Here is a 57,671-nt window from a genome sequence, read left to right as displayed (position 1 = left end):
ACCTAAAATTAACAGCCAAACTAACCGCGTCGACAGTTTGGAAATTCTTGCAAGAATCGTAAAGCCTGGTCGTATTGACGCCATTTTACCGCAACATTTTTTGCCGACTGCTGTATCACTTGGCATCGAAAATATTATTACGTTTCAGCTTGTTGAAAAAGCCGCACGGCATTATTGCGAGTTGCAGGTGATTTTTGACCACGATTTTAAACTGGCCATTAATTTATCACCCAAACAAATGCAAGATTCATTTTGCGCCGAGCAAATGGCGACCATCTTGTGTGTAAATGGTTTAGAGCCAAGCCAATTTATTATTGAAGTAACCGAAGAATATGCGTTGCGTACGCCTGAACAACTGGAAACGTTAAACCGCTTGCGCATGCATGGTTATGGTATTGCGCTTGATGATTTTGGTACGGGATTTACCAATCTAAATCAGTTAAGAACCTTGCCGTTTACCGAGATTAAAATAGACAGATGTTTTATTTCGAGTATTCGTGATGATAAATTTTCTCAGGTAATTGTTAAGTCGCTTATCGATATTGCAAAAGAGCAAAAGGTAGAGCTCGTTGCGGAAGGCGTCGAAGATATTGAAGACTTAGAATACTTGCGCCAAAGTGAAATTGGCATTTTGTTACAGGGCTTTTTTATCTGTCGGCCAAAACCCATTAATGAAGTTGTGCGTTGGTACAGCAAATGGAAACAAATCTCCGAAAAATCTATCTCTTAAAGACAAACTGCGTTAGCGTAAGTGTGTAAATAGTAAACTAAGACGATTTTTAGTCTTTAAGGATGAAGCGCATGAAATACCGCATTCTCAGTACATTTCTTGTACTAAGCTCATTTACTGCCACAGCTAACAATTCCGCTGATATCGCCAAAAAATTACAAAATCCTGTTGCCGATATGATCAGTGTGCCAGTGCAGTTTAATTACGACCGGAATATTGGCCAGAACGAGCAAGGTGAACGTTGGTTAACTAATGTTCAGCCTGTTGTACCGTACGATTTAAACGATGATTGGAATTTAATCTCTCGCACAATTATTCCCATAGTAAGTCAAGACTTTGGCTCGTTTCGTGAAGTCGGCATTGGCGATATAGTTCAAAGCTTTTTCTTTTCACCTAAACAACAAACCGACAGCGGCTGGATTTGGGGGGCAGGGCCTGTTTTAATGTTTCCGAGTGCCTCTGAGCCTATGTTTGGTAGCGACAATTGGGGAATAGGCCCAACGGCGGTACTGCTTAAACAAAGTGATGGCTGGACTTTTGGTGCATTGGCAAATCATATTTGGGGTTTTGGTGCAGATAAGGACCAAGGCCAGACGGATGTAAATGCCACTTTTATTCAACCGTTTATCGGTTATACATGGCCAAGTGCAACCTCGGTATTCTTAAACAGCGAAACAACAATCGACTGGGAAAATGATGTAGAGTCGGTACCAATCAATTTGGTTGCCAGTCAAGTGATAACCATCGGAGATAATGTATTTAGCCTTGGTGCAGGCTTGCATTACTGGGCAAAAGGCCCAGAAAATGGGCCTGATGGAATGGGCGCGCGAATTATGATTACCTGGTTAATTCCGCAATAACCAATCTAAAAATGTAAAATTTTTGCATGGTACGGTTAACGAATCACCATCCAGTGTTTCACTTTTTCATTTATGTAGCCGCTTTGTCGATACGCTTTATTGATTAAACCGCGGCTTCGCAATTCTTTTAAGCCCCGTTGCACACAGTCAAATATTTCTGAGTTGCCCGCGGCTTTTGATACAACAAAATGCCTGCTACCGGGGAGCTTAACTTTCAATCCATGAATTGGTACAAAGGTTTCATTGTCTTGTGAAAAACTCAGGTCGTCGGTGTTGTAAAATGTCGCAAGCATAACATCGCTTCGGTCTTTCACAATCATATCTGTCATTTGTGTAAATTGGCTTACGCTATCTAAGTGAGCAAAACCAATTGCCGACATTATTCGCCAATCAATTTGCCAGTTTTTATTGGAAATTGCGTTTAGGCGTTGTAAGCCAAATTTGTCATTTACCTGACGTGCGCGTGTATTGTTTTGATGTACATAAAAACCTGCCTCGGCTTCACCATCACGTAATAACGGCCTTGAAATATAGAGATTATCTTTAATGGGCAGAGCGTCGCTTAGCCAAACTCCGGTAATGCTTAAATCAAGAAGTCCTTGTTCGAGCAGACGCAAGCGACGTTTATAGTGATCTGCTTGTACTAATTCAATGTCGCCACGAAACCCGCCAAAGTGAAGCGCTTGTAACAACAATACTTGCTCAACAACATCGCGATACGCAAACTCGCCTGAGTAATCATCTATACTGCTAATTTCGCGACCCGCAATAAATTGTTCAACATGTTTTTGGCCTTCTAGCTGAACACCAATTCTAAGAGTTTCTTTTGCCCCAAGCGAACACGTATACACGATGCTTAAAACAAAAACCCAATATCGCATTTTAAATCCTTTAAAATTTAAACTACTCGTAATTCGAGTTGTATTTGATTAATTTATATCGTTTTTTGGTTAAGTTGGCTTAACTTCAGTTTATTTTTGAAAGGTCCATTAGGGAGGTAGAAAAGTCCCTGTGCAATAATCGCGCAATATACCTGTGCTTTGTTTAAATATCAATGTGTTGAAGGCTGATAATAACGTTATTTTCTGCGCTTTTTCGTTTCGTATTGCTGATTACTTGCGCGTTTTGTCGTTTTAGGGCAAAGTGAACCTACTTTTCTTATTGGAGCAAGCGCCGACATGAATAACTAACTCCCCAAACAATTTTAACTTTCTGTTTAATGTTAGGGATTAGTAGGCGTTGCTTTGCCAATTTTTCACTGAAAATCAATATTGACGCTAAGTACAATAGTGCTTAGACGTTTCTCGCAGGTGATGCTGATCCCTTTTACTTGGGTAAAAGGATGGTCTTATGCCACATATTTCGATTTCAAATTTTTCATACAGCGTAGCGCAAAAACACATTTTAAAAAATGTATCTCTGCAACTAACACCTGGCGTTTACGGCTTAGTGGGTAACAACGGTAGCGGTAAGTCGACACTTATAAACGCAATAGCAAAGCTTGATGGTTGTAATAACACGATTAAAGTCACTGGCAAAACCGCTATTTTTTCACAGCTCAATGCTATGCCAAATTGCTCGGTTGCAGGCTATTTTGGTATTGCCGATAAACTAAACGCGTTGTCGCGCATCAATGGGGGCAGCATCGACGTTAACGACTATCAAACGTTACAAGATGATTGGCATTGCGAGCGAGATACAATAGCACTGTTGATGACACTTGGATTACCAAAAGACCCGTTCTTATCGTGTAATAAATTAAGCTATGGGCAGCTAGCTCGTTTAATGCTACATCGGTGCTTTAATAGTGATGCAGATATTATATTGTTGGATGAGCCAACCAATCACCTCGACCTAAATGCCAGAAGATGGTTAAGCGGCCAAATAAAAGCCTTTAGGGGCATTGTGGTTATGGCAAGTCACGATGAAAATCTATTGGATCACAGCACTCGTACATTGCACGTAATTAATGGTACGGTAAATGAATACGGTGTTGGCTATCATCAATTTAAAGTACAGTTTAATGCAGAACAAAAAGCACTAAGAGCGAAACAAGAGCACATTAAACGCGAGCAAACGCAATTTAAGCGCATTGCACAGCTAAGCTTAGAAAAAGCACATCAGCGTGCGGCCCAGGGCAAGCAAAAAAGAACATCGGGCAGTCAGCCTAAAGTGTTACTCGATAGTAAAAAAGAAGGTGCGGCCAAATCCCATAGTCGGCAAGTGAAATTGCAAAACGCGCGCATTGATACATCAAATAAAATGTTGCGTGCGGTATGCGATGATCAGGTATTAAACGAACCAGTCACATTCCACATGGCCGATATAAACACTCATAAAAATAAGGTACTGGTTAATATAAGCAACTGGCAATGTGAGTTTAATCATCATCCACCACTGAACGCTACCATTAAACAAACAAGTCGTGTTTGGCTTCAAGGCCGTAATGGTTCAGGAAAATCTACCTTACTTAAAAACATAGCGAACCTGAGTAAGACAAACCTAACAGTTAATAGTAATTGCGATGTGATTTATCTTGAACAAAACTGTCGCTGGCTCGATCAATACAGTGATGTACTGACCGCAATTATGGCTTTGACAACACAGATAAGTGAACAAACCGCGCGTACCTTACTTGCGTCTGCTGGGTTTCGAGGCGATAGCGTTTTTTTACCTGTTGAATCACTAAGTGGCGGCGAAAAAATGAAGCTGGCGATGCTATGCGTAAGCCACGCAAAAAAAGACGCGTTATTGCTACTTGATGAACCTGATAATCATTTGGACATCGCTGCAAAAAACGCATTGGCGATTTCGTTAAAAAACTATCCAGGCGCGTTTATATTAGTGAGTCACGACACCCAGTTTGTTAAGCAAATTGGGGTGAATATGCGCCTTGATATTAATTCTGGCCGTGCTATTGAAGAACACGCATAAACGTGTAAAGTTCAATAAGTTATCATTGTTAAATTTTACCGCATTAAGGAGATGCAATGGAAAAGCATGATAGTGGCTTTGATGAAGCAAGTTATGATGATAAAGCGATCCGTTTTAGCCATACTGTTATTCGCTTTTGCGTAAAAATACTCGCAATTTTAATGACGTTGCTCATTATTTGGGGGGTGTTAGATGTTGTCTACGTGATGTATATGAAATTGAGTTCACCGCCTTATTTCTTGTTATCAATTAGTGACATTCTCGCAGTGTTTAGCGCGTTTTTGGCTGTATTGATTGCAATTGAAATCTTTATCAACATAGTTATGTATCTGCGTGACGATGTAATACACGTTAACTTAGTAATCGCGACAGCATTAATGGCGATAGCGCGAAAAGTAATTGTACTCGACTTTACAAAACTGGCCCCTGAATACATTTGGAGCACAGCAGGCTTAGTACTTGCGCTTGGCGTTACCTATTGGTTGATTGCAGTAAAGGATAAGAAAAAAGCCAGCTTATTGTAACGTAATAACAGCTGGCTTGTTAAAGTGAAAGCGGCATATTTAAGTCGCTTTCACTCTTATCTATTCATGCGTAACGCTTTGGTTTTAAGATTTTCCGTTTTCAGCAAACTTCGCTAACGTTTTACCACTCATACGATAGCCAATCCACTCATGCTGAGGCTCGGCGCCAAGTGACTCATAAAATTCACGCGATGGGGTATTCCAATCTAAGCAACTCCATTCAAAGCGACCACACCCTTTTTCAACAGCAATTTGTGCTAAATGCTGAAGTAACGCAATGCCCGCGCCTTTGCCACGGTATTCAGGTGATACGTACAAGTCTTCTAGATATAAACCTGGTTTTGCAAGCCAGGTTGAATAGTTGTAAAAGAATACGGCAAAGCCAATGGCGTGACCGTCTAATTCGCAAATTAAACCATAAACACCAGAGTGCTCAGAAAACATGCTCTGTTTGATGGTCTCGGGCGTTGCTAATACTTCGTGCTCTGCCTTTTCGTATATTGCTAACTCTTTAATAAAGTGCAAAATTGTATCGACATCGCTTAGTGTTGCCGGGCGAATGGTTAAGCTCATAGAAACCTCATCGTTTAAACTTTTTTGCTAGTGTAAGATTAACGCGTTAATGAAACCAGTGCATAATAATCATAAATACATGAAAGGTGCTCATGGTATATGAATCTAAAACAGTTTGATCTGAATTTACTTATTTTATTTCATAAACTCTACATAACGGGCTCGGTTAGCCAAGCCGCAGATGAAATGTGTATTAGCCAGTCTGCATTTAGTCACGCCTTAGCACGCTTGAGGAAAAGCCTGAACGACCCACTTTTTATTCGTGAAAACAATTATATGCAACCAACAGAGCGCGCGCATTTGTTAGCCCAACATATAGAAAAAGCGCTGCCGCTTATTGAACAAGGCTTAAGTTGTGTTACGCCTTTTGAACCGTTAACAAGCGAAAAAACCTTTCGTATTGCTGCAACCGATTTTTCAGAATTTTGTTTACTACCCAAATTAACCAAGCACTTTGCTACCGTTGCGCCTAAGGTTAAATTACAAGTGTTGCCTGCAAGCCCGTTGCCCGTTAAGCAGCAATTATCACAAGGTGATTTGGATTTTGTCCTTGGCTTTCAACATCAAGATAGTGAAATGGAAGGGGTTAGGCACTTAACCTGGCTAAGTGATGAGTATGTAACTGTGACGTGTAAGCATAATACGCATGTTCAACATCAAATTACGCTTGAACAATTTTTGGCGCATAAGCATATTTTAATCGCACCGTGGGGTGAGAATGGCGGTGTGGTTGATCATGTGCTTGCAAGCTTAGATTTGGCCCGTGAAATTAGCTGCCAACAGGCAAGTGTGTTGGTTGCGCCGTATTTAGTGCCAAACAGCGAATATGTACTAACCATGCCTAAACGCATAGCAACCTTAGTGGCTGATAAATTACAATTACAGGTGCTTAAGCCACCAATTCATATTCCAAATTACCATTTACAGTTGTATTGGCATTTATCGAAATCAAATAATGCAGCTATTAACTGGTTTGTAGGTGAAGTTGAAACGTTATTTATTGAATCGTGATGTAATACCAATTCACTTAAGTAGCTGATCATCCTAGCGGGCTAAATATCATGCTAACTGCGTTAGAATTTATCAATGTAGAACAAATACATAAGAAAAATTCCGCCTTGTTACCAATTCTTTCATCCAGCGCTATCCCTGATCACAAACTTAACAGAGTTGGTATAAGCTAAAAAAGCCAGTCAGGGCTGCTGACTGGCTTTTTTATTAAAGGCTTGTTTGAAATTGCGTATGAGATAACGCTTCTTCTGTTTCCATTTCGCCGCGATGATCTTTTGCTATTTTTTCATAAAGTAGCGGAAGCACCACTAAGGTAAAGAAGGTACCAATCAACATTCCGGCAACCAAAATAATACCAATGCTATTGCGCGCTTCAGCGCCTGCGCCTGTTACGAGTACCAATGGGAAGTGACCGAGTACGGTTGCACCTGTGGTCATTAAAATTGGGCGTAAACGTGTAGCGGCAGCGCCTTTTACAGCGTCTAGTTTAGATTTACCTTCAAGCTGTAAATGATTCGCAAATTCAACAATTAAAATACCATTCTTTGCAATCAATCCAATTAATGTAATAAGGCCAATTTGGCTATAAATATTCACCGTTGTGAGTGATAGAAATGGCAACATGAGTGCGCCAGCAAGTGCTAAAGGCGCACAGCCAAGCAGCACAACAAGTGGGTCGCGGAAGCTATTAAATTGAATCGTCAGCAGGAAGTAAACCACAATCATTGATACTAACAGTACGCCAACCATAGTATTACCTTCTTTACGAAGTTGGCGTGATTCACCTGCATAATCAATAGAATAATGCTTTGGTAAAACGTCAGCTGCTATTTGTTCAATAGTGCTTAAACCTTGCTCTTTGGTGATATGAGGTAAAACACCCGCTAAAATTCTAAATGAACTTTGTTGGTTAAACGAGCCCAATACGCGCGGGCTGGTAAATGTGCGTAATGTCGCAAATGACGACACAGGAATAAGTTCGCCACTACCAGTGCGTATTTTCATATCGAGAATATTTTCAGGGTTATAGCGCTCATTATCGCCAACAATTGGGATCACGCGATAGGCTTTGCCATCTTTATTAAAATAGTTAACAAAGTTGTTCGACATTAAAATGCTCAGCTGATCATTCACCGATTGTAAATTTAACCCTAAATCGGCGATTAATTCGCGGTCGATTTCTAGCTCTGCCTGCGGTAAGTCGATTTTTAGGTCGGTATTTATAAACATAAAGCTGCCGCTGGCGTTTGCTTTTGCAATAATCTCGTCGGCGTATTGCTTCATAGTTTCTGGCTTATCATTCGCGCGCAATACAACTTCAACGTCAAACTGTCCTGCGGTAGGCAATGACGCTGGCAGAATTGGGAACAAGCTTAAGCCCGTTACACTGCCTAGTCGACCGTAAAGGTCAAATAGTAAGTCGTGTACCGAGTTTTCGCGTTCTTCATATGGCGCAAGTTCAACGCCACCAAAACCGGCTGCCGCAGTAATAATTTGCCAGGTAAACTGACCACCTTCGGTCGCATTCATTACCTCAGCGGTATCATTCATTTTGCTTGAAGTATACGCCTGCGATGATTCAGGCGGCGCTTCAACAACTACTTGAATACTGCTTTGATCTTCAATTGGTGCGAGCTCTTTTTGTGATAAAAGGTAGAAAGGTGCCGATAACAATGAAAACACAATAGCGACGAAGAACACTTGAGCACGCCAGTTAAATAGGGTGTCTAATGCGTTAAAGTAGAAATTTTGTAACTTATCAAAGTAGCAATTTACTTTTTTCGTCAGTTTACTTTCTTTACCACCTTCGGCGTTAACCCACGCACTCATAATGGGCGATAAAGTAACGGCAACAACACCGGAAATAAGTACCGCAATGGCAAGGGTAAACGCAAACTCTCTAAATAAGAAACCCGTTAAACCAGTTAAAAAGCCAATGGGGGCGTATACTGCCGCAAGGGTTAAGGTCATGGCGATTACTGGCACAAGTAATTGACGTGAACTAATGAGCGCAGCTTGCCAGCGAGGTCTACCTTCGCGCATATGACGTGCTACGTTTTCAACGACCACAATGGCATCATCTACTACAAGGCCAACGGATAACACAATTGCAAGAATTGTCAGCAAGTTAAGTGAAAAACCAACCACATAAATAACGGCAATCGCACCTAAAATTGAAATAGGAATGGTGATAAGTGGCACCATAGCCGTTCTAAATGAGCCCATCATGGCAAGGACCACAATGCCAACGAGCAGTACGGTTTCACCCAGCGTGGTAAAAATTTCTTTAATCGAATCACGCATGTAGAGCGTACCATCGTAACCGATTTCAATGTGCATACCGTTTGGTAATACTTCGTTGATTTGATCTAGCTTTTTATAAAGTGCATCACCAATAACAATTTCGTTAGCGCCTGGCAGCGCCCAAACTGCTAAAAATACCGTATCGTGATCATCTAAACGCGCTGTTACCATGCCTTCGGCTTCGCCAATTTCGACGTTGGCGATTGTACCAAGACGAAGTTGCACACCGTCACTTTCTTTTACGATGAGGTTTTCAAAATCAGCTACGCTTTTTAGCGATGTATTAGCCATTAAATCAATGCGTTGACGGTTGTTTTCACTGTAGCCTAATGTTGCTATGGTGTTGTTAGCTTGCAGTGCTTGAAACACATCTACGGCACTCACGTTATAAACAGCGAGTTTATCGGTATCAAGCCAAATGCGCATAGCGGGATCGCGACCGCCTTCAAGGGTTACTTTTTGCACGCCATCAATATCGCTCATTTGCGGCACAATGTTACGGGTTAGGTAGTCACTTACTTCGCTACGCGGTAAACCTTGCGATTGTACATCCAGATAAAAAACCGCGTACGGACTATCGGCACGTACAATTTGAATTGCCGGATCTTCAGCGCCCGTTGGCAATTCAAACTTGATTTGGTTTAATTTAGTCGTGAGCTCTGCTAAGGCATCTGTTGTATTGTGGTTTAGTTCAAGCCAGGCAGTTACTTTACTAAGGCCTGCAGTGGTAATTGAATCAACGTAATCTACGCCTGGAACCGTAGAGGTGACACGCTCAATAGGCTCGGTAACATAGCCCTTTACAACATCGGCTGATGCACCGGTGTAAACGGTATTAATGACTAACGAGGCACTTTCAATTTTCGGATATTGTTGTACCGAGATTTTTTGCGCAGCGTTAATACCCGCGAGCACAATTAATACTGACAGTACGATTGCCAATACGGGTCGATTGACAAAAATGTCCATAAAGGAGGGCTTGTTTTCGTGTAATGAACTCATTACAAGCCTCCAGTGTGCGTTGTATTTTCAGCCGTTTCTGTAGTGTAAACCAAGAGGTTTTCTTTTAGTTTAAACGCACCTTCACTGGCAATAAACTCACCGGCATTTAAACCACTTAAGATTAATTGTTGATCTTGGATTTTATCACCTAGCTCTACTTTAATTGGCTTGGCGCGCCAATTTTGTTTATCGTCTTTCTCTAATTTATAAACAAAATCACCGAAGTGGCTGCGTGTTACTGCATTGGTCGGTACTGCTACTGCGTCAATCACTTCAATTGGCACAAACACACTCACCATTTGGTTGTGGTGTAACTGCTTATTTTGGTTGTTTACAATGGCACGATAGCTTTGTTGGCGCGAATTTACGTCGATATTTGGCGCAATAGCAATCAGTTCAGCTGTTAATGTGGTGTCGGATTTTTGCTGCTTTACCGGTGTAACGCGTAGGGCATCACCAATGGCTAAGCGTGGTAGCGTTTGTGGTACAGCAAAATCAATCCAGATATTGTCATTTAAGCCAACCAAAGTAGTGATTTGGCTATTTGCATCAAGTAATTGGCCGACTTGATATTGCGTTAAGCCAACGCGACCAGCAAACGGCGCTTTAATGTTTTTTTTGTTAATAACTGACGTTAAATTAGCCACTTCAGCGTTAGCGACATTGACATTAGCCAGCGCTTTATCCACTTCATCTTGGCTAATGCGCTTTTGCGATAACAATTTTTCAACACGTGATAGGGTTGATTCCGCAAGGGTGAGGCGTGCTTTTGCGGCACTTAAATTAGCTTCTTCGATACTGGTGTCTAGTTTTAAAAGCAACTGATCTTTTTCAACTATATCACCCGGCTTAAAACCTACTTTGGTAATATTGCCAGCATATTCATTGCTTACGGTTAGTGTATTCGGTGCTTGCACTTGGCCAATAACTTTTACGGTTTTAATGTGCTGGGTTGACTGAGCATAGGTACTTTTCACCGATGCGGAAGGTTCAGGAAATGATTCGGCAAAGGCAATCATTGCTTGAATTTGACTAAACTTGGCAAAGCCTAGTCCCGAGACAACAACAAGTATAAGGATAATGGCTGCGAGCCAGCGTTTAATTTTCATACTATCTCCGTTTGTATTGCATTAACGCAATGTTAATTTCTTTAATTCGTTTTCAATGGTGACAAGTGAGTCATCATCGATGGGTTTCTTCCATGGGTAACTATTAAGCAAACGCACTGTGCTTCTAATAATAGGATGATTAAGCGGCAATGGCTCAAGTAATGAGTCTGTGCCTTCGACAATTTCTTGCGTTTGTTTAACCCGTTGTACTTGCTCAAAGCCAACCGTTATAGCCCAGCCACTAATGAGTATTTCTTCAATCACTTCGCTTAGGTTAGGCACATTTTGCAGCTCGCCCGCACTGATGCCATCGGAAAGGGCTAATTTAAAACCTTGTTCACAACAGTTACAGGCGTCGATCATTTTTTCAGTCCAACGACTTGAAGCGCGCTGAATAACCGCTTTATTGGTAGAATAAGATTGCAGCTCGTAATCAAATTCGAAGCGTTGCATGGCTTTAGGGGATATCAAACATACCGCGAGCATTTTCTCTGGCGTTGATAAAGGTAAGCTAAGCACACGTTCAAATACCTTTGATACGTGATCAAATGATTGATAGGCAAGCGCAAGCACAATATCTTCTTTGCTCTGCACGAACTTGTATACAGAACCCATAGAAAGCCCGGCTAAACGCGCGACCTTAGCCATCGTAAAGTCGGTAACTGACGACTCGTTAATACACTGTTCTGCGGCATTTAAGATCATTCTTTCCTGCTCTTGCAGGCTATATTTTGGTGCTGGTGCCATTACTAAACCTCTTGCTCATTTTCTTTGGTAACGCCATTCGAATAATATTCGAATGGCGTTATTCTAATTCAGCAAAGGTTAATGTCAATGAAAAATACGTAATATTTGAATGGTCGAATATCGTATTAATCGTGTAGGTTTATAACTACTTTAACTTAGTTCAAAAACGCTGCGTGAAACAATTAGGCAGTGTTGTTTTTTATGGCGTTTTGGTTTGTTAAACAACAATGGTCGCAAAAGTAGGTGATAAGAATGGATTAACTGACAAGTCAGTTAGTTGAGTGACAATAATGAATGTAACCGTTGATACTAGAAAGTGGGCTTGCCAAAACGCGCTAATGTGTAGCGCGTTGGCCAGCTCGATTTTAGTGTAAGGGCAGTGTAATTTGAATACATAATCCGCCACTTTTTCCCTGTTTGGCAATAATGCAGCCGTTGTGTAATTCAATTAAGCTTTTACAAATAGATAAACCTAAACCTAAACCACCCGTGGCACGACTTCGCGACTTCTCAACTCGATAGAGACGATTAAACAAGTGTTCGATATCCTCAAGTGATACACCTGGGGCAGTGTCGTCTACTTGAATAAACAGATTATTCTGGTCATTTCGTGCTTTTAATCGAATAAAACCAGGCACTGATGTGTAGCGAATCGCATTACTAAATAAATTATGGAAAACCTGTTGGATACGGTTGATATCAAGGTCAACATCAAGTGTCTCGTCAAGTTGAATATCAAGCTTAAGCTCAAGGCCTACTTTTTCAATAAGTACACGGTTATCAGTAATAATGGCATTAAGTAAGTTGTGTGCGTTAATTTTAACCTTATTTAAGGTTAGTACCATCGAATCAGCTTGCGATAGTTGGTCGATATCAGACACCAAGTGACTTAGTTGCTCAATCTTTGCATTTAAACGGTTGTGAGCGAGTTCAGTATCTGGTTCTAAGTTATATTGCAGTGCCTCAATTTGTAATTTTAGTACACTAAACGGTGTACGTAGTTCGTGGCAAATATCTGAAAGCATTTGGTTTTTGTGGTCAATTGCAGCTTCTTTTAATCGAGCTTGCGCTTGTGCCATCTGCTTTTTCTTAATTTGCGAGTAAATCAAAAGGCTAAATAGTAGAAAAACAATTAACGCTAAAGTGATGCCGAAATATTGACGATATTGCATTACTTCAAGATCACTTTGCTGCTTTTCATTTTCAAGTTCTAAATCTTTTACTTTTAACTGTTCAGAAAACTTAGCAAGCTCAGAATTCATTTCATCCCGGTATGCTTTCAATTTTTCTTCAGCGCGTGCTTGCTCGGTATTGTGCAGTATTTTTAGATGCGAGTAGGCTTGCTGATAATTTTCTATGTTGTAATTCGCTTTTGCTAGAATTTTTTGCTTTCTAACCATGTATGTTGGGCTAATCGTATCACCCGGCAGCATTTCAATAAGCTCTATCGCTTTTTGGTTTTGATTAATCGATATGTAAAGCTCAGCAAGCGGTGGTATAACGTTATTCTTGGTGATGGGGTTATCGATTGTTAAAGCGTTATCGGCGCTTTTATTTGCAATTTCAAGCGCTTGGTCTAGTTTACCTTGTTTCATCAAGATACGTGCTTTTCGCATAAACGCCACTGCTAATTGCTGCTTATTTTTTCCTTTCTCTGCCAATTCGATAGAGCGGTTTAAATAGGTTTGTGCTTGACCGTTGTCACCAAGTAACAAATAAATACTTGAAATGCGGTTAAGAGAGTAAATGATATTATTAATGTCGCCAGACGCTTCATCAAGTTTTAACACGCGCTGAGCAAACGTTAAGGCCAAATCTAATTCGTGCAGTTGCATATAAACCGCAGTGATATTAAACAATATATCGGCAAGTAAAATAGGGTTGTTACCACTTTCAATGCTTGGTAATGCTTGCTTATAAAGCTCTAATGCTTCGTTGTATTTGTTCTGCCCTTCATAAATAACCCCTTTATTCATGGTAATTCTTGACGCTTGCAACGGATCACCGCTTTGCTCTGCATAAGGTAATGCTCGTTCATAATATTCCAAGGCTTTGTCCAACAAACCAAGATTGCGATAAAAGATGCCTTGACGCGTATATACTTCACTCATTCGAGAGATGAAATTATGATTCTGCGCCAATGTGATGGCGGTAGTTTGGATGTCCGATGCCAACTGCACATCGCCTTTTCGATAAGCTTCGTCAGCTAGGGCAATGTAAACAATTATCTGTAACTCTGGCGTGCTAGACCAAAGATTATGTTGTTTTACATACCTTATTTCTTTGCTAAACGCGTCATATTCGCCTTGTTTTAAATAACCTTTGAGAATACTTTCTGTAGCGGCCGTAAATGCAGTTATATTTGATTCCAATTCTGCGGTATTGCGCAGTTTATTTAAGCTTGTGTGCTGATTGGGGACTTCAGCAATACTTGTAATTTCCTTTAGCAACTGGTTTGCTGAAACTGGCCAAACAACAATAAAAAGAGCGGCTATAAATAAGGTAGTTATACGTATGGACGCGGCATGTTTCATGATGCTTTCTCGATATAGCGATAACCTACACCATATACTGATTCAATTGCTTCGTAATCTAGCCCAAGTAACGATAATTTTTTTCGCACATTACGAATATGGCTATCGACCGTACGGTCACTGATTTCACGATACGAATCGTAAACTAACTCAATGATTTGTTCGCGATTATAAATCCGGTTAGGGTGCGATATTAGTAAGTTTAATAAGCTGTACTCGACAAATGTGAGCTTTTGCTGTTGTTCACCGTAACTGATTTTTAGTTGTGCTTCATCGAGTTGCAAGCTTTGAGTAGTTATGGCGGAAACCTGATTTTCAACTGTTGTAGGTGCGGGGGGTGTATTCACCCGGCGCAATATTGCTTTAATTCTGAGCACCAGCTCGGGGCCAGAATAGGGCTTGCAAACATAGTCATCTACACCAGTTTGTAAACCTATTAAACGGCTGATTTCGTCAGTTTTTGCGGTCACCATAATAATTGGCACATCACTAAATTGGCGAATTTGATTGGTTAGGGTCACGCCATCGACACCGGGTAACATCACATCCATTAAAATAAGATCTGGCATGTTGTTATTAACATAATCCATTACAGTATCGCCGGTTTTAAGCCACTTTGTTTGATAGCCAGACGCCTCGATAAAACGAATTAAGATTTCGCCGAGATCTTCGTCATCCTCAATTAATAGAATTGTTTGTTTGAGCATAGGTGTTAAATATATCCGTTAGATTGGCAAATTATACGTGATCTTCGCTTAAAAGCAGAGATTCAATTGCAGCAATTTGGTTTTCAATGGTCGCATCAATCACGCCTACTTGGGTTTCAAGTAAACAGCCCCCAGCATCTACTCGCTGATCTGCAACAACGTCAACATAGCTTGTTTCAGGGAATTGTTTCAAAAGGATTGAAAGCTTTTCTTTTACAGAGTCGACTAAGTTTGGGTTTACACGTAACGTTACTTTTCGCTGGTTTGTCACTGTACTCAGTGCTTTTTTAGCCATTTCAAGGGTGAGTTCAGTGTCATCAAATTCACTGACAAGCTGTGACATACCCGCCATAATCAGCTCGGCAATTCGTGGCGTTTGAGAAGTAAAATACTGATGGCATTGCTCCACGGTTTGCAAAAGTAACTGAGCTTGTTGCTGTTTTGCTTGTTCCATACCGTGTGCAAAGCCTAACGCCTGCTGGTTTTTATACTCACGCTCTGCGTTTGCAATAATATCATTGGCTTTTTTCTGAGCTGCTTCAACGACATCTTGCGAACCTAAGTAATGATTATAGTCAACGGCTTTTAGCACTTTAGCGCCACTGACTAATTGCAGCTTATCCGCTTTTATTTCAGTAAATTTGAACATGGTGGGTCTATCTCAATGGCTAATTTACGAATAAGTAAGATGGTTTTACGACAAGTTTCTTTTGAGAGGACGATTTGTTTTTCGTTAGTCATATGCTCAGGTGATAAAATAAAACACAGTAACTGAAAATGACTCTCGTCATCACAAATTTGCTTAAACACTGACAACCCTTTCTCAATGAAATTGGGTAAATTTGTCGATGAATTCAACGTGATATCTTCAACCAACAACTCTTTTGGAAAGTCGCTTAACATAAAAGGGATTTTTTGTGTCACTATTTGGCATGCGTTACAGCCAATTTGTTGATCTATCGTGTGTTTAATCTGTTTGCTTATCAACTTTTTCAATGACGGTTGAAAACATGATAGGCCCAACACACCAATCACTTGCGTAATCAATTCACGTTCAAGCAACAAAAATTTAGATAAAGGCGAGCTAAGCTCTGTGTCAAACGTGCCGGGAATGCTTAATTGTTCCGCGAGAAACTGGTTGGTTTTAACACACTGATGATCAACTGGAAAATCAGCAGGGATCACCTTTTCAATCCATTGTGGGTGTAACCAGCGTAATGGTTGATACAGTTTAGCGATGATCGCGTCGGCATGCTGACTTTCAAGCATCGCAGCAAAGTGATGTTTTTGATTAACCATTTCGCTGCTGTCGTTCGTAGATTTCTTTCGCTGTGCCACTTAGCTTTTCAAAGCGTAAGCCAATAATTAACAGTACGGCAGCGGCAATTAACCAAGGTCCTAAATCTTTGAACTGTTGAATAATACCAAGACTTACATCGGTACTGGTTTTTGCTATGGGGTTAAATGTTGCAACACTGGGGAATAGAATAACTGCGATATTTTCGTATTTTAGTCCGCCCACCGAATTAGCAACCATTTGTTTAATTTGTGGAATATAGGCATCCAGGCTGATATTGCTGGAATGCTTAATAAATACTGAGGCTTTGGCCAGATTGGTGTCTGATTTGGCTTTTTTGGTGCCATCTTGTTCTGGTAATACCAAATGAACGCGCGCCGTTAACACACCATCGATATTGGACACCGTTGCTGCTAAGTCTTGCGACACCGCATAATTGTATCGCGCCGACTCCTCAGTAGGCGTCGAAATCAGTCCACCTTCAGGAAAGACATCACTTAATGTGGCAAATTTATCTCGCGGATAAGAGTTACGAGAGAGGATTTCAATGGCGTTCGATAATTGGTTTTTATCAACACGCAGCTTAACTGTACCTTTTTTGTCGGCAATTTTTTCCGCATCTACGCCCTCAACCAACAATAATGCAAGCATCTCGTTTCCCTGCTTTTCATCAAGGCCCGAGTAAAGGTCGACTTTGCACCCTGTTAGTACAAGGCAGGCAAGTAACACTGATATAAACCTATTCATTAATTATTGCGCCTTAATTAATGCTTCAACATTTTGTGTTGTTTTGGTAACGCCTTTGCTTATCAACTCTTGCTGTAATGTCACTTGCATCAGTTCCATTTGTACCTGGAGCAGTTTTTGAGGAGATAAATCAGTTAAGTTACTTAAACTCAGCTCAACGCTGTCAGCACGGGATGACACTTCAGCTTTCATTTCGCCTAGAGCGTCTAAAAACTGTGCGCTTAAGCCTTCCATTTCTGCCATAGAAGGTGCCGTAGGTAACGTATAATCTTGCTGTCCTTGTAATGAGTCCATTGAAACAGCGGTGATTTGGTTAATAGCGTCCATTAATAAGTTACTCCCATACCATTGAGTACTTCTTTTGCAAGTGCATGTGCTTCTGGTTCAATTGCTTGTGATAACACATCTCGTGCATAGGCTTCGGCATTTACATTAAATCCCCATGTCCAATACACCATGGCCAATAATGCATGTGGAATCGCAGGAGCTTTATTCTCACACCATTTTGAAAGCGCTTGTGCAGCCTCTGGAAATTGTCCTCGATTAAATAAATTTAACGCGGTTGTAGTTACCGCAATCTGTTCGCCCGATTTCGATAATCGTAATGCAGCAAATATATGTTCGGCTTCACGCGTTAGGCCCGAATTTGAGCCTAACACGCCGATATCTGCCAATAGCTTGATATCTTGAATATCCATTAGCCCATCTTCTGTACTATGGTTGACATGGCATCTTTAATAGATTTTTGTACTGTGGCGACGAGGCTCATTACAACTGAATACTCATTCACAGAGGCTTGAAAGTTTGCAAGCTTAGCTGGGTTATTAGGGTCTGTTTTAAGATCCTCAAGTGCTGAATCAAGTGTGCCTGCGGTGCTATCTGCAACTGTTACAAGATGACCTGATACTGTTTTTAAGTTACCTAGTGTACCGTCGTAACCTGCGTGGGTTAAAGCCATGATAAATCCTCTTTTAAAAATATAGTGCCATAACATTTTAAATCAGCTACCAAGGAAGTGATTTAGCTTACGGGTTTAAAACTTGTAATTTTGGACTTTTAACTATTTTAAGTGAGGCGTTTAACGCTTTAATCCATGCCTCTTTTTGCTTAAATTCCTGAGGTGGTAATCCTTTGGCAAGCGCAGCGACGTGAGCTGACTTTAGTGCTTCCAAATGATTAGTTAACGCTTGGCGTTGTTCTTGGTTTTTGATTTTTTCAATGAGTGTCATAGTTTATTCCTTAAATAGTGCGGCTAAAATTTATCATGTAACTTTTGTTTCCCGACTCAAGAAAGACCCCTTCACTGCTAATTGATTTTAAACGCGCACCATTAGGTAAACGGGCACCTTCAAAATAGCGTTCGCCGTTATCGAGCACAATGTAGGGGACTTTTCCGAGATTAACGGTACGAAAGCGTAAGCTTAGGTTTGGGCTATCGTCTTGTTTGATCATTGGCGCGGATAGAATTAATCGCGGGTTATTACCAAACTTGGTGGCAAACTGCTTTTTTAATTGATCAAACTCGCGCAATTGAGAGCCGCTTAGTTGGCCTACAAGTTCGATGATATCGCCGCGGTCTTCTACAATAATCTTGTCATTAAAGCTTGAGTTGACCAGTAGTTCATTTAGCTGCTCAAGGGCGGGTTTATCTTCGAGAATTTCAAGGTCAAACGCTGTTAATCCGGGAATATCTCGCTGTAATACCTGTTCGGCGCGACTCCATGCATTTAAATTATTTGAGTCAGTAACAAATACAAGGCTGCCAGCAAGTTCACCTGAACGCATTTCAATGGCATCAAGCTCGAGGTTTTTCAAAATAAACCGTGCTGCAAACTTAATCTCTTCCATGGTACGAATGTCACTGGTAAAGCGAATATTAAGTTTCTCCGCCTGCTTCAATAGTTTTTTACGTTCAAGTTTGCTATCTACATAGCCGGATAGGCTGATTTTTTGATCGACTTCGTCCCAATCGATTATTAGGTGAGGGCGACTGTCGGTTTGAAGCAGATCTTTAGCAATCGATAAATTGAGTTTTTCAGTATCTACTTCTTGGCCACTTTCTGCTTTTATATCTAAAAAAAGTAAAACTGCAGCTGTAATGGTGCCAAGTACCGCAAGCCAAATCACATTTGACAGGTGCTTGTAGGTTTTATTCATCTTGACGGGCTGTTCAGATTTACTTTGATTTACCGATGGTTTATCAAATACCGGTAATTTTTTAGGCCAAGGCTCGTTAACTTCGCCAATCATAAACCATAATTCCCCCACATTGATTGGCGTCAGTGTGGGTAAAGCGAGCGTATTATCATGGAGCACACCTTGCACCTTTACGCCCACAGTTTGCGCAAAAGGCTCACAATACACAGCGTCATCTTGGCAGTTTAGGCTCAGTAAATGCGGGGGAATATCACTGTCGTTCAGCACTAAATCCATGCTGTCTTCATCACTCCCCAAGCGTTGAGAATGCGTAAAGTTGATTTCAGCACCCTTGTATGCGGTGTTGAGAATTAGTAATTTCCATTCTTTCACAGCGCACACTCCGGCTCAGTTGCAGTTGTCGGGCAGTTATTGAGTGTTACTTGATAACCTTGGTAGCCATCAAGGTCTCGGCAGCTGCGAATAGCCGTACCGTATTGTTTTTTTTGATAGTGATTACGGCGTACACGTGCTTCAATTGCAGATTCACATGGCAAACGGTTAACCAGACTAAAAATATGACCATTATTGTTACTTAAGCGCATCAACTGTTTAATGCGTTTGTTTTCGGGCAATAACTCATAATCAATTTCTTGTGTGCCATCAGGAACGGTATGCGTTTCCATCACTTTCGGGCTTATCATAAATAAACGCACCATTTGTTGTGAATTGCTGGTATTGTTTTGAAAAAGCTTTCCGAGCATTGGGATATCCCCAACACCAGGCACTTTACCGACACCTGAGCTATTTGACTCTCGTGAATAACCGCCAATTAGTAAGCTTGCCCCTTCAGGTACTTGGGCACGTGTTGTAATTTGTGTGTTCTTAATTGATGGCAGAGAGTCAGGGCCGCCATCATCAATACGCGCACCGTCTTGAATGTTAACATCAAGGTAAATTTGACGTGGCACAGCTGTTTGAATGATGCGAGGTGTCACCTGTAACAGAGTGCCGTAAGTGATTTCTTCAAGCTCTGCAACCCGTTCGCCTTCAACACGGACAAAAAACGATTCGTTATTATCAAGTAATGCTTGCAGGCCATTTTCAGTGACAATGGCGGGGCGTGAGGTCACGCGCGCTCGGCCTTGTGTTTCGAGCAAGCTCACTGTTGCTAAAAAATCAGCATTCGTTGTCGTCAGTGTTTCAGCATCAGTGGCCCCAGCACCTGGTAAGATTAAGTCAACTAAACCTTCGCCTATTTTTATTTGCTTAGTTGCCCAATCAATGCCAATTTCAGACAATGAATTCATAGTTAAATCGATAATCACTAGGCTAATTTCAAGTTGCTCGCGCGGTGTATCGAGTTGTTCAATGAGTTGCGCATACATATCGATACGTGAACGATAATCTTGAATGATTACCGCATTCAAACTGGCGTCGGCCTGTATGCTTACTTGTGCATGGGCATTACTGGTTGCTGATTGTTCGCTCGATGAGCCATCGACGTCTTGCATTTGCACATTACCACTTTGGCCGCGACTTTCGCCATTAATCATATTCGCCAACAGTGAAGCTATACCGGGAATAATTACTTCCTCACCGCGCACTTCAAACTCCCGATCGATGGCACTTGCATGATTAAGTTTGAAAATGCGGATCACAAGTGGATCAACAAAGCCGGAATCTGAACTGTCTTGCAATAAGGCTACGGTTTCATTGATTAATTCGATATAACGTGGTGGACCAGATACCATAATCATGTTGGTATGTTGTATCGTGCGCCATTCAAAGCGCGGGTCCCACAGCTTTAAATCTTGCATTGTTTGCTTGAGTTGATTAGTTGACAGTAACTCTAAGCGGATCATCTGACTTTGCCTTTCAGCACTGCGATTTATATGCAGTGTTGCACCATCAAAATACCAAATTAAATCGTATGCACTGGCCAGGTAATCTAATGCTTTAAGGCTTGAAGCGTAACGTAAATGACCATTAAATTTTTCATCAATGGTGGAAGAGACATTGACACTAATATCAGCGTTTGAAGCAAGCGCAGTCAGTACCTTTCTAAGAGAGTCGCCTTCACCATAGTATTCAAATGGCTGTTTTGTAAGTGCGGCTTTACTCAGCACACCAAATGGCAGCAGTAAAAAGCTGATAAACAATAATCTAAGGTAAAATATACGCATGCTGTTGGCTGTGTTGAATTGGTTGAAGTTCGAGTTGTTGAATTTGCGCCACTAATTGGCAATGGCTGTTCAATAATTCAAGTAACTGCTCAAAAGAGAGAGATAGCGGTTGTGTAGTTTGTATGGCGAAGCGTTCCGACAATTGTGCGATGCTTGATTCGCTTTTTTGCCAGCCGTAAGTCCAACTCATTGCTTGTTTTAGCTGTTGTTCTTGTTCATAAGCTTGTTCACTGAAGTGATCGATGTAACTATAAAATACCAGTGTATCTTTGTAGCTTTGGATATCGACCAAAATATCTCCCAGACTCACGCTCGCAAATCCTTGTTCACTTTGACTAATGTCAATGTTTAGTTCAGTAGCAAGTTGCTTTATAAAATCGTTAATTAACATATCTCCTCCACGGTGCTTAGAGTCTCACGGTTTAAAAACATAAGTTTGTAGAGGAAGGCGCAAAATTTTATATATTGGGTAAGCTGAAAGTCGTAGCTATAAAAACTGAATTAAATTAAGCATCTCGTGCGCTGAAATACCTGCGTCGCTTCATTTTTATAATTCGGGTGTAAATTTTTTACTTGGCGTCAAATCTGAGTGCACACGCACATTGCTGCATATTTTTTGCAAAATTATTTGTTAGAGTGATGATCATGGCTGATAAAGGAACAAAGAAATGAGCGGTATTTCAACTGACGATGCCTATTGGCAATTTGGTTATCATGCAAATGAAAAAGTAACGACAGACATATTTGAAGATGGTGAACGTGTAAGCAAAGAGCTATCAATTTCCGATTTAAAAAATGCTGATACCAATATCGATCCATGGGAAGTTTTATCAGCTCTCGATGATGCGGCTGATGTCGTGCAATATCAAATAAATGGCACACTTTATACCAGTGACGAGATTCAAACCTTTATTGATGATGGTGATTTGGATATTAGTTCTTCAGGTTATGTGATGTTTAATGGTAATCAACTAGACACAGATTTAGTTGGTTACGAAGTTCACTCGTTACTGATTGAAAAATTACAGGATGAAATAAGTGAGTTAAATGATTTCATCAGTGACATGCAGATTATGGAAAACGTACTTAAGCTCAACGATGATATAAAGGACAAAGGCGAAGAGTTTTATAATCACGCCGATTGGGATGACCATCCAATTATTGATGGTTTAATGGATCAGATGCCAAGTTTTAGCTATAGCGATGCCCGAAAATTCATAAAGGATTTAAACAATGATTACTTAGTATGGGCTGAAGTGGACGATTACGTAGACGCTACTTCATCAAGTGCAGATGGTGACACTTACTATAGTTTCGCGTCAGCCAAAATATCTATATACAATAGGATACATTTTCAAACGAATGATTACTCAAACGCCATTGAGGTACTAAACAACAAGGTAAAAGAACGAACAACTCAAGTAGAGCAATTGGGTACTGATCTACAAAGTAATACATCACAGTACAACAGTTTAATGGAAGCCATGTCGAATTATTATAGTACCTATTTTGATGCAGCAAAAAGCCTGCTAACAGGAGGGTAACCATGGCTGATCCATACTGGCAATTTGGCGCATTTGCCAATGCTTCCGTTACAGCAACCGTTTTTGAGGATGGTGAACGTAAAACTGAAACTCTGGATGCCGATGAGCTGAAAGTGGTTGATGAAAATATCGACCCTTGGAGTATTTTGGCATCATTGGGTGAAACCAGTGATACGGTACGCTATCAAATTAAAGGGGTTGAATATACGTCAAACGAAATACAAACCATGATTAATGATGGTGATCTAACGTTAACTTCAGCAGGTTCAATAGTGTTTAATGGAGAGACTTTGGAATACGCTGAGGTTGGTTACGAAGTTCATACCCTAATGATCGAAAAGCTACAAGACGATATTGAACAGATCAATGAGCTTTTAGAGAAGCTGAATTACATTTCGGCAGCATTAGGTGAAAGTACCACGTTTGAAGAAGACGGTGAAATTACCTACAACTCATTTGCTGCGGCATTTGGTAGCGATGAATTTTTCAAGTTATTGAAACAAGAAACACCAGAACTGAGTGACACCGAGCGAGTAACCTTGTTACAAGATGCCAATAATGACTATATTTATTGGGAAAACATCAGTGGCAGTACCACAAGTAGTATCGGTACATATCGCTTTGGAACAACAACATTAAATACTACACAATACCTAATGACGTTTCAGGAAAACGATATTTCAAATGCACTTGAAGCTCTTCGCAATACCGTAAAAGAAAAAACCACGCAAACGGAAACCTTAAGTACTGATTTTCAATCATCAAATGAACAATACACTTCTGTTATTACCGCTATGTCGCAATACGCAGAAGATTTTTACGGTAGTATTAAACAGCTTACAGACTAATCAGGTATTTTTTGCAAATTTGCACATTGTTGGCGTAAAAATAACACAATGTGCAAAATCTCAATGAAGCAATTTGCACAATCTCTGCATATTCTAAATCCAGTTCTTGGTGATGGCGTTAATTTTATTATATTCAATAAGTTAGAATTAATCGTAAAAAGCCACAATTAAGAAACAATTCTCCATATTTATTGATATTTCCCTTCTTATACTGAACACATAAAGTCAAAAGGCAGTAATAAAGGTGTTCACCATGTTTGATCCTGACAAATTACTACAACAACGCAGATTACAAGCTGTAACCGCGAATGTGAATGCACGTTTACGTGAAACACGTCGCTTAGAAGAGGAACTAGCGCAAAAGCTAGGCATGACATTTGAGCAGTTCAAAGCGCGCTGTAAAAAAGAACGCGAAAAAGGCAAAACGCAGAACAGCGATGTTAAAAAAATGGTGAGTAAAGTGCTTAATCAAACCAGCAAAGAAGTTACTGCCAGCAAACCTAAAAAATTACCGCGACATACGCATTACATTTAAATTCTGAGGAGTGAAAACACTATGGCACAGATCGACCCAAGTCTAGTTAAAAAGGAACAGCTTGAAACGTTTATCGGTAAAGGCGGTGTAATGCATGAGCTGGTGGATTTAAGTAAAGAGCAAATGGAAAGCTTATATGCCGTTGCGTTTAACTTGTATCAAACCAATCGCATGAGCGAGGCAGAGCAAGTATTCAAAATGTTGGTGTTATGTGACCACCTAAACGTGAAGTACCAAATCGGTCTTGGGGCGACACGCCAAGCGCAAGGTAAATATGAAGAAGCGGCAGACACTTACAGCATGGCGACGTTAATTGATGCTGAGGAACCAAAGCTTGCATTCCATTCAGGCGAGTGCCATTTAGCATTGGGTGATTTAGAGCGCGCAGAAGCAGGGTTTACCGGTACGCTTGTGCGTTGTGAAGGGCGTGATGAATACAGCGAACTTGCAACTAAAGCACAAGGGTTACTATCCATCGTTGAAAAACGTAAAAAGAAACAGGAGCAAACTGATGTCAGTAAATAGCCTAGGAGTTGGCAATACGGCATTTACTCAGATTTTCCAAGAAGGAATGTCTGCGGTAATGAAAAGCTTTAGTGGGATTAACCCATCTGATGCCTCTGGGGTAACCAGTGCATCGAACGAGTCGGGTAATCCAAGTATTGCAGAGCCCGATAGCGACACCACGTTAAGTGGTATTGCCACCATGTTTATTGTGTTGGGAAAAATCAAAGAAATTAAAGACTCGACCATTGCAGCGAATAAAGCGGAACTTGAGCGTGTTCAAGCAGAGCAAGAAGATTTAATGAACGAACAAATCGACAAGCTTAATGAGCAAGAAGACAACCGTTTAGATCAAATCGAAAAAGCAGAAAAAGCACGCAAAAAAGCAAAAGAAGCGGGTATTTTTGGCAAGGCATTTGGTTTTCTTACCGCGGTAGCCACTATGGTCGGTGGCGCTGCTTCGCTGGTAGCTGGCGTGGTTGCTTCGCAGCCTAACCTGATCGCTGCGGGCGTTGCGCTTACAGCTGCAGGCATGTGTGAAGTGGCAGCGCAAGTGTGCATTATGTTTGGTGAACATGAAGCAGCTGAAATACTAAGCTATACCGCTATTGCGCTAACCGTTATTGGTGTGGGGTTACTCACCTATGGTGCTGCATCTGGCGCAGCAGCAGGTGCGGCAGCAGGTAAAGAAGTTGCCAAAGAAGCAACTGAAGTGGCAGTAAAAGAAGGGGTGAAAGCTGCAGCAAAAGAGGCTGCAAGTGAAGCTGCAGAAGAAGTTGTAGAACAAGCAGCTAAAGCTGTAGTGAAAGAAATTTCAAAAAATGTGTCTGAAGAAATCGCTGAAAATGCCATAGAACGTGCTGCAAAAAATCTTTGTGAAACCATGATTAGGAAACAAAGTGACGACATGATTAAAACTGCAATGGGGCGCACAACTTGGGCATCAAGTGCTGCATCTATGGGTGCGCAAACAGGCAGTGGCATTATTAGTGCAGAGCAAGCAGACATTCAAGAAGCGCTTAACAAGGTGAACTTACAAGTACAACTTTTAGAAAGTGAACTAGTTGAAAATGAGGCTTTGGTATCTAAGCTTGAATCGATTTTGCAGCGCTTTATCGCTTTTATTCAATCGCAGTCAGGCACTGTGGTAGACATTGCAAGTATTTTATCTGATGCAGCAAAAAATGAAATGCAAGCATCGCTTACAGTGCTAAACAACGCACGTGCACCAATTTAAGGAAAATTATCATGAATGGTTTAGTACTCGATGGTCCACGCATTAATACGATGCAACCACAAGTCGTTTCTGGTGAAAACAACTTGGATAAAGCGCAGCACAACTGTGGTGTGAATGCCAATGATGCGGCGCAACGTTATGAACCTTTAAGTTTGGATAGCGACGTGGTTAAAAGTGCAGAAACGCTTGCATTTGATTTAACTGCGTCTGCAAACAGTGCAACAAAGATGGCTCAATTGTTTTTGCAATTAGTGCAATCTTTGCGTGAAGCCGCTGAAAATCGCGCGGAAGTGATTATTCAACAAATGGAAACACAAGTTGAAGTTAAACGCGACAACGCAGAGACCATTGCTTCAGAAGCGAAAGATGCAAAAGACAAAGGCGATGAAGCCGTTCACCAACAGCGTATTGCAGCAGCAATTAACATTGGTGGTGCTGTTTGTGGTGGTTTAGCAGGTGCCGGTGCAACAAAATTTGCTGGTGCTCAAGCAGGTGCAGCAGTGTCGTCACTGGTGACAACAGGCTCTGGTGGTAGTGCGGGTTTTGCTAGTGCTGAAGCGGCAAATCAGAACAATAAAGTTACTGAGATCCAAGAGAAATCAAAAGCAGAGCAAGCTGAGAATGATGCCACTGCACAAGAAGCGGCTGCGTTGCAACAACGTGCGCAAAACTGGGAAGGCACTTTGAATGATATTCAAGCTGCATTATTGAGCCTGGCAAAGGAACTCTTTTCACAAGAGCCAAACACAGCGCGCAATATGGGTAACAACATCTAACTTACAGGCAGGTTGATACCTGCCTAATTCCACGTTTTTTTAATAACGGTGTTTCGACATCGCGGGTTTTTTCGGCCTAAATTTGAGGGAAGCATTATGCAAACACAATTAGCTACGCTTGAAAATACGATTTTAGAACAAGCGTTTACGAATAATTTGGCGTTTGAATATGGGACTGCATTTCGATTAACTTTGCCAGCAGGTACAGAATATTCTGTCGCGTTTAAGGCCCCCTTGACACTGTTAATGGTGGTCACAGGGACGGCTGGTGTAAACAATTTAAGTGCTTATGCACCGAGCAGTTTATTGCTTGTAAAAGATGGCTTTTGTCACTTTGAAAACCTTAATAGTACCCGTGATACCGTTATTTTATGTTTGTCACTTGAACAAACATGGCTTGTAAATTTTAAACAACGCTATCAAGCGTTAGTAACTGGCGCAAAGTTAGGCAAGCATCACGATAGTTCAGCACCGCTAGCATTCTGCGGCTGTGATTTAACGCGTATGGCGATGACTGGGCTAGATCAGCTTTTAAGTGATTCACAAGTCCCTAGCCTGACATCGCTTAAAGTCGAAGAATTGTTGCTACTGCAAATAAATAAGCCACAAGGTAGCTGTTTAGTCAATTTACTGGTGGAAAGTTGTGACCCTGCAACAGAACGCTTTAGAGAATTTGTTGAACAGCACTATTTAAAAGACTGGTCGTTAGAGCAGTTTGCTAAAGAAATTGGCATGTCGCTTACTGCATTTAAATCGGCATTTAACCAAATTTATCACACATCACCGCGTGCCTGGTTCAATGAACGCCGTCTTAAATATGCAGCACATTTATTGCACACCAGTCAGATGCGCGTAATTGATATTGCTATCGAAGCGGGTTTTTCAAGCCAGTCTTATTTTACCCAAGCATATAAATCGCGTTTTGGAATTACACCAAAGCAAGCGCGTAAGTAAATATAATGAAGAATTTTATTATTAGCTTAACAGTAATGTGCGGATTAAGCGCATGCAGTTTAACTAAAGAGCAAGTGCAACCATTGCTTAACACTGTAAACATTGGTGTGTTAGAGGATACACGCCTTGCGGATTGGCGTTTACTGAGTAAGTCGAACCAAACACTTGCCGGAAACGTCATCGAACTACCGTACGACGCGCTTCTAGATGAGATGCGTGTTGGCAATGTCGACCTTATCGTTGGCATTCCTGAAACAGATGATCTGAAAGTGATGATGCACAGTCGCAGCATTGTGTTAGAAGAACGCGTTTTCGATTATTTGGTTTACAAAGAGGATCAACGATTACTGAGTGAATATGTGTTCGAAAGTAGTTTTCTAAGGCAAGTTCAACGCGTGGGTTACGTTGCTAAGGGTGAATCTGGCGTGGTTAACGAACTGGTGATGCCAAAACCACTTAGGCACCAATCTTATATTCAATGTGACTCATTAGAGCAGTGTGTTCAATTAATTGTTAGTCAGGAGATTGATGCAATTTACAGTGATACAGCAGCACTTGACACGTTTAATAGTGATAACACGCTAGTAACAGTTGGGTTTGAAAAGTCCGTAGGTTTTACGCTTTTATTGAACGACAAAACACTTACACAAACAGAACGAAACGAACTAGGTAAACTCTTTTCAAATCATGATAAAGAACAGACATTTTAAACCGTGTGATGCGGCAATAGAGATAAAAGAATCACAGCGCCGGGCAGAAATTAACGTCATTTCGGGGTTTTCTAAAAAAGGGCTAATTGGGCAAAATCTGCGCGGTTTTGACATTGTTAAGTTTTATCAACGCCACCCAGAATTGTTACATGAATTTACTCGGACAGAAGCAGGGCTTGCCTACCGAGCACTGATTTTCGCGATTGTTGAAAGTGATGTAATAACGCTGGCAAAACAGCCAAATGATAATAGTGACGCACTCAGTGAGGTGTTTATTCAGCTCCACAAACAGTTAGCAAATGTGATTAACCACAGTACTTTTATTGGCTGTACACATTTGTTTGATGAATATACAAATTGCCTAACTGCGCTTTATGAAGATGCAGGTAATACGCTAATTAATAAGGCAATTCTAGATGTTTTGTCGTCCATACTGACAAAACTGTACGAAGCAAAAAAATAACCGTTCATTTTCGTGAACATACAACAATGTTATTGAGATGCTAAGGGGATTTCTCTGTGCATTCTCAGCCATAAAAAAGGAAATAACATGACTATAGGCAGTAATAATGTGGGTGATGTGAGTCAAACCACCACTCAGACGACCACAAATGTAGATAATACGCCTACTACAGTTAGTAATAATGCGACTAACAATCGTCAAGTGACTGATGTAACAAACCAATCCGAAACCCAAGCACAACAAGCAGCATCAAATGATAACCGCAATGCATTTCAAAAAATGGTTGATGGTTTTTGTGAAAAGTTTGGAGAATTTTGGAGCAAAGTGGAAAAACACGTTGAGAATTCACGTTTATTTCACGGGTTGCAGGGCGTGCGCGAGGCCGCAGTTACGACAAAAGAGATGACTCAGGAAGCGACTGCAAACGCGCTAGGTCATGATGAACAGGCAATTCAAGTGCGTGTTGATCGCGATATGCGACTCAACCGACCTGCAGATAAGTTAAGTGCAGAGACGAGCTATACAATATTGAATGCGTATCCAGGAACGAGTCATCACTTAAATGAAAGTTTTTTATTGAAAGAGCTTGATAATAAAACCCCATTAGCAAAAGTTTTGACTAAACAGATTGATAAGGAATTTGCGACGGAAAATCTAGAATTTCTGAAATCAATTCAGGAAAACTTTTTAATTGATGCAGATGCCCCGCTTTCAAGGCAAAGCCAAAATTTAGATTTTACCTTGGGTGATACGCTAGAGGTTCACAGCAAATTCGTCAGAACAAATTCTGATTTACAAATAAATATCGCAGGTGTCGCCCGCAACGTATTCTCACAGGATATCCAAAATTATTTAGAAGCACTCAAAGATCTGGAATTAGCTACACGTGCACAAACTGAAGATAATCCAGCACGCATTGAAACAGCTCAAATACCAGCGGGTCAATTGAATAAAATGACTCCAGTTGTACAGCCCGAGCAACTCGCACAACTCGAAGCGGTGGACGTAAAACGCTCCGAAACTTTAGAGCAGAGCGACCCATTATTTGCGCAAAAGCAAGCAGTTCTTGATTGTAAAGAAAATCTTGATATTTCGTTTAGGGCGGCGGCAAAAGAGGCGACCTATTTACTCAATGCAGCGAATACCAGCATGGTTATTCAGCTGCAAAAAAACATTGAGGGCACGCGCTTTGATCCGCAAGCAAATGCAGCTCCGGCTCCAACTATCGCGCCAACTGTTGCTCCGACATTGGCGCCAGCAGGCGCACCAACTGCTGCAAATGATCAAATAACTCATTCAAGCACGTTTAGTCACAGTCATATGACATTAGCGCATATTTCAAAAGCCGCGGATGTGATAGAGCCAACCAATAGCTTGTCGGTAAATGATTTAAGTGTGCCACAAAATGACGATCAATTAGCTATTTCAGACGAGACTAATGGCAATGTGTCAAATAATCCGATTGGCAGAACACACACCTATGGCAATACCTTAACGGTACCAGGAATGGGCGAAAATTAGTCCGCTATAACAAACACGTTAACTGTATTAAACCAGTGGAGCAGTAAAGCTGCTTCACTAAGAGAGAATATCATGAGTAATAAATTCAAAGAATTAGTCACTGAATGTGCAAAGCTTATTGGCTTCGACAAACCTGATGTAAAAGAAGACTTTTATGCACTTTTGATTGATGGCATTCGGGTGTTAATAGAACCCGCTGATGAAACCGAGACGGAAAAAGAAAGTCTCTTTTTCTACGCTCAACTAGAAACACTGAATGATGATGAGGTTCCGCCAGTAAGCACATTTATTCTGCAAAAAAATGCAGAATTTAGCGCAACTGGTGGCACGTCGATTGGTGTTTTACCGAATGACAATATCGTGACAATTTATCAATTGTTACCAAGTGAGTTAGACCGTGCAGAATTGGTTATCGCAGAGTTAAATAAGTTTGTCGACATTGCTGAACAAGTGAAAAAAGACATCGCCGAAGTTAAATACTTACCGACATCAACAAACCAGCCATTAGATAACACACTGTTATCAGTTTAGCGCGAAGGAGTAATTAATATGAAACAATTCAAATTAATGGTTGAAGAAGCGTGCGCTTTATTAGAAGTCACACCACAGGCACTGACAGACGAAGATTATCAAGTAAATTTAGAGCAATTGGTGTTTCGCATCTCGTTTCATCCGAGTGACGGCACGTTTGGCTTAAAAGCAGCGTTAGCAAAACCGACAAGTGATTTACCTTCATCTGTGTATAACTTAATGCTAAATGCCAATGCAACGGGTGTTCAGTTACAAGGGTGTAAAGTGGGCATTGATGCTGCAAGCAATCAAATTGTGCTGGTAAAACTATTACCTTCGGTAATTGAAGAGGGTGAACAATTAGCACAAAAGATTTTATCTTTCACACAGGTAGCACTGTTTTGGCAAATGACCTTAACAACCGCGAAAGATGACATGCCCGATGAGGTTATGCCATTGCACTCGAGCTTGTTATCGGTTTAATAAGGTAAGTCTAAACGGGGGTATTCTATGGTGCATAATGTTGAAGCAATTCCGCAAACAATTTTAATTATTGGTACGGATCATCTCGCTGTAGAACGCCTCCAAACAGGCTTTGCAGAGGTTGGCTGGTTTGTTTTAATTGAACAAAACTGTCAACGTGCACTTAGCTTATTGGCCAATCTAACGGTCTCTACGGTTATCATCTTCGATGAAGACTCTGCTCTGACGAGTGATGTTGAATCTCTCAAAATTAAAACGCGAGGCATGTTATTTGTTTTGTCGGATATATTGACTGAGAATCAACGATTAGCATTTTATAACCTAGGCGTGAATCACGTGTTTTCTAAACAAGCACTTGCACTTGAAATTAGAACCGTGATTACCACCTTACAGCAACAACAATTGATGCAATCACTGCCAGCCACTGCGCCAGTAGTTGATGATAAAAAGTGGCATTTTTGTTCACAAAGCCGAGTGCTCAGTGTTGATGAAAAAGTTATCGGCTCACTGTCATACAGTGAAGCAAAAATATTAAAAATGCTGATTGATAATCACAACGAGACCTTATCAAGAGAGCGATTAATGATGGCTTTAGGGCGCTTTAGACCTAACCCTGAAGACCGCACGTTAGATAGGTTGATCTGTAATTTACGTAAAAAGTTTAAGAAAGTGTGTCCTAACACACAGTTTATCTTATCGCTTTATGGCCATGGCTATGTGTTTACATCAGCAAATACAACACAAACCTAATACTTGGGCCAAAACTTAATAAAAACTCGTCTTTTTTCACAAAAATCGCCTTATTAATTGATTTACTCTTACCCTAAGGAGTGAAATATGTCTATAAATGCAGCGCCGATAAACCCAAATCAGTTTAATGCAAAACTGGCGGGAGCAAATGTCGAAACGAAAACAACCAGCCAGTTTCAAAACACTTCTGTCGGAGTGATTGGAAACAGTGCACAAAACCATCTAAATGCACTAGAAGAGCTGACGAAAGCGTTGGGCGATAAAGCATCAGCTCAATTTACGCAAAGTAAAGCCAAAGACATGCGTCAGTCAAATGCTGACCGTGTTGAAAAAATTCAACAATTAATGGAAATGGCGTTTAAAGTTGAAAAACGCAATCAATTAGATGAGTTAGCGGCAGATTTACTATCAGGTGGCAAAACCGACCATCAAGCGCTTAGACAAAAATTACAAGAATTCAGCGATGATGTAACGGAGCAATACATTGGCTTATTAAGTGTGCGTGAGCAACTTAGTGCAGGCGAGGGCAATGAAGCCATTCTTCAACTGGTTAACCAACAGTTAGCTGAACTAGAGCGCAAATACGGTCAAACATTGACCTTAGGTGTTAACACCTTTATTCCAACTATTGAAGCTGCCAATGTCGGTTTAGATGAAGGTAGTCAGCTGCGCCAATTCTATGCTGATTCGGTAATGGATTACCAAGGCACTGCTGCTGCATTTTCGGATTTAATTGAAAAGTATGGTGAAAGTCGTTTTGAGACTGCCGTTGCCTTTATGTTGCAAGCGCTTGCAGCCGATTATGAAGCGCAAGGCAGCAGTATCGATAAGTCGCAACTTAGTGTAATTATGAAAGATATGAACCGTCTGAAAATGCTGGCGGCGATGTTTGATCAATGTAACGAGGTTGCGCAAAAGCTCGACCAAGCACAAGTCACGCCACGCGGACTAATGCAAAGTGTCATTACCATAAATGATATGCCGTGGGCTGAACAAGCTGACGTGGAAAGAGCACTCAATGTAAGTGATTTACCGCTTGGTACACAAATAAATTTGCTTGCTGAGGTGCGTAATATTGTGAATAACATTCCTCACGATGCGTTTAAAGATCCAGAGCAGCACGGGCAATGTGTATTGGCATTAGAAGCGGCACGTCATGCGGTGATTGCAATCGAGGAAGCGCTATGACTGACTGGTTAGAGAGCAGCTTAAATGGTTTTTTAGCCAAGCTCGGTTTACCGATGCAGCCGTGGCAGAGTTCTCCTCATTTGTCTTTGCAATTCGATGGAGACATAACCTGTGAAATATCTGTTCTTGATTCGCAATTAATGGTGAGTTTTTTAACACCTATTGTGTTATCGAGTCAGACTCAGGTTCTCGCCTATTTAATCAAGATGAACCCGATACACTTTCAAAAAGGGCAGTTTTTCCGCTATCACTGGTATCAAAACCAAGCCATTGTGCAGCTAAATTTAGCTCACGAAGAGATTACCGAAATTGCGTTAGAGCAAGCCTTTACCGCCTTACTTAATGAAAGCCAAACGATTAAGGCATTGTAATGAGCACACCGATTGATTTAAAAGTGGGTTTAACCTCCATCAGTCATATACGACATGACGAAGTGCCCACCAAACTGCCTGAAAAGTCAGAATTGCCCCAGCTAGGAGAAGCGATTGACTCGCATTTTGATGCGCTTTTTCACGTTTACCAAGGCCAAACGTTAGTCGAAAATACCTGCCGGTTATCCGATGCAACATGTAAAGAAATTGCGCATCTCAATTTATTCAATATGCCTACCGATACTTTGCAATGGTTAGGCGAAATGAAAAAAAGTGGCGATGTAGACGCTAAGACAGAGCGAGAAGCCAGAGCGGTGTTAAATGAAATTGCAGAGTTGTCTTTAATCTTGAATATCAGTAGTAAATTGTTGGTGCAATGATGACCGAAACACCAGTTCAACACAATAAAATAGAGCGACCTCATCGTGAGTATCGTCAATGGCTATTGATGCAAGCGCAGCTGCAACAAGACTATGCCAGCAATGAAAAGGCGGTGTCGTTAATTAACTTGGTTGAGTCGGTTTATGGTGCCGATTTAGAAACAGGTCTGATGCTCTGTCGCGCCTGGGCAGATCTTGGCGAATTAACCTTATTAGAACAACGAGTAGAGCGATTGCTTGCGGATAACCAATTGAACTGTGAGCAGCGTGCAGCAATTTATTATTGTTTAAGCTTTTCACGATTCCAAGCGGACGATCTTATCGGTGCACGAAGAGCCCATCAGTTGTACCTTTCTTTAGCCTCAAATATAAATCAGGAAAGTGATGAAAAACCTTCTGCTTAAAATGAGTCAACGCAGTGACTTAGCACTTGCAGTGTTACTTGTCGCCATCATTTTTATGATGATTCTACCGCTACCAACAGGCTTAGTTGATGGCTTAATTGCAATGAATCTTTCAATTGCTGTGGTGCTACTGATGATGTCGGTATACATCAAATCACCGCTTGAGTTTACTGCATTTCCAGCCGTGTTGTTGATCACTACACTTTTTCGTTTGGCACTTTCCATTACCACTACCCGCCTTATCCTAATGGATGGTGATGCTGGTGATATTATTACCACCTTTGGTAACTTTGTTGTGGGTGGTAATTTAGTGGTCGGTGTGGTTATTTTCTTAATTATTACTATTGTCCAATTTATGGTTATCACCAAAGGGGCAGAGCGTGTCGCTGAGGTAAGTGCACGCTTTTCTCTTGATGCCATGCCGGGCAAACAAATGAGTATCGATGGTGATATGCGCGCAGGGGTATTAGACGTTGATGAAGCGCGAGTAAAGCGAAATGCCCTAAGCCGTGAGAGCCAGTTATTTGGCTCAATGGACGGTGCAATGAAGTTTGTGAAAGGCGACGCTGTCGCTGGTTTAATTATTATTTTCGTGAATATTTTAGGCGGTATTACCATTGGTATGAGTCAAGCCGCGATGTCGGCAGGCGAAGCCCTTGAGGTGTATTCAATTTTAACCATAGGTGATGGACTTATTTCGCAAATACCAGCACTGTTTATTTCAATTACTGCCGGTATTATCGTTACCCGTGTTTCAGCAGGTGATGAAGACGAAGAAGATCAACAAAACCTAGGTGGTGATATTGGCTCGCAGGTGACAGCTCAACCAAAAGCGCTGCTTATTGGCGCAGCACTATTAACTGGTTTTGCGCTCATCCCCGGTTTTCCCACATTTATCTTCTTAGGCTTTGCTGCTGTGATTGGTGCAGGTGGCGTCTATTTAATAAAGCGTAATCAAGAAGCGGTTCAAACCGTTGAGACCTTGCCAGAAGTATTGTCTAAAGGCAGTGGCGCAGCAGCGACAAGTTCCGCTGAAAGCAAAAAAGCAGCTGCTAAAAGTAAAGCGCAAGGAGATGACTTTTCGATTACTGTTCCGCTCTTGGTTGATGTATCCGCAAATTTAGAAACAGCACTTGATGCGACCAATTTAAATGCTGAGCTTGCAGAAGTCAGGCGAGCACTTTATTTAGACATGGGCGTACCGTTTCCCGGCGTGCATTTGCGTTTTAATGCAGCTATGCCAAAGGGTGAATACGCGATTTTGATGCAAGAGCTGCCAGTGGCTCGTGGCAAGCTTGTACCCAATAAGATATTAGTTTCCGAGCCGGCGCAACAGTTAGATATGCTTGGTATTGCCTATCAGCAAGAGCAGGCTTTTTTGCCAAATATGCCGAGTTTATGGGTTGATAAAGAAGATCTTGAAGAAGTGATTGCAGGTTCATTATCGTATTTTTCAATCGATAAAGTGATGACTTTTCACTTAGCCCATGTGCTACGTAAATATGCAGAAGAGTTTATTGGTATTCAAGAAACCCGTTTTTTACTTGAAAAGCTCGAACCTCATTACGGCGAATTAGTAAAAGAAGCCCAGCGTGTGGTGCCTATTCATAAAATGAGTGAGGTGATGCAACGTTTAGTGTCAGAAGATATCTCGATTCGAAATTTGCGCGTTATCTTAGAATCTCTGGTTGAATGGGGTCAAAAAGAAAAAGACGTTGTGCAGCTCACCGAGTACATTCGTGCGAGTCAACGAAGATTTATTTGCTACAAGTACGCTGCTGGGCAAAATGTATTACCAGCATTTATGCTCGATCAGCAAATTGAGGAGCAAATCCGTGGAGCCATTAGACAAACCTCAACAGGCTGTTATTTAGCGCTTGACCCAAGTACCTCGCAAAAATTTATTGCGAATGCAGTAAGTACAGTGGGTGATTTAAAGAAATATCAACGTAAACCTGTGTTGCTGGTAGCGATGGATATTCGTCGCTATGTGCGCAAGTTACTTGAAAGTGAACTTTATGAGTTACCGGTCGTTTCTTTTCAAGAATTAACCAAAGAAATCAATGTGCAACCAGTTGGTAAAGTTGTCGTGTAATAGTTAGGCGTGGGCAATCGCCCACGCCTTCAATTTCTATTCTTGCCTAAACTATAAAAAAAGCCGCCCTTGGTTAAAATCGTTATCCCTTACGTTTTTACATAATAACGTTAAGCAAAACTAACTAACGATATTCCGTGTCAGAATTTAGTAATACCCTAACCGAGTTAATTAACGAGCAAAAAGATGCTAACGCAAAGCGTATGGCACAGATGAATGCGAATTTATCTGTTGCACGTCCATTGCGCGTGAGGGGATGGGTGTCTCAGGTTTCCGGAACCATTATTCGGGCTGTGGTGCCTGGGGTAAAAATTGGCGAATTATGTCGTTTAGTTGATCCTGAAAATAATAGCTTTGTCCTTGCAGAAGTGGTTGGCTTTGATGAACACCAAGCACTCTTGACCCCGATGGGTGACATGATGGGGATCTCAAACAGCACAGAGGTGATCCCAACAGGCAAACCTCACCAAATTAGGGTGGGTGAGCATCTACTCGGTGAAGTGGTTGACGGCCTTGGCCAACCAATGAATAAAGAGGAACACGCTGACTCTGAAAAAGGCACGTTAATCAGTGTGTATGCTGATGCGCCAAATGCAATGACGCGAAATACCATCGAAAAACCACTCTCTTTGGGTGTTAAAGCCATTGACGGTGTGCTGAGTTGTGGCGAGGGGCAACGTCTTGGGATTTTTGCGGCTGCTGGCGGTGGTAAAAGTACCTTACTTGCCATGCTTATTCGTAATGCCGATGTTGATATCACAGTACTTGCGCTTATTGGTGAACGTGGACGTGAAGTACGCGAGTTTATAGAGCGTGATTTAGGCGAAGCAGGCCGTAAAAAAGCAGTACTTGTTGTAGCTACCTCAGATAGACCCGCGATGGAACGGGCAAAAGCAGCCCTTGTCGCCACTTCTATAGCAGAGCATTTTCGTGATCAGGGTAAAAAAGTTCTGCTCTTAATGGATTCTGTAACGCGCTATGCACGGGCGCTTCGAGAAATTGGTCTCGCAGCAGGCGAGCCACCAACACGTCGTGGTTACCCGCCTTCAGTATTTGCAGCATTACCACAATTAATGGAGCGCGCAGGTCAGTCAAATACCAGTTCGATTACGGCTTTATACACGGTTTTGGTTGAAGGTGATGATATGACCGAGCCAGTTGCCGATGAAACGCGCTCAATATTAGATGGCCATATTGTATTGTCTCGAGAGCTTGCTGCTGCGGCACATTATCCGGCAATTGATGTATTACAAAGTGCAAGTCGTGTGATGAATCATTTTGTTAGTTCAGGCCATAAACAGGCGGCACTAAGTTTACGAAATGCGCTTGCTAAATACAAAGAAGTCGAACTGCTTATTCGAATTGGTGAATACCAAAAAGGACAAGACCAAGAAACGGATAAGGCTGTGGAGGTCATTGACCGGGTGAAAGCATTTTTACAACAAGGCACAGAAGAAAACATTCCGTTTGATAAGTCTGCCGAGATGTTACAGGCGTTATTTAAATGATGCTTGAACGCTTACAACAAATAAAACAACGCCAACGAGACAAATCAGAGCAAGCACTGTTGCAAGCTGGTGCAAGGTTGCGTGCGTTAGAAACGGAGCTTAAGGGGCACATTGAAACGTTAGAAGAGTATATCGTGTGGCGAAAAGAACAAGAAAAAGCCCTCTATCAGCAGGCACATGATGCGTTTTTAACACGTTCTGGCGTTGATAAGTTTCGCCTCAAAATTGCCAACCTTCGCAGCCATGATGCGACCTTGAAAAAAAATATCGCGACGTGTGAACAGCAGATTGAAGCGGCAAAAAACACCGTTCAGGTATGTCAGGCTGAGTTACAAACAGCGAATAAAGCGATGGAAAAGTTTGCTTCTTTAATTGCACTTGAAAACACAAAGCGTGCATTACTGGCCAATCGCAACGAAGAAAACCAACTCGATGAATTTGTGACATCGCGCTTTTCGGGAATGAAATCCATATGAAAATTACTAATGATACGATGCAAAATCGACCTTCTAATGGGGTTGATGTGCCGACAAATCACGGCGCTCAACTAACTGAGCAGGGCAGTCGCTTTAATCATTTAATGAATGATAAAAAACAGACTAAATACCATCAGATTAATGATGGTTTGGCGCTAACGCCGAATGAAAATAATCCTGAGAAAACGACAATAAAGCAAGAACAGCGTGTGATATCACACTCCCAACTGGATGAATTTCTGACGTCAGATTATGATTTTCCTAAAAAGCAGCAAAACCCGATAATTGCTACTAAAGGTGTTGATGATAATGTGAGTGCACAAATACGCGGTGCAAATAACGTTATTTCAACCTATCAAGCCTGTGAACTTTCTTTGTTATGCCATGAGCCGACAGTTGCTTGTTGTGACGGTTTTGAGCACTTGATTATTCCGCTGGAAGATAAAACAACTGCACACGTTAATAAAAAAATTGACGAGATTGCGCATTCAAATTGCACAGTGCAAGTGCAAGTGCAAGTGCAAGCTGAACTAATAGTTCAGCCGTTAAACAAGAACCCACACAGCAACATTAAGCTGAGTGATACCGCGTTTACCCCAAAGCAAGTCAATGCTATCGAAACTATTGAAAAACGTCCAGTTTTTCCAAGTAAAGCGTTTGAACTTGCTCCCCATCCAGTTGTATTTGAATTAGCACCAGTCAAAGCAAATGACACTAAAAACATAAACCAATTTGATGCGATCACGCTTCCTTTGCCAACAGCATTAACTAAATCGCAGTATGATAATCCGAACGCTAGCTCAATCGACTTATTAACCAGTGCAAACATCAATACCGTTAGTTTGAATAAAGCGCCTGTGACAAACAATAATGTGGTTGCCAGTCAAATTTTCATGCCTGAGCCTTCGCATGGTTTTCATGGTAGTGTGTTGAACGATATTGCGTTTTCTAAAGACGTAAATGATTTATTACATAACAATCAGCTAAATATTACCTACAAAGGTGAACTACATACGACTATTCACTGGGCCCATGCTCCGCAAAAAGTAATGCCAAGCCTTGAAGCTGCATTAGAAAACTTGGGCGACTCAATAAATGAAGTGGCAAGCTCAGTGTCATTACAAAGTACACCGCACGCTTTGCCATCGGTTGAGCAAGTTTTTCGAGCCCAGTTAAAGTCTATTGACCAAATTCACATTGTAGAAAATTTTAAATCACACTTTGCCCAGATTGACGAAGCAATACTTAAGCAATCGCCGTCATTGTCCATCTCATTAGAAAGTCAATATTTACAAGGCGGTAAAGTACAAATTGACATTGAACAAGGGCGTTTAACAATTCATTTCGATGTTTCGTCATCACACGTTTTGGCGCAGCTTACGCAGTCTTTACCAGATTTAAAACTAGTACTGAATGAACGCTATCCGCAATTTAATACCCAATTCTCAATGAATGACTCTGATCAGCAAAGACAGCAACAAGAAGAGCGAGACGAGCAGACTGAGGGTGAGCAATCATGATGGTAGAAAAATTCGAATTAGCCGCGACAGCACCTGAACAGGTTAGGTTTGCTAATTTATTACTAAAACAACCGCTAAGACTCGTATCAGATCAGGTAACCTGTCATCAGTTGCGTCAAATCTCAAAGCCGCAGGGGGAGCTGGTTAAAATTGAGTGTGCAGTTGGGCAACAGTCATTTAGTCTATTCGCAACCCATGCTGCATTGCAGACATGGCTTGAAAGACAAGGGTATGCATTAAGTATTACCTCCTTACCTTCGGCTTTACTTGAAGCTTTGATTGAAAAACTGCTGTCACCACTTCAAGGCAGTTTTAAACAATTATTCGGTGAATTTGTAGCGATTTCATCGATCTCACTTTCTTCACCTTACAAAGCAGATGAAGAGTCTTTTTGCTGCGAATTTACACTAAGTACACCCGACGATTTAGCCTTAATTATCGCGTTAAAACAACACCAGCTAGCGCGCTTAATTTCACAAAACCCAACATCAGTAAGACAAGGTATTTCGGCAATCGACCTCAAGCTTAGTTTTAGCATGGGTAAAACAACTTTGCCTCAAACCGACTACTTAGCGCTTGCTTGCGGCGATGTTGTGTTTTTTGACCAATGTTATTTCGACAAAGAGCAGCGTGTTTGTCTTTTGATAGAAAACACACCTGCTTGGCAAGCAAAGCTTAATAACCACACCATCACAATTGAACATTCTTGGAGTAATACCATGAGCGAAGAGCAACTTGCACAACCTAATGCGGTATTTGATTTAAATACTGTTCAAGTTGAATTGGATTTTTCTTTACCATCAAAGACCTTGTCTTTACCGGATGTGCAGAACCTTCAACCAGGTTATGTGTTTGAAAGTGATTGCAAACCCGATTCCCCGATTTTGATAAAAGTGAATAATCAAGTGATTGCCAATGGCGAATTAGTCAAGGTAGGCGAAAAACTGGGTGTACGTATCTTGGATGTAGCTGGAAACTAATATGCTCGGCAATGATTTAGATTACGTCTCGTTAATTATTGCTTTAGGCGCATTAGCCCTTGTGCCCTTTTTAGCAGTGATGGCGACCTCATTTATAAAAATAGTGATTGTATTTTCACTATTAAGAAATGCGCTAGGTGTGCAGCAAACACCACCGAATATGGCGCTTTACGGTGTTGCAATGGTGTTAACCTTGTACGTGATGGCCCCTGTGGGTTTTGAAGTAAAAGAGTATATGGATAACAACCCTAAAGTAGTAGAATCGCCAGAACGTTTTGGTGAATTAATTGATAATGGGCTTAAGCCGTACTTACAATTTCTTCATAAAAATACCACCGAAACAGAACGTGATTTTTTTATTAATAAAGCACACGAGCTATGGCCTGAAAAACATGCTAAAACATTGAATGAAAACAGCCTATTAGTACTGATGCCAGCGTTTACAGTCACACAAATCACAGAAGCATTTAAAATAGGTTTTTTAATCTACTTACCGTTTCTTGTAATCGATTTGATAGTGTCAAACATCTTATTGGCAATGGGTATGATGATGGTGTCGCCGATGACAATTTCATTGCCATTTAAATTATTAGTATTTGTGTTGCTTGATGGTTGGACACGTCTTACGCATGGTTTAATCGCGGGGTATTAGCCAGTGAATTTGTCGACAGCGGAACTTATCCAACTAGCGAATGAAGCACTTTATTTAACCTTGATTTTATCATTGCCGACCATAGTTGCCGCATCATTAGTAGGTACCCTAACAAGTTTGGTGCAAGCATTAACGCAAATTCAAGAGCAAACCCTATCGTTTGTGCTAAAGCTTATTGCTGTAGTTGTCACTTTGATGATTACAGGCAATTGGATGGGACAAGAGATTAGTACTTTGACCGACAATATCTTTAAAGCGATTGGTGGTTAACCATGTTAGATGCGGCAGGGCTTGAACAAATTATTAAAACCTATCTGCTCGGTGTACCGCGTTTAACGGTAGCGTTTATGATACTACCGGTATTAAGTAAGTCTGTGCTGGGTGGCAGCATGGTACGAAATGGCGCCATGTTGTCGTTTGCGCTTTTTATCTACCCAATGACCGCAGACTCATTGCCACCCGATTTATCGTTGGCGGACTACTTTACGATATTAATCAAAGAAATGACGTTAGGGCTGGTGATTGGATATATGGCGGCTGTGCCATTTTGGATTGCCGAAGGCGTTGGCTTTTTTATTGATAACCAACGCGGCGCGGCGATGGCGAGCTCGGTCAACCCGATTATGGGCGAGCAGACTTCACCGCTAGGTATTTTTATGACACAAATAATGGTCACTATTTTTGTTATTAGTGGCGCGTTTTTATCGCTTATCCTTGTTATGGTGCAAAGTTACGCTGTGTGGCCTGTTGGTGTGCTGTTGCCACAGTTTATGACAGGGTTGGACACGTTTATTTTGAGCCAATTAGATTTAGTGATGGAATTGGTTGTTGTGTTGTCTGCACCAGTAATTCTAGCCATGTTTTTATCTGAATTTTCGCTGGCTTTAATTAGCCGATTTGCACCTCAGCTGAATGTATTTTTTCTTGCCATGCCAGTGAAAAGTGCGATTGCGCTCTTTGTATTAATTTTATATCTAAAATACTTAGTAGAGCACTTATACGATTTAATCGAAAAAACACCCAGTCAAATCATCGAATTTATGATTAGCTCGTTTTAGGTATCTTTGTGTCTGAAAAAACCGAACAACCCACCCCGAAAAAGCTCAAAGATGCTAAAAAAGATGGCCAAGTTGCGAAAAGCAAAGAAATAGTGTCACTTGCTATGTTGCTAGCTGTAATGGGCTATTTCTATATTTTTGGCACAGTGTTACTCGAACAGATTATGACATTGTTTAGTTTACCAACGCATTTCTATGATCGCGTTGAGAATCACACATTTAATAAAACCATTGGCCAAATTTTATTATTGTTTTTGTTGCAGACGATGAAATTGCTTGCGCCATTACTTTCAATCGTTTTTCTAACTGGCATCATAAGTAATTTAGTACAAAGTGGCTGGATTATGAGCGCCAAACCAATCAAACCTGAGCTTAAAAAAATAAGCCCGAAAGAAGGCGCAAAAAAAATATTTAGCTTTAAGAACTTAATGGAGTTCATTAAGTCGCTGATTAAAATTATTGTGCTGAGCTACACTGCCTATTTTATTCTCACCAATGAAATGAAAACGCTGATGGCAATACCTCACTGTGGCGCAGCGTGTGCCTTTACGTTATCAGGCAGCTTAGTATTTAAATTAATTTTGTACTGTTTAGGTGTGTTTATCTTTTTGGCCGCAGCTGACTATTTGCTCGAAATGAAACAGCATAAAAAACAGCTGATGATGAGTCATGATGAAGTTAAACGTGAATATAAAGAGATGGAAGGCAGCCCAGAAATTAAAGGTCGCCGCAAACAATTGCATCAAGAGTTAATGGAAGAGCAAGTCGAAGCGAGAGTTAAATCTTCCGATGTGATTGTGACTAACCCAACGCGAATAGCTGTAGGCTTAAAATATGATGCAACCGCAGCGCCATTGCCCTATGTCACGATTAAAGGTGAACTACTCTCGGCAAAGAAAATTAGAACCATTGCTGAAAAACATGGTGTGCCAGTTATCCGCCAAAAATATTTAGCGCGAGGTTTGTTTGCAAAGGTTGAAATGGATAACTTTATTACAGAGGAATACATTGAAGCAGTTGCAGATATTATCCGTTTTGTGCGCAGTTTAGATAATAATCATTCTGAAGAAATTGAACCTGATGACATTTATTATTAATAGCTTAATGGAATAGTGTTTAAAATCAAGTGGTTACTTGTGTTTTAAGCTGGGTGTCCAAATAAAATTAATTGCACACATTTCTGCATAATTCACCGTATTTTACCCATCATAATAAGTCTTAATTTAGGAAAACAACATTAAGTTAGTTACTTATTAGGAACGAATATGCCAATACCTGATATAGGCGGTACACAATCCGCTTCACAAACAAATGTGATTAACCCATCACAAGTTAATAGTAATAATGATGCAAACTCTCAGATTAACAGTGCTGAATTAGGTCACCGTGATGTGCAACAAGTGTCAAATGACCCTGTGTCTGTGAGCTGGCAAGATAAGTTTAGTAATGCCTGCACTTCAATTAAAAACTCGATTGTTGCGACGCTAAGTAATGTGAAAGACGATGTAGCCGAGTGGTGCGATAAAGCCTCTGTAAAATTAGCGGATATTGGCGAAGCAATTAGTGATAAAGCAAATTCAATTTTTAATAGTATTAAAAACATGATTTCAAGTAACAATAATGGTCTTTCCATTGATAGCCATGCCAATCTTGAGGCGGGAGTGTCTATTGTTGTTGATCAGAATGACCAACCGGGTGCCGGTATGGGACCAGGAGCCCCTGTTAATAACATGATGGCAATGGATGATGTGCCAAATCAAATTCAGGCAAATATAGAAGCCATGATGAACCAAAGCGGTGAAGATGCAGATGTTAATGTTGTGGCAAATGGACCACAACTTAGCCGAGAAGGCAGCATTGAAGGCATACCAGATAACATTAATTTAGGCGCTACGGCTGGCTATATTGATGATGTTGTGAATCAAAGTGATTCACCAGTGAATAGACAAATTGCAGTTGACCAAAATATTGCTGAACAGGCGCAAGCGGCATACGACTTTGAAGGGCAAATGAACACTGGCTTTGAACAACAAGCTGCTGCAATGGCTGAAGATCAAAATATTGCTGCTAAAGATACTAATTTCGAAGATGTGTTTGGCGAAGCGGGTGAGGGTAAAAGCATTGATGTCGATGCATTAAGACAAGAGGCAATTGCACAGCAAAGTAAAGCGAATGAATCAAAATTTGCTGATAATCTTAAAGCTGATTTGGATGCAATGAATGCAGCATTAGATGATATTGTTGAGGATATGGAAGAAGCAAGTTCGCAACCAAAGGAAACGATAGGAAACGACCAGTATGGTGAACAGTAATTAGTTATACAGGCGGTTAATTTTGACCGCCTTTATGTTTCTTGAAATGGTTAAATATACTCAAGCGAAGTTTAACGTGAAAAGCGGTATTTACCTGGTTAAATAACCATTAAAAAACTAAAGGCTAAAACCTAATCTTAAAAGACACTGAAAAAAGGCTACCAGTGTCTTTTTTCTTTTCCACTTGCTTCTTTTTTACTTGTTGCGTATTCGTCTGCTTTGTGTGTGAGTACTGGTTTGTATCTGAAGCTTGTAACACTTCATTCTGATTAAGCTCAGGTATTGCTAATTGTGCTGAAAAAATAAGTGCAATAAGTGACATCGGTTATTTCCGCTTTACATAAATTACGTTTGTGGGGCCATGATGCCGATTAAATTAATCTTTGTCTCTTATCAAACTATTATATCGTGAAATATAAGGTTTCTTTTAAAATTATATCTAAATTTCAATATGTTAAATGAAACCTTATCTGATTATTTTTTAAATAAATAATATTACTTGTAGAAAACAAAACGAGTTATGCTAATATCGCGTTTATTTTTGTTAACTGCGACCAACGTGATTTATCAGTTAGGACCTTGGCTTTTTGATAGCGATTTATGTTTGCTATCGAACGGTGATATTAAAACGGAATTAGACCCACTTCTTGTTAAGTTATTGCGGTATTTTATTGCACATCCAAAGCAAATTATTTCTCGCCAAATGTTGGTTGATAATGTTTGGCAGCAATCATTTGTTGACGACAATGCGATAAATCGCGCAATGTCTGAATTGAGGAAACAACTCCAGCATTCTGAGCTTGAAGCGCCGCTAATCAAAACCCATTATCGTAAAGGCTATAGCTTACAACTACAGCCAAAAATAATTGAAACCCAAAGCACTGAAGTTAACGAAAAAGAGAAATCAACGCGAACGAATGTACGTCCAAATACTTTGCTTGTTATTGGTGTATTGCTGTTGGTTGTTGGGCAACTTTGTTGGTATTTTTGGCCAAAACAAGACAGCGATTATGTGGCGACGGCAGATTTTAAAACCGAACTTGTAACTAACGATAGCGGGGCTGAAATGCTTCCGTTATTTAGTTTTGATAAAGCCTTTATGGCTTACACTCGCTCTTATCCAGAAACCAAAGAGAGAAAAGTCCATATTAGACGGATCGCGGATAAGCAAGAAATTACGTTGGTTCACCCAACAATGATGATTTCCGCATTGGCGTGGCAAAATCAGCAGCACAGTTTAATTGTGCAAGCGGTAGACTTGAGTTTGGGTAAATGCGAAATTCTGTTGGCAAATATATCGGGTTTTACAGCAAGTTCGGATTTTACTCATCTATCAGATTGTAATTACCAAACAGATGGCTACGCAGCGCTCGATAAACAAGGGCGATATTTGTATTACACATCGAGCAATAACGAACTAAAAACAAAAGCCTTGTTAAAGTACGATACAGAAACAAAGACATCACATGCATTGGTTCCGGCGCGTCCTGATTTGTTTGGCCCAGCGATGCCAAAGCTGTCAAAAGACGGAAAGTGGTTGGCTTATTTAATTTTTGAGAAAAATAAGCGTGTGCAAGTGTTTTTACATTCATTCGAAACGCTAGAGTCAAAAAGGCTATATCAAAATAAGTCAGCAACGTATTCATTTGCATTAGATTGGGTAGACACGAAAACGTTGCGATTTATCGATTATGACCAAATCGTAACAATCGACATTAACTCATCAAGTGTCATTGAACGCCTATCACTACCTGATTTTGTGTTTCCTTATTATATAAGTCACAGAAGCAAAACAGATCTTTATTACACAACAGGTAACACCCAACACTACGGTTTTAAACAAGTTGATGACTTTGGCCGTGGGCATGATGCGTATAGTATTTATGAATCAAAACACAACTCATATTTTATTCAGTACGATAATGAGCGCCAGCAATCCTATTTTATTTCTAAACGAAGTGGCATACCGCAGGTATGGCATGGCAACAAATTAGGCGTTAAGCAATTAACCCATTTTGAAGATAAAGCAACTGTATTATCAAAGTTAAAATTAAGCCCAAACAGCAACCATTTGTTGTTTGAACGAAATAACCGCATTGAAATTTTAAATGTAGAGTCGGGTAAATTACGCAGCGTTGATTTTTTAGCGAAAAAAGAACTATTGTCGATCATATGGGGCGAAAACAGTAATACTTTGTTGTATGTAGAAAAAGGTGATGATGCGCGGGTTAAGCGTTATGATTTTATAACAGAGGAACAGCAAACCATATTATCAGTCAACTCATTGTCACTATTTAACAGTAATAACGGTGTGCCTTATGCCGCAACTGATAAAGGCTTAGTTAATCTAGATACTAAAGAATTAGTTACACTGCCTGACAATGTTATTGTCGATTTAAATATGCGATTTAACTCTGTAGATGATTACTTTTACGCAACTGACCGAATTAAAACGGTTTATCGTTTTAAAGCTGGTGATAAAGAAGCTGATGTGAGTAAACTCAATTTTAATATCCACAGTATGGACATAACAAATAAGCACCAAATATTACTTGGGAGCAGAATTATGAAAGATATAGATATCGAACGGATCTGGTGGTAAAACACTATTTAACACTCTGTTGCGTTCAAATATTAACCTAAATTATATTTTTTCTTCCTACTATAATTTTCATTTATAATGGGTATTATTTGGCTAAATCCTGCTTGTGATATCCTCGTGTTACAATGCCAGAAAATGAATATCTAAAGTGAAGTCGACATATAAAACAGACTATTGCGTAATCCCATTAACGTGCTTTAATTGGTTGCAAAGTGGTTAGGTTTTTGTTTGGTAATAATAACTATTATCAATGAGTTATTGACGACTTCACGATTATGACCAGTAAGGTTATCAATTAGTATTAATTTACTGAGTTTTTCATGTTTTTTAGACTCGACAGTTTAGTGAGTGAGTAAAAATCATGTAAAATACTTAGTTCATATCTTTTCAAAAACACGTCGAGAGTTTTTTATGAGTTTGTACACAGAATACATGGAAGAAATTGAGGTTCGTAAAAAAGACCTTGGTTTGAGCCCAAAGCCAATTGATAGTGCAGAGCTACTATCTGAAATCATCGCTCAAATTAAAGATACAACAAATGAGCACCGTGAAGATTCATTAAAATTCTTCATCTACAACACGCTTCCTGGTACTACACCAGCGGCAGGCGTTAAAGCGCAATTCTTAAAAGAAATCATTCTTGGTGAAGAAAGTGTTGCTGAAATTTCAGCTGACTTTGCGTTTGAACTACTTTCACACATGAAAGGTGGTCCATCAATCGCAGTATTACTTGATCTTGCACTAGGTAATGATGAAGCAGTTGCAAAACAAGCTGCTGACGTACTTAAAACACAAGTATTCTTATACGATGCTGATACAACGCGTTTACAAGATGCGTTCAAAGCAGGCAACGCAGTTGCTAAAGAAATTTTAGAAAGCTACGCAAATGCTGAGTTCTTCACAAAACTTCCTAACATTCCTGAGAAGATTGAAGTTGTAACTTACATTGCAGGTGAAGGTGATATCTCTACCGATTTACTTTCTCCAGGTAACCAAGCGCACTCACGTGCTGACCGTGAATTACACGGCCAATGTATGATTACACCAGAAGCACAACAAGAAATCGTTGCACTTAAAGAAAAGCACCCTAACGCGAAAGTAATGCTTATCGCAGAGAAAGGTACTATGGGTGTAGGTTCTTCACGTATGTCTGGTGTGAATAACGTTGCACTTTGGGCAGGTGAGCAAGCGAGCCCATATGTTCCATTTATTAACATCGCACCGGTTGTTGCTGGTACAAACGGTATTGCGCCTATCTTCCTTACAACGGTTGACGTAACCGGTGGTATCGGTCTTGACCTTAAAAACTGGGTTAAGAAAGTTGACGCTGACGGTAAAACAGTTACAGACGCAAATGGCGACCCAGTACTAGAAGAAGCTTACTCAGTAGCAACGGGTACGGTATTAACAATTGATACCCAAGCGAAGAAACTATACAACGGTGACAAAGAGCTTGTAGATGTGTCATCTGCATTCACGCCACAGAAAGTTGAATTCATGCGCGCGGGCGGCTCTTACGCGGTTGTATTCGGTAAGAAACTTCAAACGCTAGCAGCAGAAACGCTAGGCGTTGATGCACCAGCAGTTTACGCACCGTCAAAAGAAATCTCACACGAAGGCCAAGGCCTTACTGCGGTTGAGAAAATCTTTAACCGTAATGCGGTAGGTGTGCAATCTGAAACGCCACTACACGCTGGTTCAAACGTACGTGTTAAAGTTAACATCGTAGGTTCGCAAGATACAACGGGCCCTATGACATGTCAGGAACTTGAAGCGATGGCTGCTTCAACGATTTCACCACTTGTAGATGGTGCTTATCAGTCTGGTTGTCACACAGCATCAGTTTGGGATGCAAAAGCGCAAGCAAACATTCCTAAATTAATGGCGTTCATGAACAAGTTTGGCCTTATCACTGCACGTGATCCTAAAGGCATTTACCACTCAATGACTGACGTAATCCACAAAGTATTAAACGATATTACTGTGGACGACCGTGCAATCATCATCGGTGGTGACTCACACACGCGTATGTCTAAAGGTGTAGCATTCGGTGCCGACTCAGGTACTGTAGCACTTGCTTTAGCAACAGGTGAATCGGCAATGCCAATTCCTGATTCAGTTAAAGTAACGTTTAAAGGCAAAATGGCTAAGCACATGGACTTCCGTGACGTGGTACACGCAACGCAAGCACAAATGCTTAAGCAATTTGGCGGTGAGAACGTGTTCCAAGGTCGTATTATCGAAGTTCACATTGGTACACTAATGGCTGACCAAGCGTTCACGTTTACTGACTGGACTGCAGAAATGAAAGCGAAAGCGTCAATCTGTATTTCAAACGACGAAACACTTATCAAGTCAATTGAACTTGCTAAGAGCCGTATCCAGATCATGATCAACAAGGGTATGGAAAACGAAGCGAAAACGCTTCAAGGTCTTATCGACTTGGCTGACGAGCGTATCGCAGGTATTAAGTCTGGTGAGCAACCAGCACTTGCACCAGATGACAACGCTAAGTACTACGCAGAAGTTGTGGTTAACCTTGACGAAATCGTTGAGCCAATGATCGCTGACCCAGACGTAAACAACGATGACGTGTCTAAGCGTTACACGCACGATGTTATTCGTCCAGTTTCTTTCTACGATGGCAAACCAGTTGACCTTGGTTTCGTTGGTTCGTGTATGGTTCACAAAGGTGACATGCAGATCATCGCGCAAATGCTACGTAACCTAGAAAAGCAAAACGGTTCAATCGAATTTAAAGCGCCACTGGTTGTTGCGCCACCAACATACAACATTGTTGATGAGCTTAAAGCTGAAGGTGATTGGGAAGTACTTGCTAAGTACGCAGGTTTTGAGTTTGACGATGCAAATCCGAAAACGGCTGCACGTACTAAGTACGAAAACATCCTATACCTAGAACGCCCAGGCTGTAACCTATGTATGGGTAACCAAGAAAAAGCAGAACCAGGTGATACAGTTATCGCAACATCAACACGTCTTTTCCAAGGCCGTGTTGTAGCTGATACTTCAGAGAAGAAAGGTGAGTCACTACTTGGTTCAACACCATTAGTAGTACTTTCAACTATTCTTGGTCGTTTCCCAACTATGGCTGAATACTCAGCAGCAGTTGAAGGCATTGACCTAACAGCGTTTACACCGCTTGAAGAAGAGCTAACGACTAAGTTCGGTTCTGAGCAAGCAGTACCAGTTAAAATGGTTTAATAAACTGATTTAACGAAAAGCGCGGTAAGTTCTGCTTACCGCGCTTTTTTATTGTCTAACGAATCATTTAAATATTCTTATCACATGCGAACCGTTATTCATGATATTTACGAATAACCGCAACTTTACCATCTTCAATTTCGAGTACTTCCATCATCACATTTGAATACGCAAGTGGCTGCTTATTTTGCGGATGAATGCCTTTGGCATTTGATGTGTAACGAATCGCAACAGCTGAGTTATTAAAAGCAAATACATTGAGTAACTTTGAGTTGTATTCTGTGTGTGCACCTAAATAAAACGTCATGCCTTTACGCATCGCTTCTTTGCCATCGGGTCTTCTCGCATCATCAGTCACATAAGGTAAATGCGTGTGACCTATATCATCGGTTAAAAATGCTAAGTAATTTTCTAACTCTTTTGATGTTGCGTTTGGTGCTTGAGTTGCAACCATTGCATTGTAGTAGTCTGTGGCGAATACTTTTAGGTCAATTTGCGTTGTTTTTGCAAGCACCGTAGGTATTGTTAAAAATGATAATAAGCAAATAATAATTAAGCGCATTTTAGTTCCTGTTGATTTTATAAACATAAACTAATCTAGCGACTAACTATTTTATTGCCAAGAAAAATAAAGGCTTAGAATTATTTTGTTACATTAATCGCAAAATGAAATCACTTAGCCAGTAGCAAATAACTATGGTCGATAAATGTATAAATGCTCGGATAACGAAAGTAAACTTGCTCACATTAATGTTCAATTTAGTCGATGCTATAACGGCTAAACTCATTACAAAAAACCACGGTGTACAAACAAAAAATACTTCTTGTTTGATTACGCTTACCGCTAAATCGTGAACTAGTCCACTGATACTAAATGTTAAAATTAGCGCGAGAGTGTGTGGCAAAAAGAGCGTTAGTGGTTTTTGAATTTTCGTCGCTAAGTAATAGCCCCAAATCGGGTTCCAATAAAGCCAAAACTGCGAAAAGTTATTAGCACCAAGGGCATTTTTAAGCATGTTTGTAAGCGAGCCTGATGCACCGAGCGGTACACCATTACGGCGTTTTACATATTGTATCAGGGATAATTTTCTCGCCATGACTAGTCATCTATAGTAACAATCCATTGGTAATAGGTTGAAAACGACTGGCACTGTAAATAAGTGACTGTGCGGTAAGTTTTTCAACGCCATATACCCAGGTTTCTATACCATGTTTAGCTGCAACTTTTTGCAGTAATAAATCAAAATCCCCATCGCCAGAGAGTAAACACACCACATCAACATTCGGCGCATGCTCTAAAACATCAATCGTAATACCCACATCCCAATCGCCTTTTGCTGAGCCGTCAGCGCGTTGGATAAAGGGTTTGAGTTTTACGTCAAAGCCAATGTGTTTAAGTGCTTTTTGAAATTTATGCTGTTGGTCGTCTTGGCGCGCGATTGCGTATGCATTGGCGAGTACAATTTCTCCTTGATTAGACATTTGTTGCCATAACTCACGGTAATTAAATTGGCGTTGATAGGCTTGGCGTGTGGTGTAGTAGATATTTTGAATATCTACAAAGAGCGCGATTTTTTTCAAAGTGATCAGTTCATTTAATTGTTTGTGACACTATAGCAAGCATAGTTTGAGACTAACAGTGATGACATGCTGTGATATACTTCTCTTTTTGCAATATTTGAGTGTTCGCTTTGTCTTCAACTTCTTGTTTTTCAACTACGGCGTTATCGCCCGCGCTTTTAGAAAACTTAACCAGTTTAGGTTATACCACAATGACCGATATTCAGGCGCAAACCTTGCCGCTTATTCTTGCGGGTAAAGATGTGATTGGGCAGGGCAAAACAGGTTCGGGTAAAACGGCTGCGTTTTCACTTGGCTTGTTACATAACTTAAATGTTAAACGTTTTCGCGTGCAAGCAGTGGTTGTGTGCCCGACACGTGAACTTGCCGACCAAGTAGCAGTAGAGATACGAAAGCTCGCACGTGCGATTCACAATATTAAAGTGCTTGCATTATGTGGTGGCGCACCGATGGGGCCACAAATAGGCTCGCTTGAACATGGCGCCCACATTGTGGTTGGTACGCCAGGGCGTATTGAAGAGCATTTACGAAAAGGGCGTTTAATTCTAGATGAAGTAAATACCTTTGTGCTTGATGAAGCCGATCGTATGCTAGAAATGGGGTTTGAAGAGTCACTTAATTGCATCATTGAGCACCTACCAACAGCAAGACAAAATTTATTATTTAGTGCCACTTACCCAACTAAAATCGAGCAGTTAGCACAGCATGTGATGGTTAATCCTGAAAAAATCGTGGTAGAAGCAACGCATGATCACAGCTCAATTAGCCAATATTTTTATGAAGTTGAAAATAATGATGCACGTTTAGATGCGGTTAATCGCCTATTACTTAAGTTTCAGCCAAAATCAGCGGTGGTGTTTTGTAATACCAAAAGTGAATGTCAAAATGTATGCGATGAATTAAGTCATTTTGGCTTTGATAGTGCTGCGCTGCATGGTGATTTAGAACAAAAAGATCGTGACCGTACTTTAGTGCGCTTTGCTAACAAGAGTTTAACTATTTTGGTTGCAACCGATGTTGCAGCGCGCGGCATTGATGTTGACCATGTTGATATGGTGGTGAATTATCACATAGCGCACGACCCTGAAGTGCATGTTCACCGCATTGGCCGTACCGGCCGCGCCGGCAATAAAGGTATTGCCTGTTCGCTTATGAGTTATAAAGAATCCCATAAAGTGAATGCGTTAGAAGACTATTTAAATATCGAAGCAACGCCCACTGATTTACCAGGCGATGAGGTATTTGCAAACGCGATTGAGCGCGCGCCAAATATTACGCTGCAAATTGATGGTGGTAAAAAAGCAAAACTTCGCCCGGGCGATATTCTGGGTGCGCTTACGTCAAATAGCACAATTACCGGTGAACACATTGGTAAAATCAAAGTAACGGCGATGACATCGTATGTCGCGGTAACGCGAAAAATTGCCAATGCGGCTGTAAAAACCATTAGCGAAGGCAAAATGAAAGGCCGTAACTTTAGGGTACGCAAAGTCACTAAGTAGTCGTACTCAATCTGTTATACGGGTGTGTGACAAAGTCACACACCTTTAAATAACGCGCGCATTTTAATAATGTTTTCACTAATCTTATATCTACTCGCTGAGCGTTATATTTTATAAAAATACGCTAATGATAGAGCGTACCGTTTTTATAAATATCCGTTGACCACTGCTCCAGCAGTTCACTCGCTTTATCATGCTCTTCAGCAGTGAGCCTATCGTACTGTCTATTAACGAACCTAGAGAAGCGATTATAAATTTTGTCATTGTTGGTAAATTGGGTGATCAATTGGTTTAGAGCAAATGACTTTACATGACCAAATTTCCCTGCGTTTTGTGAGTGATGCAGATTCGACAATTGAATTAATGCATCAATACTGCCTTTTTTACCCGCTTGCTCTAACAGCGCAAGTTTTTGTGTCGTAAATGCATTGCGCGTTGCAATATAATCATCGCGCGATAATGATGCATAGCCTTGTGATTGCATGTAAAACTCAGCAGTGACGTGCCCTAATGTTTCCTGCGCAGGCACAAATCCTTGAGTTGCTGCAGTTTCTAAGTAGGTGTAAAAGGCGTTTAAATTTTCTGATTCAAGCCCCTGGCAATAGGTATACTGTTCACGCACACGCTCAATTGCCACGGTGCTGTCTGTAAATTGGTAGGCTTGCTCAAGCTTGTCTTCAAACATTTGCTCATTTAACGGTGCGAATAAACAATAACGAAAATTACGGGCAAGAAGGTAACTCGCTTCAGCGTCTCCCGATTTTGCACGTAACTTTAATGCACTTAACTGGCTCTTTATGTCATCTTCAAAACGCCATTGTGGTTTGGTAATTTCAATTAAATGGCCTTGCTTGGTGTGCTTTGATTGTGTGGGTAACGCGTTAGTTATAGGCTGAGGTTTGGTGATTTTTTCATGTTCAAACTGTTCGATGTTCTGCTGCGTTTTAAGCGACGTATTTGTTATATCTTGCGTTGTGTTTTCGCCGTTTAAAATCAAAATAAGCGAAGTCACAACGCACAGAGAAATTGCGATATAAGTAAATGCTTTCATAGTCACCAATTAGGATGCGCTAAGATTTTTTGCATTTAATGGTTGTTGGCGCGACAGAACGACTGTTAATGTTATTTTGATGTGAGTCATATTTAGTCCAACCAAGTGGGCATTGTGTCGCATCAAGTTCAACAATCGTATTTTTTGGCAGCAAACTTGATTGTTTGCTCAATGTTTCAATCACTTTTTCTAATTTAACAATTTTTCGTTCTAAACAACGCGTTTGTTCTTTCGCGCTGAGTTTTACAGAGCATTCTTCTGCACTTGCGCTCATCGAGTATGTAACAAAAAACAGAAAGATTACGAATAGGGGAGCCAGTTTAAGTCTCATTTGAATGTCCTTTTAATGTGATACTGTTAATTTTTTAATTTCGCGCATCTGCAATGCCCTGCTCAAACCCGATTACAAATGGTTCGATAGCAAAACCAATTAACAAACATAATGAGGCAGTTAACATCATATTGCGGTTATTTTTTTTGTAACCAATGCTAAAGAGCACAGCAAACAGAACGAGCGTAAAAATTTCAACGTATTGCAAGGTCAAATCCTTTTGAAGTTAAAGTAATATGCTTTATAGACTTTCTATATGGTTGATATATTTACCAAATCTAATGTCACTTTACTATAAACTCATCACAATAAATGTTAACAAATGTGTATTGCCGGGAACGGGGTAGTTGTTGCGGTAAGTTGTGATTATAAGCCGTGTTTTTGATTATACGCTTTTAATGCGTTTCTTACTTTTTCTACTAATGCTTTATCTGTTTTGTTGCTGAACGCTAAGCAGCCTTCTTCGTCACTGGCCTTAGTTACCTCAATCAACTTTTCGATTTCAGACTCGGTATGATTGAAATGACGCAGATTTTCTGACATTTCCCACTCTGTTTGTAATACCAAGTCGACACGTCCTGCAAAAAACTTTCGTGCACCTGCGTAAGGGTCGCTCGTTACATCGAGGTTAACGCCATTTTTGAAGCCATTTGCCAACAAATATTCATGATCTGATTCGCCCTTTTCGATGGATGTAACATAGCGCTTAGCGTGCTCAAGCGTGGTTATATTTATCTCTTTGCGCTTCGCTAACTTGTACAAATTAACTTTAACTGGGCCAATAAGCGGACAAACCCATTGAAACAAGTTTTCGCGCTCTTTTGTTTTAAGAATGGTATAAATAAGGGTGTTTTCGTCGTTAGCGGTTAAAATCATAGAACGCGCCCACGGGTAAGACGTAATTTGGTACTCAATATTAATACTGTCTAGAATAGCTTTGACGCGCTCAGTCGCGCGACCAACAACTTCACCGTGCTCGTTTGTATAATTATATGGTCGCCACTCTTCGGTAACCACATTGAGCTTTGCGCTTGCCGCTACATACAGCGAAAACGTGCAAAGTATTAAACAAACATTAAAAATAGCTATTCGATACAAACTCGTACCCACTCCATGCGTTATGTGTCTAATAACGTACCTTTCAGTTAAAAACGCTTTTACATTCAATTATATAACAATTAATCGTTTTTAGTGTTCGGCATAATTTAACTATTATTCCCGTTATTAATATATAACGTAGTTAAATCTAAATAAACCGACAAAATTCTTATTTAATGTGTTACTTCTTTGTTTCTGTATTCGGTGCGTTTAACGCTTTGCTGCAAACGAGCGTTACTTTATTTTATTGCTGTTTAAAAAAGCCCAACATAAATAATGTAGAGCGTGTTTTACTTTACGCTCTAGTCTTCTGACTGATTGTTGTCAGGTGTCGTTTGTGCCAGTTTTTCACGCTCTGCTTTCGAGATGTATTTTGGCTTATTATTTTTATTCAGCTTTTCGTTTGCTTTCTTGTCTTTCTTTTTCAGCTTTTCATAAATTTTTTTGCGACGGTTCATAGAATTCTCACTTAATAAATCGCCGCGGAGTTTAGCATAGTCTGCCATATCTCAACGTATTTTTATTGCTTTGGTAATACAATGTTATATTTCAACATAGCATGGTCACTACCCGGGATATATTGGGTGGTTAATGTATCGAGTAATAGTGAGTCACTTAATAAGCAGTGGTCAATGGTAAGTCCAAAAATCGAATATAACGGCTGCGGTAATTTAACAGGTGACCAAGATGCATAATGGCCAGCTAATTGATAGCAAGTGTTGAAACGCTCAACACGGGTAAAGTGTTGTGACAAAGGTCCGGTATTAAAATCTCCTAATACTAATGTGTGTTTAATGTCATGGTGTTGGTTTAATAGGTTTGTTAAGTACAACAACATCATATTGCGTTTATGCCACAATTTTTGATTACGCGGCGAGGGTGGGTGCAAAGCAAATACACGTAATTTTTCATGTTCTACGGCTAAATGCAGTTCAACAATAACACCCCGTACGCTGTTTTCAAAAACTGAGTGAGTGATACGTTGCAAAATTGGGAATTTAGTAATGACACCGATACCATCTGGAAACCCTTCAATTTCGGCAGAGCCATAATCAAAGTAATCTCCACGCAGCGCGATAAAGCGTGCGCGATCAGTATCATTCA

General features: G+C 40.6%; 62 protein-coding genes (2 of these 62 only partly in view). 35 read left to right on the top strand and 27 right to left on the bottom strand.

What is annotated here, in order from left to right; all coding sequences use genetic code 11:
• Together ACHSBP_RS14490 and ACHSBP_RS14485 are read left to right on the top strand one after the other, a co-directional pair.
• On the top strand, positions 1-730 hold the 3' portion of the coding sequence (locus ACHSBP_RS14490; RefSeq protein ID WP_105172758.1) for an EAL domain-containing protein. 482 nt of this gene lie to the left of the window's left edge; the window shows 730 of its 1,212 coding nt (coding positions 483-1,212); its start codon lies off the left edge, out of view; its stop codon occupies positions 728-730.
• Between the two features lie 71 nt (positions 731-801).
• On the top strand, positions 802-1,590 hold the full coding sequence (locus ACHSBP_RS14485; protein WP_100915380.1) for a hypothetical protein: 789 nt from the start codon (positions 802-804) through the stop codon (positions 1,588-1,590).
• A gap of 35 nt (positions 1,591-1,625) precedes the next feature.
• Here ACHSBP_RS14485 and ACHSBP_RS14480 read toward each other — a convergent pair whose 3' ends face one another.
• Complete coding sequence (locus tag ACHSBP_RS14480) at positions 1,626-2,471, bottom strand: hypothetical protein (protein ID WP_100915379.1); 846 nt, start codon at positions 2,469-2,471, stop codon at positions 1,626-1,628.
• 469 nt (positions 2,472-2,940) lie between these two features.
• On the opposite strand from ACHSBP_RS14480, the gene ACHSBP_RS14475 reads away from it, so the two are divergent.
• Positions 2,941-4,524 carry an ATP-binding cassette domain-containing protein gene (locus tag ACHSBP_RS14475; RefSeq protein WP_100915378.1) on the top strand — a complete coding sequence of 528 codons (1,584 nt, stop codon included), beginning with the start codon at positions 2,941-2,943 and terminating at the stop codon, positions 4,522-4,524.
• Positions 4,525-4,580: 56 nt separating this feature from the next.
• Positions 4,581-5,048, top strand: coding sequence for a phosphate-starvation-inducible PsiE family protein (locus tag ACHSBP_RS14470; RefSeq protein ID WP_010558950.1), 468 nt, complete (start codon positions 4,581-4,583; stop codon positions 5,046-5,048).
• Positions 5,049-5,132: 84 nt separating this feature from the next.
• Here ACHSBP_RS14470 and ACHSBP_RS14465 read toward each other — a convergent pair whose 3' ends face one another.
• Positions 5,133-5,621 (bottom strand): GNAT family N-acetyltransferase, encoded by a 489-nt coding sequence (locus ACHSBP_RS14465; protein WP_100915377.1) that lies wholly within the window; start codon positions 5,619-5,621, stop codon positions 5,133-5,135.
• Positions 5,622-5,720: 99 nt separating this feature from the next.
• Between ACHSBP_RS14465 and ACHSBP_RS14460 the strand changes: the two genes are divergently transcribed.
• The gene (locus ACHSBP_RS14460; RefSeq protein ID WP_100915376.1) at positions 5,721-6,632 is read left to right on the top strand and encodes a LysR family transcriptional regulator; all 912 of its coding nucleotides are present in this window, start codon (positions 5,721-5,723) and stop codon (positions 6,630-6,632) included.
• Positions 6,633-6,839: 207 nt separating this feature from the next.
• On the opposite strand, the gene ACHSBP_RS14455 is transcribed toward ACHSBP_RS14460, so the two are convergent.
• From ACHSBP_RS14455 to ACHSBP_RS14385, 15 genes are all read right to left on the bottom strand, one after another.
• Positions 6,840-9,938, bottom strand: a complete 3,099-nt coding sequence (locus ACHSBP_RS14455; protein ID WP_395389277.1) for an efflux RND transporter permease subunit — start codon at positions 9,936-9,938, stop codon at positions 6,840-6,842.
• Positions 9,938-11,047 carry an efflux RND transporter periplasmic adaptor subunit gene (locus tag ACHSBP_RS14450; RefSeq protein ID WP_010558954.1) on the bottom strand — a complete coding sequence of 370 codons (1,110 nt, stop codon included), beginning with the start codon at positions 11,045-11,047 and terminating at the stop codon, positions 9,938-9,940. Before ACHSBP_RS14450 ends, ACHSBP_RS14455 begins: the two co-directional genes overlap by 1 nt.
• Before the next feature lie 21 nt (positions 11,048-11,068).
• Positions 11,069-11,794, bottom strand: coding sequence for a TetR/AcrR family transcriptional regulator (locus ACHSBP_RS14445; protein ID WP_010558955.1), 726 nt, complete (start codon positions 11,792-11,794; stop codon positions 11,069-11,071).
• Between the two features lie 365 nt (positions 11,795-12,159).
• Positions 12,160-14,328: an ATP-binding protein gene (locus ACHSBP_RS14440; RefSeq protein ID WP_395389274.1), complete on the bottom strand. Its 2,169-nt coding sequence runs from the start codon at positions 14,326-14,328 to the stop codon at positions 12,160-12,162.
• Entirely contained in the window at positions 14,325-15,035 is a 711-nt protein-coding gene (locus tag ACHSBP_RS14435) for a response regulator (RefSeq protein WP_010558957.1), read from the bottom strand. The genes ACHSBP_RS14440 and ACHSBP_RS14435 overlap by 4 nt, the downstream gene beginning before the upstream one ends.
• A 31-nt stretch (positions 15,036-15,066) precedes the next feature.
• Positions 15,067-15,684, bottom strand: a complete 618-nt coding sequence (locus ACHSBP_RS14430; RefSeq protein WP_395389272.1) for an HrpE/YscL family type III secretion apparatus protein — start codon at positions 15,682-15,684, stop codon at positions 15,067-15,069.
• Positions 15,663-16,334, bottom strand: coding sequence for a SctK family type III secretion system sorting platform protein (locus ACHSBP_RS14425; RefSeq protein ID WP_010558959.1), 672 nt, complete (start codon positions 16,332-16,334; stop codon positions 15,663-15,665). The genes ACHSBP_RS14430 and ACHSBP_RS14425 overlap by 22 nt, the downstream gene beginning before the upstream one ends.
• Entirely contained in the window at positions 16,327-17,079 is a 753-nt protein-coding gene (gene sctJ / locus ACHSBP_RS14420) for a type III secretion system inner membrane ring lipoprotein SctJ (protein WP_395389270.1), read from the bottom strand. The genes ACHSBP_RS14425 and sctJ overlap by 8 nt, the downstream gene beginning before the upstream one ends.
• A gap of 3 nt (positions 17,080-17,082) precedes the next feature.
• A complete protein-coding gene (gene sctI / locus ACHSBP_RS14415) occupies positions 17,083-17,406 on the bottom strand; it encodes a type III secretion system inner rod subunit SctI (RefSeq protein WP_010558961.1) in 324 nt (107 codons plus the stop codon).
• Complete coding sequence (locus tag ACHSBP_RS14410; protein ID WP_395389268.1) at positions 17,406-17,777, bottom strand: hypothetical protein; 372 nt, start codon at positions 17,775-17,777, stop codon at positions 17,406-17,408. Before ACHSBP_RS14410 ends, sctI begins: the two co-directional genes overlap by 1 nt.
• On the bottom strand, positions 17,777-18,037 hold the full coding sequence (gene sctF / locus ACHSBP_RS14405) for a type III secretion system needle filament subunit SctF (RefSeq protein WP_395389266.1): 261 nt from the start codon (positions 18,035-18,037) through the stop codon (positions 17,777-17,779). The genes ACHSBP_RS14410 and sctF overlap by 1 nt, the downstream gene beginning before the upstream one ends.
• Positions 18,038-18,104: 67 nt before the next feature.
• On the bottom strand, positions 18,105-18,308 hold the full coding sequence (locus ACHSBP_RS14400; protein WP_395389264.1) for a hypothetical protein: 204 nt from the start codon (positions 18,306-18,308) through the stop codon (positions 18,105-18,107).
• A 10-nt stretch (positions 18,309-18,318) separates the two neighbouring features.
• Positions 18,319-19,608, bottom strand: coding sequence for a type III secretion system inner membrane ring subunit SctD (sctD, locus tag ACHSBP_RS14395; protein WP_395389262.1), 1,290 nt, complete (start codon positions 19,606-19,608; stop codon positions 18,319-18,321).
• Positions 19,605-21,401, bottom strand: a complete 1,797-nt coding sequence (gene sctC / locus ACHSBP_RS14390) for a type III secretion system outer membrane ring subunit SctC (protein ID WP_395389259.1) — start codon at positions 21,399-21,401, stop codon at positions 19,605-19,607. The genes sctD and sctC overlap by 4 nt, the downstream gene beginning before the upstream one ends.
• A complete protein-coding gene (locus ACHSBP_RS14385; protein ID WP_010558967.1) occupies positions 21,382-21,792 on the bottom strand; it encodes a hypothetical protein in 411 nt (136 codons plus the stop codon). Before ACHSBP_RS14385 ends, sctC begins: the two co-directional genes overlap by 20 nt.
• 277 nt (positions 21,793-22,069) lie before the next feature.
• Here ACHSBP_RS14385 and ACHSBP_RS14380 point away from each other — a divergent pair, with 277 nt between their 5' ends.
• The 27 genes from ACHSBP_RS14380 to ACHSBP_RS14250 all read left to right on the top strand — a co-directional run bounded on the left by ACHSBP_RS14380 (position 22,070) and on the right by ACHSBP_RS14250 (position 45,180).
• Positions 22,070-22,945 carry a hypothetical protein gene (locus ACHSBP_RS14380; RefSeq protein WP_395389257.1) on the top strand — a complete coding sequence of 292 codons (876 nt, stop codon included), beginning with the start codon at positions 22,070-22,072 and terminating at the stop codon, positions 22,943-22,945.
• A gap of 2 nt (positions 22,946-22,947) precedes the next feature.
• Positions 22,948-23,793, top strand: a complete 846-nt coding sequence (locus ACHSBP_RS14375) for a hypothetical protein (RefSeq protein WP_395389256.1) — start codon at positions 22,948-22,950, stop codon at positions 23,791-23,793.
• A 253-nt stretch (positions 23,794-24,046) separates the two neighbouring features.
• Positions 24,047-24,328: a hypothetical protein gene (locus ACHSBP_RS14370; protein WP_395389254.1), complete on the top strand. Its 282-nt coding sequence runs from the start codon at positions 24,047-24,049 to the stop codon at positions 24,326-24,328.
• A gap of 21 nt (positions 24,329-24,349) precedes the next feature.
• The gene (locus tag ACHSBP_RS14365) at positions 24,350-24,853 is read left to right on the top strand and encodes a SycD/LcrH family type III secretion system chaperone (protein ID WP_010558971.1); all 504 of its coding nucleotides are present in this window, start codon (positions 24,350-24,352) and stop codon (positions 24,851-24,853) included.
• A complete protein-coding gene (gene sctE / locus ACHSBP_RS14360) occupies positions 24,840-26,069 on the top strand; it encodes a type III secretion system translocon subunit SctE (protein ID WP_010558972.1) in 1,230 nt (409 codons plus the stop codon). Before ACHSBP_RS14365 ends, sctE begins: the two co-directional genes overlap by 14 nt.
• Positions 26,070-26,080: 11 nt before the next feature.
• Positions 26,081-26,845, top strand: coding sequence for a hypothetical protein (locus ACHSBP_RS14355; protein ID WP_395389251.1), 765 nt, complete (start codon positions 26,081-26,083; stop codon positions 26,843-26,845).
• Positions 26,846-26,941: 96 nt separating this feature from the next.
• Positions 26,942-27,799 carry a helix-turn-helix transcriptional regulator gene (locus ACHSBP_RS14350; protein ID WP_395389249.1) on the top strand — a complete coding sequence of 286 codons (858 nt, stop codon included), beginning with the start codon at positions 26,942-26,944 and terminating at the stop codon, positions 27,797-27,799.
• Positions 27,800-27,804: 5 nt separating this feature from the next.
• Positions 27,805-28,509 (top strand): hypothetical protein, encoded by a 705-nt coding sequence (locus ACHSBP_RS14345; RefSeq protein WP_395389247.1) that lies wholly within the window; start codon positions 27,805-27,807, stop codon positions 28,507-28,509.
• Positions 28,487-28,972 (top strand): hypothetical protein, encoded by a 486-nt coding sequence (locus ACHSBP_RS14340; RefSeq protein ID WP_100915354.1) that lies wholly within the window; start codon positions 28,487-28,489, stop codon positions 28,970-28,972. Before ACHSBP_RS14345 ends, ACHSBP_RS14340 begins: the two co-directional genes overlap by 23 nt.
• 87 nt (positions 28,973-29,059) lie before the next feature.
• Positions 29,060-30,493 (top strand): hypothetical protein, encoded by a 1,434-nt coding sequence (locus ACHSBP_RS14335; RefSeq protein ID WP_010558977.1) that lies wholly within the window; start codon positions 29,060-29,062, stop codon positions 30,491-30,493.
• A gap of 72 nt (positions 30,494-30,565) precedes the next feature.
• Positions 30,566-31,024, top strand: coding sequence for a type III secretion system chaperone (locus ACHSBP_RS14330; protein ID WP_010558978.1), 459 nt, complete (start codon positions 30,566-30,568; stop codon positions 31,022-31,024).
• An 18-nt stretch (positions 31,025-31,042) separates the two neighbouring features.
• A complete protein-coding gene (locus ACHSBP_RS14325; RefSeq protein ID WP_010558979.1) occupies positions 31,043-31,486 on the top strand; it encodes a type III secretion system chaperone in 444 nt (147 codons plus the stop codon).
• Between the two features lie 27 nt (positions 31,487-31,513).
• Positions 31,514-32,236 (top strand): winged helix-turn-helix domain-containing protein, encoded by a 723-nt coding sequence (locus tag ACHSBP_RS14320; RefSeq protein WP_010558980.1) that lies wholly within the window; start codon positions 31,514-31,516, stop codon positions 32,234-32,236.
• A gap of 87 nt (positions 32,237-32,323) precedes the next feature.
• On the top strand, positions 32,324-33,424 hold the full coding sequence (sctW, locus tag ACHSBP_RS14315; protein ID WP_010558981.1) for a type III secretion system gatekeeper subunit SctW: 1,101 nt from the start codon (positions 32,324-32,326) through the stop codon (positions 33,422-33,424).
• Positions 33,421-33,795, top strand: coding sequence for a hypothetical protein (locus tag ACHSBP_RS14310; protein ID WP_395389246.1), 375 nt, complete (start codon positions 33,421-33,423; stop codon positions 33,793-33,795). Before sctW ends, ACHSBP_RS14310 begins: the two co-directional genes overlap by 4 nt.
• Positions 33,795-34,175, top strand: coding sequence for a hypothetical protein (locus ACHSBP_RS14305; RefSeq protein ID WP_010558983.1), 381 nt, complete (start codon positions 33,795-33,797; stop codon positions 34,173-34,175). The genes ACHSBP_RS14310 and ACHSBP_RS14305 overlap by 1 nt, the downstream gene beginning before the upstream one ends.
• The gene (locus ACHSBP_RS14300; protein WP_010558984.1) at positions 34,175-34,579 is read left to right on the top strand and encodes a hypothetical protein; all 405 of its coding nucleotides are present in this window, start codon (positions 34,175-34,177) and stop codon (positions 34,577-34,579) included. Before ACHSBP_RS14305 ends, ACHSBP_RS14300 begins: the two co-directional genes overlap by 1 nt.
• On the top strand, positions 34,560-36,674 hold the full coding sequence (gene sctV / locus ACHSBP_RS14295) for a type III secretion system export apparatus subunit SctV (protein WP_395389245.1): 2,115 nt from the start codon (positions 34,560-34,562) through the stop codon (positions 36,672-36,674). The genes ACHSBP_RS14300 and sctV overlap by 20 nt, the downstream gene beginning before the upstream one ends.
• Positions 36,675-36,811: 137 nt before the next feature.
• Positions 36,812-38,182, top strand: coding sequence for a type III secretion system ATPase SctN (gene sctN / locus ACHSBP_RS14290; protein ID WP_010558986.1), 1,371 nt, complete (start codon positions 36,812-36,814; stop codon positions 38,180-38,182).
• Entirely contained in the window at positions 38,179-38,658 is a 480-nt protein-coding gene (locus ACHSBP_RS14285; protein WP_395389244.1) for a YscO family type III secretion system apparatus protein, read from the top strand. Before sctN ends, ACHSBP_RS14285 begins: the two co-directional genes overlap by 4 nt.
• Complete coding sequence (locus ACHSBP_RS14280; protein ID WP_395389243.1) at positions 38,655-40,178, top strand: hypothetical protein; 1,524 nt, start codon at positions 38,655-38,657, stop codon at positions 40,176-40,178. Before ACHSBP_RS14285 ends, ACHSBP_RS14280 begins: the two co-directional genes overlap by 4 nt.
• Positions 40,175-41,158, top strand: a complete 984-nt coding sequence (gene sctQ / locus ACHSBP_RS14275) for a type III secretion system cytoplasmic ring protein SctQ (RefSeq protein WP_010558989.1) — start codon at positions 40,175-40,177, stop codon at positions 41,156-41,158. Before ACHSBP_RS14280 ends, sctQ begins: the two co-directional genes overlap by 4 nt.
• A 1-nt stretch (position 41,159) precedes the next feature.
• Complete coding sequence (sctR, locus tag ACHSBP_RS14270) at positions 41,160-41,810, top strand: type III secretion system export apparatus subunit SctR (RefSeq protein ID WP_395389242.1); 651 nt, start codon at positions 41,160-41,162, stop codon at positions 41,808-41,810.
• A gap of 3 nt (positions 41,811-41,813) precedes the next feature.
• Positions 41,814-42,080, top strand: a complete 267-nt coding sequence (sctS, locus tag ACHSBP_RS14265) for a type III secretion system export apparatus subunit SctS (RefSeq protein WP_010558991.1) — start codon at positions 41,814-41,816, stop codon at positions 42,078-42,080.
• Positions 42,081-42,082: 2 nt separating this feature from the next.
• Positions 42,083-42,868, top strand: a complete 786-nt coding sequence (gene sctT / locus ACHSBP_RS14260) for a type III secretion system export apparatus subunit SctT (RefSeq protein WP_010558992.1) — start codon at positions 42,083-42,085, stop codon at positions 42,866-42,868.
• Between the two features lie 8 nt (positions 42,869-42,876).
• Complete coding sequence (gene sctU / locus ACHSBP_RS14255) at positions 42,877-43,965, top strand: type III secretion system export apparatus subunit SctU (protein WP_395389241.1); 1,089 nt, start codon at positions 42,877-42,879, stop codon at positions 43,963-43,965.
• 168 nt (positions 43,966-44,133) lie between these two features.
• Positions 44,134-45,180, top strand: coding sequence for a hypothetical protein (locus ACHSBP_RS14250; protein WP_395389240.1), 1,047 nt, complete (start codon positions 44,134-44,136; stop codon positions 45,178-45,180).
• A gap of 124 nt (positions 45,181-45,304) precedes the next feature.
• Here ACHSBP_RS14250 and ACHSBP_RS14245 read toward each other — a convergent pair whose 3' ends face one another.
• Complete coding sequence (locus tag ACHSBP_RS14245; protein WP_010558995.1) at positions 45,305-45,502, bottom strand: hypothetical protein; 198 nt, start codon at positions 45,500-45,502, stop codon at positions 45,305-45,307.
• Between the two features lie 198 nt (positions 45,503-45,700).
• On the opposite strand from ACHSBP_RS14245, the gene ACHSBP_RS14240 reads away from it, so the two are divergent.
• Together ACHSBP_RS14240 and ACHSBP_RS14235 are read left to right on the top strand one after the other, a co-directional pair.
• A complete protein-coding gene (locus ACHSBP_RS14240) occupies positions 45,701-47,782 on the top strand; it encodes a winged helix-turn-helix domain-containing protein (protein ID WP_395389239.1) in 2,082 nt (693 codons plus the stop codon).
• Between the two features lie 411 nt (positions 47,783-48,193).
• A complete protein-coding gene (locus ACHSBP_RS14235) occupies positions 48,194-51,004 on the top strand; it encodes a bifunctional aconitate hydratase 2/2-methylisocitrate dehydratase (RefSeq protein ID WP_084616598.1) in 2,811 nt (936 codons plus the stop codon).
• A 94-nt stretch (positions 51,005-51,098) separates the two neighbouring features.
• Here the strand turns inward: ACHSBP_RS14235 and ACHSBP_RS14230 are convergent, their stop codons facing one another.
• The 3 genes from ACHSBP_RS14230 to ACHSBP_RS14220 form a co-directional block, all read right to left on the bottom strand.
• Complete coding sequence (locus ACHSBP_RS14230; RefSeq protein WP_010558998.1) at positions 51,099-51,566, bottom strand: nuclear transport factor 2 family protein; 468 nt, start codon at positions 51,564-51,566, stop codon at positions 51,099-51,101.
• 88 nt (positions 51,567-51,654) lie between these two features.
• Positions 51,655-52,101, bottom strand: a complete 447-nt coding sequence (locus tag ACHSBP_RS14225; protein ID WP_010558999.1) for an acyltransferase — start codon at positions 52,099-52,101, stop codon at positions 51,655-51,657.
• 10 nt (positions 52,102-52,111) lie between these two features.
• The gene (locus ACHSBP_RS14220) at positions 52,112-52,585 is read right to left on the bottom strand and encodes an NYN domain-containing protein (RefSeq protein WP_010559000.1); all 474 of its coding nucleotides are present in this window, start codon (positions 52,583-52,585) and stop codon (positions 52,112-52,114) included.
• Positions 52,586-52,686: 101 nt separating this feature from the next.
• Here ACHSBP_RS14220 and dbpA point away from each other — a divergent pair, with 101 nt between their 5' ends.
• Positions 52,687-54,087, top strand: coding sequence for an ATP-dependent RNA helicase DbpA (gene dbpA / locus ACHSBP_RS14215; protein WP_395389238.1), 1,401 nt, complete (start codon positions 52,687-52,689; stop codon positions 54,085-54,087).
• A gap of 124 nt (positions 54,088-54,211) precedes the next feature.
• On the opposite strand, the gene ACHSBP_RS14210 is transcribed toward dbpA, so the two are convergent.
• The 6 genes from ACHSBP_RS14210 to ACHSBP_RS14185 all read right to left on the bottom strand — a co-directional run.
• The gene (locus tag ACHSBP_RS14210) at positions 54,212-55,138 is read right to left on the bottom strand and encodes a hypothetical protein (RefSeq protein WP_010559002.1); all 927 of its coding nucleotides are present in this window, start codon (positions 55,136-55,138) and stop codon (positions 54,212-54,214) included.
• A gap of 19 nt (positions 55,139-55,157) precedes the next feature.
• The gene (locus ACHSBP_RS14205) at positions 55,158-55,469 is read right to left on the bottom strand and encodes a hypothetical protein (protein WP_010559003.1); all 312 of its coding nucleotides are present in this window, start codon (positions 55,467-55,469) and stop codon (positions 55,158-55,160) included.
• 34 nt (positions 55,470-55,503) lie between these two features.
• A complete protein-coding gene (locus ACHSBP_RS14200; RefSeq protein ID WP_021033080.1) occupies positions 55,504-55,677 on the bottom strand; it encodes a hypothetical protein in 174 nt (57 codons plus the stop codon).
• Between the two features lie 158 nt (positions 55,678-55,835).
• Positions 55,836-56,567: an ABC transporter substrate-binding protein gene (locus ACHSBP_RS14195; RefSeq protein ID WP_010559004.1), complete on the bottom strand. Its 732-nt coding sequence runs from the start codon at positions 56,565-56,567 to the stop codon at positions 55,836-55,838.
• Between the two features lie 302 nt (positions 56,568-56,869).
• The gene (locus tag ACHSBP_RS14190; RefSeq protein WP_084616604.1) at positions 56,870-57,025 is read right to left on the bottom strand and encodes a DUF2986 domain-containing protein; all 156 of its coding nucleotides are present in this window, start codon (positions 57,023-57,025) and stop codon (positions 56,870-56,872) included.
• Between the two features lie 62 nt (positions 57,026-57,087).
• A protein-coding gene (locus ACHSBP_RS14185; RefSeq protein ID WP_158523468.1) for an endonuclease/exonuclease/phosphatase family protein crosses the window boundary here: on the bottom strand, positions 57,088-57,671 show its 3' portion. 307 nt of this gene lie beyond the right edge of the window; the window shows 584 of its 891 coding nt (coding positions 308-891); its start codon lies beyond the right edge, outside the window; it ends in the stop codon at positions 57,088-57,090.

Source organism: Pseudoalteromonas sp. XMcav1-K, from assembly GCF_044005875.1.
GTDB lineage: Bacteria > Pseudomonadota > Gammaproteobacteria > Enterobacterales > Alteromonadaceae > Pseudoalteromonas > Pseudoalteromonas spongiae.
The sequence above is the reverse complement of the archived record's forward strand: the minus strand, read 5'-3'. Positions and strand labels throughout refer to the sequence as shown.

Excerpts from the sequence above, each read along its gene's own strand:
- ACHSBP_RS14485 (WP_100915380.1), top strand. The coding sequence starts at position 802 with ATGAAATACCGCATTCTCAGTACATTTCTTGTACTAAGCTCATTTACT.
- ACHSBP_RS14480 (WP_100915379.1), bottom strand. The coding sequence starts at position 2,471 with ATGCGATATTGGGTTTTTGTTTTAAGCATCGTGTATACGTGTTCGCTT.
- ACHSBP_RS14475 (WP_100915378.1), top strand. The coding sequence starts at position 2,941 with ATGCCACATATTTCGATTTCAAATTTTTCATACAGCGTAGCGCAAAAA.
- ACHSBP_RS14470 (WP_010558950.1), top strand. The coding sequence starts at position 4,581 with ATGGAAAAGCATGATAGTGGCTTTGATGAAGCAAGTTATGATGATAAA.
- ACHSBP_RS14465 (WP_100915377.1), bottom strand. The coding sequence starts at position 5,621 with ATGAGCTTAACCATTCGCCCGGCAACACTAAGCGATGTCGATACAATT.
- ACHSBP_RS14460 (WP_100915376.1), top strand. The coding sequence starts at position 5,721 with ATGAATCTAAAACAGTTTGATCTGAATTTACTTATTTTATTTCATAAA.
- ACHSBP_RS14455 (WP_395389277.1), bottom strand. The coding sequence starts at position 9,938 with ATGAGTTCATTACACGAAAACAAGCCCTCCTTTATGGACATTTTTGTC.
- ACHSBP_RS14450 (WP_010558954.1), bottom strand. The coding sequence starts at position 11,047 with ATGAAAATTAAACGCTGGCTCGCAGCCATTATCCTTATACTTGTTGTT.
- ACHSBP_RS14445 (WP_010558955.1), bottom strand. The coding sequence starts at position 11,794 with ATGGCACCAGCACCAAAATATAGCCTGCAAGAGCAGGAAAGAATGATC.
- ACHSBP_RS14440 (WP_395389274.1), bottom strand. The coding sequence starts at position 14,328 with ATGAAACATGCCGCGTCCATACGTATAACTACCTTATTTATAGCCGCT.
- ACHSBP_RS14435 (WP_010558957.1), bottom strand. The coding sequence starts at position 15,035 with ATGCTCAAACAAACAATTCTATTAATTGAGGATGACGAAGATCTCGGC.
- ACHSBP_RS14430 (WP_395389272.1), bottom strand. The coding sequence starts at position 15,684 with ATGTTCAAATTTACTGAAATAAAAGCGGATAAGCTGCAATTAGTCAGT.
- ACHSBP_RS14425 (WP_010558959.1), bottom strand. The coding sequence starts at position 16,334 with ATGGTTAATCAAAAACATCACTTTGCTGCGATGCTTGAAAGTCAGCAT.
- sctJ (WP_395389270.1), bottom strand. The coding sequence starts at position 17,079 with ATGAATAGGTTTATATCAGTGTTACTTGCCTGCCTTGTACTAACAGGG.
- sctI (WP_010558961.1), bottom strand. The coding sequence starts at position 17,406 with ATGGACGCTATTAACCAAATCACCGCTGTTTCAATGGACTCATTACAA.
- ACHSBP_RS14410 (WP_395389268.1), bottom strand. The coding sequence starts at position 17,777 with ATGGATATTCAAGATATCAAGCTATTGGCAGATATCGGCGTGTTAGGC.
- sctF (WP_395389266.1), bottom strand. The coding sequence starts at position 18,037 with ATGGCTTTAACCCACGCAGGTTACGACGGTACACTAGGTAACTTAAAA.
- ACHSBP_RS14400 (WP_395389264.1), bottom strand. The coding sequence starts at position 18,308 with ATGACACTCATTGAAAAAATCAAAAACCAAGAACAACGCCAAGCGTTA.
- sctC (WP_395389259.1), bottom strand. The coding sequence starts at position 21,401 with ATGCGTATATTTTACCTTAGATTATTGTTTATCAGCTTTTTACTGCTG.
- ACHSBP_RS14385 (WP_010558967.1), bottom strand. The coding sequence starts at position 21,792 with ATGTTAATTAACGATTTTATAAAGCAACTTGCTACTGAACTAAACATT.
- ACHSBP_RS14380 (WP_395389257.1), top strand. The coding sequence starts at position 22,070 with ATGAGCGGTATTTCAACTGACGATGCCTATTGGCAATTTGGTTATCAT.
- ACHSBP_RS14375 (WP_395389256.1), top strand. The coding sequence starts at position 22,948 with ATGGCTGATCCATACTGGCAATTTGGCGCATTTGCCAATGCTTCCGTT.
- ACHSBP_RS14370 (WP_395389254.1), top strand. The coding sequence starts at position 24,047 with ATGTTTGATCCTGACAAATTACTACAACAACGCAGATTACAAGCTGTA.
- ACHSBP_RS14365 (WP_010558971.1), top strand. The coding sequence starts at position 24,350 with ATGGCACAGATCGACCCAAGTCTAGTTAAAAAGGAACAGCTTGAAACG.
- sctE (WP_010558972.1), top strand. The coding sequence starts at position 24,840 with ATGTCAGTAAATAGCCTAGGAGTTGGCAATACGGCATTTACTCAGATT.
- ACHSBP_RS14355 (WP_395389251.1), top strand. The coding sequence starts at position 26,081 with ATGAATGGTTTAGTACTCGATGGTCCACGCATTAATACGATGCAACCA.
- ACHSBP_RS14350 (WP_395389249.1), top strand. The coding sequence starts at position 26,942 with ATGCAAACACAATTAGCTACGCTTGAAAATACGATTTTAGAACAAGCG.
- ACHSBP_RS14345 (WP_395389247.1), top strand. The coding sequence starts at position 27,805 with ATGAAGAATTTTATTATTAGCTTAACAGTAATGTGCGGATTAAGCGCA.
- ACHSBP_RS14340 (WP_100915354.1), top strand. The coding sequence starts at position 28,487 with ATGATAAAGAACAGACATTTTAAACCGTGTGATGCGGCAATAGAGATA.
- ACHSBP_RS14335 (WP_010558977.1), top strand. The coding sequence starts at position 29,060 with ATGACTATAGGCAGTAATAATGTGGGTGATGTGAGTCAAACCACCACT.
- ACHSBP_RS14330 (WP_010558978.1), top strand. The coding sequence starts at position 30,566 with ATGAGTAATAAATTCAAAGAATTAGTCACTGAATGTGCAAAGCTTATT.
- ACHSBP_RS14325 (WP_010558979.1), top strand. The coding sequence starts at position 31,043 with ATGAAACAATTCAAATTAATGGTTGAAGAAGCGTGCGCTTTATTAGAA.
- ACHSBP_RS14320 (WP_010558980.1), top strand. The coding sequence starts at position 31,514 with ATGGTGCATAATGTTGAAGCAATTCCGCAAACAATTTTAATTATTGGT.
- sctW (WP_010558981.1), top strand. The coding sequence starts at position 32,324 with ATGTCTATAAATGCAGCGCCGATAAACCCAAATCAGTTTAATGCAAAA.
- ACHSBP_RS14310 (WP_395389246.1), top strand. The coding sequence starts at position 33,421 with ATGACTGACTGGTTAGAGAGCAGCTTAAATGGTTTTTTAGCCAAGCTC.
- ACHSBP_RS14305 (WP_010558983.1), top strand. The coding sequence starts at position 33,795 with ATGAGCACACCGATTGATTTAAAAGTGGGTTTAACCTCCATCAGTCAT.
- ACHSBP_RS14300 (WP_010558984.1), top strand. The coding sequence starts at position 34,175 with ATGACCGAAACACCAGTTCAACACAATAAAATAGAGCGACCTCATCGT.
- sctV (WP_395389245.1), top strand. The coding sequence starts at position 34,560 with ATGAAAAACCTTCTGCTTAAAATGAGTCAACGCAGTGACTTAGCACTT.
- ACHSBP_RS14285 (WP_395389244.1), top strand. The coding sequence starts at position 38,179 with ATGATGCTTGAACGCTTACAACAAATAAAACAACGCCAACGAGACAAA.
- ACHSBP_RS14280 (WP_395389243.1), top strand. The coding sequence starts at position 38,655 with ATGAAAATTACTAATGATACGATGCAAAATCGACCTTCTAATGGGGTT.
- sctQ (WP_010558989.1), top strand. The coding sequence starts at position 40,175 with ATGATGGTAGAAAAATTCGAATTAGCCGCGACAGCACCTGAACAGGTT.
- sctR (WP_395389242.1), top strand. The coding sequence starts at position 41,160 with ATGCTCGGCAATGATTTAGATTACGTCTCGTTAATTATTGCTTTAGGC.
- sctT (WP_010558992.1), top strand. The coding sequence starts at position 42,083 with ATGTTAGATGCGGCAGGGCTTGAACAAATTATTAAAACCTATCTGCTC.
- ACHSBP_RS14250 (WP_395389240.1), top strand. The coding sequence starts at position 44,134 with ATGCCAATACCTGATATAGGCGGTACACAATCCGCTTCACAAACAAAT.
- ACHSBP_RS14245 (WP_010558995.1), bottom strand. The coding sequence starts at position 45,502 with ATGTCACTTATTGCACTTATTTTTTCAGCACAATTAGCAATACCTGAG.
- ACHSBP_RS14240 (WP_395389239.1), top strand. The coding sequence starts at position 45,701 with ATGCTAATATCGCGTTTATTTTTGTTAACTGCGACCAACGTGATTTAT.
- ACHSBP_RS14235 (WP_084616598.1), top strand. The coding sequence starts at position 48,194 with ATGAGTTTGTACACAGAATACATGGAAGAAATTGAGGTTCGTAAAAAA.
- ACHSBP_RS14230 (WP_010558998.1), bottom strand. The coding sequence starts at position 51,566 with ATGCGCTTAATTATTATTTGCTTATTATCATTTTTAACAATACCTACG.
- ACHSBP_RS14225 (WP_010558999.1), bottom strand. The coding sequence starts at position 52,101 with ATGGCGAGAAAATTATCCCTGATACAATATGTAAAACGCCGTAATGGT.
- ACHSBP_RS14210 (WP_010559002.1), bottom strand. The coding sequence starts at position 55,138 with ATGAAAGCATTTACTTATATCGCAATTTCTCTGTGCGTTGTGACTTCG.
- ACHSBP_RS14205 (WP_010559003.1), bottom strand. The coding sequence starts at position 55,469 with ATGAGACTTAAACTGGCTCCCCTATTCGTAATCTTTCTGTTTTTTGTT.
- ACHSBP_RS14190 (WP_084616604.1), bottom strand. The coding sequence starts at position 57,025 with ATGAACCGTCGCAAAAAAATTTATGAAAAGCTGAAAAAGAAAGACAAG.